The following is a 55802-nucleotide window of genomic DNA, read 5'->3' as shown; positions in this document are numbered from 1 at the left end:
CCGCGATCTCGCCGAAGAAGGCCGAACCATGCTGATCGTCACGCATGAAATGCGTTTCGCCCGGGATGTTTCGAGCCGCGTCCTCTTCCTGCATCAAGGACGGATCGAGGAGGAAGGGTCGCCGGAGCAAGTTTTCGGGGCGCCGGTCAGCGCCCGCTGCCGGGAATTCACCCGTCTCAGCGCCCATTGATCCACATCAGCCATCATCGACAACACACGAACCAGGAGATACCTGCGAATGAAACTGCTCCCCACGCTTTTTGCCGGCGCGGCACTTGCGCTTTCTGCGGTTGCCGCACAGGCCGAAGTCCGCTTTGGCGTCATGAATGAATCCTATCCGCCGTTCTTCGCCAAGGACGCCTCGGGTGAGTGGCACGGCTGGGAAATCGACCTGATGAACGCCGTTTGTGCGGAGATGAAGGAGAAGTGCTCAATCGTCGACATTTCCTGGGATGGTCTCATTCCGGCTCTTGAGAGCAAGAAATTCGACGTGATCTGGTCATCGATGTCGAACACGGCGGAACGCTCGAAGGTGATCGACTTCACCGACAAGTACTACAACACCCCGAGCACGCTGATCGGTCCCAAGGACCAGAAGCCGGGCGCCACTGCCGAGGATGTGAAGGGCAAGACCATCGGCATCCAGGTGTCGACGATCCAGTCCGAATATTACAAGAAATACTTTGCCGAGGCTGCCGACGAAAAGACCTATCAGACGCTCGACGAGGCTTTCCAGGATCTCGCCTCCGGCCGTATCGACTACGTCTTCGGCGATTCCTTGGCGCTCGACGCCTTCCTGAAGAGCGACGGCGGCAAGGATTGCTGCGCCAAGATGGGAGATGTCGCCGACGACAAGGAAATTCTCGGAGCCGGCGTTTCGGGCGGGTTGCGCAAGGAAGATACGGAGCTGAAAGCCAAGCTGAATGCGGCAATCGCTGCGGTTCGCGCCAACGGCCAGTATGACGCCATCACCAAGAAATACTTCGATTTCGACATCTACGGCGCGAAGTAAGCACTGCAAAAAATGGCGACCGCGCAACAAGGCATTCTGGATCTGCTGTCTCCCTATCCTCCGGGATGGGGCGGCGTTCTTTTGGCAGGCGCGGTCTCCACGGTCGCCATCTCGGCTTGCGCCTTCGCAGTCGGAATTTTGCTCGGCACCGGCGGCGCGTTTGGAAAGCTCTCGGGCAATCGCGCGCTCCGCCTGGTGCTCGATCTCTACACCACTGTCATTCGCGCTGTTCCCGAGCTGATCCTGATCGTCGGGCTCTATTATGCCGGCACCGACGGCCTCAACCGGCTGCTGGCGGCGTTGGAACTGCCGCCGATCGAAGTGAACGGTTTTGTCGCGGCCGTCGCCGTGCTCGGCTTCGTGCAGGGCGCCTATATGACGGAAGTGCTGCGCGGCGCGATCCTTTCCATTCCCGCCGGCCAGATCGAAGCCGCCAAAGCTTTCGGCATGGGGCCGGCGCTGCGATTTCGCCGCGTCTTGCTGCCGGCGCTGTTGCCGAACGCGCTGCCGGGGATGGCCAATCTGTGGATGTCGGTCACCAAGGACAGCGCGCTGGTGGCGGTCGTCGGCTACCAGGAACTGGCGCTCGCCACCCGCCTCGCCGGGGCGAGCACCAAACACTACTTCGTGTTTTTCCTCGCTTCCGCCCTTCTCTACCTCGCCATCACGCTCGTCTCCAACGTCGCTTTCAAGCTGATCGAAGGACGGGTCCGGCGCGGACAGCCGCGTCTCGCCTGAGGAAGCCGCGCCCTATGAGTTTCACCTGGATCTCTTCCTATTGGCCGCTGCTTCTGACCGGCGCCTGGCAGACGGTGTCGCTGCTGGTCATCTCAGTGACGTTCGGTTTCATCATCGCCATCGGTCTGGCCTTCGCGCAGGTCAGCGGCGGCAGGCTGACGCGGCTGCTTGCCCGCGGCTACTGCACCTTCTTCCGTGGCACGCCGCTGCTGATCCAACTGTGGCTTCTCTATTACGGCGTCGGCTCGCTGCTGCCGATGGTCCCCGGCATCCGCCAGACCCTGTTCTGGCCGATCCTGCGCGAAGGCTTCTTCTTCGCCGCGGTCAGCTTCACGCTGAATTATGCGGCTTACGAGGCAGAGGTGCTGCGCGGCGCGCTGCTTGCCGTTCCCAAGGGTGAGCTCGAAGCCGGGCGAGCCTTCGGCCTGTCGCCGTGGAAACTGACCCGCCGCATCTGGCTGCCGCGCGCCATCCGCATTGCGCTGCCGACGATCGCCGGAGAGATCGTCATGCAGCTGAAGGCGACGCCGCTTGCCTTCACGGTTACGGTGATGGATCTCTATGCCGTGGCCAACAAGGTTCGCCAGGACACGCTGCTGGTCTATGAGCCGCTGCTTGTCGTCACCCTCTTCTATCTGGCCCTGACCGCCGTCATCGCCCGCGTCTTTCGAGGTCTCGAAGCGCAGGTGCCGGTGCGGCGTTAGGCGGACGGACGTTTCTCACTTTGTTTTTAAAGCCCGCCGCCGGCAACGGCGCGACAGCCTGAATGGAGATCTCTTCATGAGCACGATACGAATCCTCGATGGCGGCATGAGCCGCGAGCTGTTGCGGCTCGGCGCCGAATTGAAGCAGCCCGAATGGTCGGCGCTGGCGCTGATCAATTCGCCGGATATCGTTCGCGAGGTGCATAAGGAGTTCATCGATGCCGGCTCTGAGGTCGTCACGACCAACAGCTATGCGCTGGTGCCCTTCCATATCGGCGAGGACCGGTTTCGGAAGGAGGGTGCAGCGCTGATCCGTCTTGCCGGTCGCTTAGCGCGCGAGGCGGCCGATTCCGTTACTGGTCGCAAGGTGCTGGTCGCCGGTTCGCTGCCGCCGATCTTCGGCTCTTACGAGCCGCGGAATTTTCAGCCTGCGCGGGTGCAGGATTACCTCAAGGTGCTGGTCGAAAACCTCGCCCCCTTCGTCGACATATGGCTCGGCGAGACGCTGAGTCTGATCGCCGAGGGCGAGGCCGTCCGCGAGGCGGTGGCGGCATCGGGCAAACCCTTCTGGATTTCCTTCACGCTGGCGGATGATGAAGCGGATATCAAAAGCGGCGAGCCGAAGCTTCGTTCCGGCGAAAGCGTCGAGGCGGCGGCGTCCTGGGCGGTGTCATCGGGTGCAGAGGCCTTCCTGTTCAACTGCAGCAAGCCCGAGGTCATGCGGGCAGCTGTGGAGACGGCAGCGCGGGTGTTCCGCAAGGCGGACGCCCCGATCGAAATCGGCGTCTATGCCAATGCCTTCGAAGGCGAACAGGGCGCATCGGCCGCCAATGAAGGCCTGCACGAGACCCGCGACGATCTGAACGGCGATGTCTATTCGCGTTTTGCCTGCTCCTGGGCCGAAGCCGGCGCGACGATTATCGGCGGCTGCTGCGGCATCGGTGCTGCCCATATCCATCGCTTGGGCAAGACGCTTTTGCGCTGAAGCCGCAGAGAGTGGCGGCGGTCGTCATGCGTCCGCTGTCTCCGATCGATCGGGATGAGGTGCGCCGTTATTCCTACCGCCGAAACCTAGGCTTTGCCGGTGAGAGAGCCTGTCGATAAATAACTTGATTTGTTTGATCATCTTTTATAACCCGGCCTCGTATTTAACTGTTGGAAGGTTGTCATGAATTTTAGATCCGTGGCCGGCTGGCTGGCTGCCTCGTTTATTTCTATTTCCGCTGTTTTCTCCGCGTCCTCTGCCATGGCAGAGCAGAAAACGATCACCGATGTGATCGGCCGCCAGGTGAAGGTCGACCTTCCGGCCAAGCGCGTCGTTCTCGGCTTCTATTTCGAAGATTACATGGCCGTCGGCGGCGAGAAGGCCTATGTTTCCGTCGTCGGGATTTCACGCGAGGCATGGGAGGGCTGGGTTCCCGCGAACTGGAAGATGCACCTTGCCCACCGCCCCTCGCTCGGCGACATCGCCGATGTCGGCGAAGTGGAAGCGCAGACCTTTTCCATCGAGAAAGTGCTGAGCCTCAATCCCGACCTGGTTATCCTTGCCGACTGGCAGTATCAGGCGCTCGGCCAGGACGCCCATCGCTTGGAAGAGCAAGGCATTCCGGTCGTCGTCGTCGATTACAACGCTCAGACCATCGAGCGCCATGTCGCCTCGACCGTGCTGTTCGGGCAGCTGACCGGCCAGGATGCACGCGGCAAGGAAATCGCCGATTTCTACGCCGGCGCGCTGAAGGACATCGCCGTCCGCGTCGCCGCGTCGGGCAAGCCGAAGCCGAAGGTCTATGTCGAATTCGGCAACAAGGGACCGGCGGAATATTCCTTCACCTACGGCAAGAACATGTGGGGCGCCATGTCGACGGCCGCCGGCGGCGACAATATTGCAGCGCCCTTCGTGGAGTGGTGGGGTCCGATCAATCCGGAGCAGGTGCTGGCGTCCAAGCCGGATGCCATCTTCATTTCCGGCCGCGAGAACAACAAGAGCGAGACCGCTCTCCCGATGGGACAGGGTGTCAAGGCCGACGAAGCCCGCGAAAAGCTCAAGGCTTTCGAAACCCGCCAGGGCTGGAGCGAACTGCCCGCCGTCAAGGACGCCCATCTCTTCGGCGTCTATCAAGGCGCCTCCCGCACGATCTCTGATTTTGCGATGGTGCAATACATCGCCAAGCAGCTCTATCCCGAGCAGTTCAAGGATGTCGATCCGGTTGCCAACTACCTCGGCTATTACAAGAAGTATCTGCCGGTGGTTCCCGAAGGCACTTTCGCCATCGCCGTCAAGGGTTGATCCTGGTCGGTCCTTCTTTGCGAGCGCCATGTTCCATGGCGCTCGTTTTCCGTTGAAATGGGTGTTTGGATGACAGTGACCGCCCGCAATGCCGAAGCGATCGGCGCGCACCGCCTGCGCGAACGCAGGCGCTGGCGCAGTCTTCTGATTTTCGTGGCTCTGATGGTGGTTTGCCTCGTTCTCGATATCGCGACAGGCCCGTCGCTGCTGTCGCCAGTGGAAGTGGTGCGTTCGCTCACAGGTCTCGGCGAGCGCGCGGCCATGACTGACGCCATCGTTCGCGGCCTGCGCCTGCCCATGGCGCTGATGGCGCTTGCCGTCGGCGCAGCACTCGGGGCCGGAGGCGCGCAGATGCAGACGCTTCTCAACAATCCGATGGCAAGCCCCTATACCCTCGGCATGGCGGCTGCGGCGGGGTTCGGGGCGGCGCTGGTGTTGGCGCTCGGCGATTTCGGCCTCGATGCGATGATCGCCGTGCCGCTCGGCGCTTTCGTCTTTTCCATGTTGGCGGCGCTCTTTCTCTTCACGCTGGCATCGATGCGCCGCATGACGGCGGAAACCATCATTCTCGGCGGCATCGCTCTGCTGTTCTTGTTCCAGTCGCTGCTGTCGCTCATCCAATTTCTGTCCTCGCCGGAGCTGTCGCAGCAGATATTGTTCTGGCTGTTCGGCAGCCTGACCAAAGCGACCTGGCCGACGCTTGGCCTGACCGCGGCTGTCACCCTCGTCTGTTGCGCTATGCTGATGGCGGATTCCTGGAAACTCGCGGCCTTGCGCATGGGGGAGATGCGGGCCGCAAGCCTCGGCGTCAACGTCCGGCTCTTGCGCATGAAAGTCCTCGTCATCGTCGCGGTGATGACGGCGACCGCCACGAGTTTCGTCGGCGTGATCGGCTTCATCGGCCTCGTTGCCCCGCACATCGCCCGCATGACGGTCGGCGAGGATCAGCGCTTCTTCCTGCCGATGTCCGTCGTCAGCGGCGCGCTGATGCTGTCGGCCGCCTCCGTCGTGTCGAAGTCGATCATCCCCGGCGCGCTGTTTCCCGTCGGCATCGTCACCGCCATTGTCGGCGTACCGTTCCTGCTGTGGTTGATCTTCGCGCCGAAGAGATCTGGCGCATGATCCGCCTTGAAAACATCGCCATCGAACGCGGCGGGCAAAGGATTGTCTCCGGTATCGATACCAGCCTGGAGGCCGGCAAGATCCACGCTGTCATCGGCCCCAACGGCACAGGCAAGACCACGCTTCTGCGGGCGCTCTTCGGCGACTTGCCGCTCGCCGAGGGCAGGCTCACGCTTGGCGGCAACAGCCTCTCCGCCGGACGCACGAGCGCGCGGACGCTGAAGTCCTGGCGCGAAAGCTTCGCCTATATGCCGCAGGACACCGCCGCCGATATTGCGCTCACCGTTCTCGAAGTCGTGGTGCTCGGGCGGCTTGGCCGGCTGTCGCTGCACATCGATGACGAGACGCTCGACATGGCGATGACGCGGCTTTCGCAGGCCGGCATCGCCCATCTTGCCGGCCGCGACATCGCGTCGCTCAGCGGCGGACAAAGGCAGATGGCGCTGTTTTCGCAGGTGCTGATGCGCGCGCCGAAAGTCATGCTGCTGGACGAGCCCGTCAGCGCGCTCGATCTGAAGCATCAGATCGCGCTGCTCGATCTGGTGCGCCGGGAAACGCGCGCCAATGGCTGGGTCACCATGGTCGTGCTGCACGATCTCAATCTGGCCTGCCAATATGCCGACAATCTGCTGGTGATCGCTGAGGGAACGATGAAGGCGAGCGGTCATCCGCAATCGATCGTCACGCCGTCGCTCATCGCGCATACTTACGGTGTAGATGTCGAGGTATTGCGCGATCGGCGCGGTCAGCCCGTCATTCAGCCGCTGGTCGCCGAAAACGCCTGAGGGTGAGCTGCCGAGCAAGGCGGCGGTTCATTTTGCCGTCTTCTGAAGCTCGAGCAGAAGCTCGATCAACTTCGGCGCCATCACCCTGATTTCTGAAAGATGGACGGCGCTCAGCCTCATCAGAAGCTTATCCGCCTTCTCTGTCAGGAGGATCGTCTGGCGACGCCTGTCAGTAGGATCGGCATGGCGCTCGACCAGCCCTGCGTCCGAAAGCCGTCCGACGAGTTCGGTCGCCGTGTGCGGCGCGATGATCAGCCGCTCGGCCAGCATGCCGATGGTCATGGCTTCGCCGCCGCGCTGTCCCTTGATTGCCAGCAGCGCCTGATGCTGCTGCACGGGCAATCCTTCCGACTGAGCGGCCGAAGCGCTGAAGTCCATGAACTGGCGAAGCGCAAATCTGAGATCGGCGAGCGCCTCGTAATCCTCCTGTCTCAGCGGCGGCGGGATTTTCTTCACAGTCATTCTCCTCTGCCGCTTGGTTCGCAGGAGGCGATCCATGCGTGCGCTATTGCCGATCTCGAATAGATGCACGGCCGCCAGCCGGTCAAGTGAGGCATCTTCCGACAGATTTTCGTCTTCTCGCTTTCGTCCATTGATTTATATCGTATCACGATATAATGACGCCACATGAGCAGACCCATTTCCGCGTACCAGAGGCTTCCATGGCGCAGCAGCAACCAAGCAACCGCCCGCATGATTTTACCGGCGGTCTTTCCCGGCGCGAGGCCGGCGATTTCACCACCGACAGGCGGGTGCTCCTGCTGATCGGAATGTCCATCATTATTGGGACATCAGGTGCGTTTGCGGCCTGGTGTCTCGTCAGCCTGATCGCGCTGGTGACGAATGTCATCTGGTTCGGGCAGATCGGCATTCAGCCTAACTCGCTGGCATCAGTGCCGCGGTCTCTGTGGATGGTGCTGGTGCCGCCGCTCGGCGGGCTGGTCATCGGCCTGATGGCCCGCTTCGGGTCAGAAAAAATCCGCGGCCACGGCATTCCCGAGGCGATCGAAGCCATCCTGATCGGCGGCAGCCGGATGTCGCCGAAGGTCGCGGTCCTGAAGCCGCTGTCCTCGGCAATCTCGATCGGAACCGGCGGCCCGTTCGGCGCCGAGGGGCCGATCATCATGACCGGTGGGGCGATCGGCTCGCTCTTTGCCCAGTTCTTTCACATGAGTGCGGCGGAGCGCAAGACGCTGCTCGTCGCGGGTGCCGCCGCCGGCATGACGGCGATCTTCGGCTCGCCGATCGCCGCGGTCATGCTGGCGGTCGAACTGCTGTTGTTCGAATGGAAACCGCGCAGCTTCATTCCCGTCGCCGTTGCCGCCTGTGTGTCGATCTGCTGGCGCCCGCTGCTCTTCGGCACAGGCCCGCTGTTCCCGACCCATTTTCAGGTTGATTTGCCGTGGTGGGGGATTTTCGCCTGTGCGGCGCTGGGCATCATATCGGGGCTGCAATCGGGGTTGTTGACGACGCTGCTCTATAAGATCGAGGATCTGTTCGAGGCGCTGCCGATCCACTGGATGTGGTGGCCGATGCTCGGCGGTCTCGTCATCGGTCTCGGCGGCCTGATCGAGCCGCGGGCCATGGGCGTCGGTTACGACATTATCGATGGCCTGCTCAACAACCGGCTGCTCGCGCCGGCAGTCATGTCGATCCTCTTGGTGAAAACCGTCATCTGGCTGTTTGCCCTCTCGTCGGGAACCTCAGGCGGCGTGCTCGCCCCCCTTCTCATCTTCGGCGGCGCGCTCGGATGGCTGGTCGGGCTGATTATGCCTGGCAATGATCCCGGCTTCTTTGCACTGCTCGGCATGGCGGCGATGATGGGCGGAACAATGCGCGCGCCGCTGACGGGAACCTTCTTCGCGATGGAGATCACCGGCGACGTCAGCACGCTCGTTCCCCTGCTCGCCGCAACCGTGGTCGCCTATGCCGTCACGGTGCTGCTGCTGCGCCGCTCGATCCTCACCGAGAAGATCGCGCGCCGCGGGCAGCACATCACCCGCGAATACGGCGTCGATCCGCTCGAGCTTTCCCGGGCAAGGGAAATCATGATCACCGAGGTCGATACGCTTCCCGTTACCATGACGGTCGGAGAAGCCTGCGATTTCTTCGCCTCGCAGCAGAAGACGCACCGGATCTATCCGCTGGTCGATGCTGCGGGCAAGCTCGCCGGCATCGTCTCGCGAGCCGATGCCCTGCTCTGGCAGGGCAAGCCCGACCTCGCGGCCCAGGCGCTTGGCGAAACCGTAACGGATAATTCCGTCCCCGTCGGACATCCTGATGATATCGTCGCCTTCATTGCAGACCTGATGCTGTCGACGGACAATGGCCGTATCCCGATCGTCGATCCGGCCTCAGGCAGGCTGTGCGGCCTGATCGCCCGCAAGGATCTTCTGCGGCTACGCAGTTCGTTGAGATCCGCGGAACTGGACCGGCGGCCCTATCTGACCGCAGGAGCGAGACGCAAACCGTGATAGCTACGCCGCTTGCCACTCCTCCGGCCTGGGCTTATATAGTCACTATGGTCATTCTGGTCATAGAGTTGAGCAATGCGGCCGTCACGGCAAGGCAATGAAAGCTGGACCGTCGCCAGCGCAAAGGCAAAGCTTTCCGAGGTTATCGAACGCGCGCAATCCGCGCCGCAAACGATTACCCGGAACGGCAAGCCGAGCGTCGTCGTCGTCTCCGCCGAGGAGTGGCAGCGCAAGACTGCGCGCAAGGGTACGCTTGCCGAATTCCTGATGAGTTCGCCGCTGCGTGGCGCCGATCTGGATCTCGAGCATAAACGCGACGAACCGCGTGATCCCGAACTGTGAGGCTTCTGCTGGACACCAACGTGCTGTTGGAGGTGACGAAGCCGAACCCCGACATGCGCGTCTTGGCTTGGCTGGATAAGCTGGATGAGGATCGCTCCTTCATCAGCATCGTGTCTGTCGCGGAGATCCGGCGCGGTGTTGCCCTGATGGACAGCGGACGGAAACGCGACGCGCTGGCCGAATGGCTTGCCCGGGACCTGCCGCAACGCTTCGAGGGCCGCATCATTCCGATGGACGAGCCGGTTGCCTTAGCCTGGGGTGACCTTATGGGGCCCGCGAAGCGGAACGGCCGCGGCCTGTCGTCGATAGATGGACTGATCGCTGCAACCGCGGTTGCTCACGATCTCACTCTCGCCACGCGCAACACCAGGGATTTCGAGGGGTTCGGGATCGAACTCATCGATCCCTGGATCGCATAGCCCCGCGAAGGCTGCGGCGCAGCCTTCAATGCAGCCCGAACAGGTTGAGCAACTCCTCGCGGTGCCGGACGAATTCCGGGGCGCTGCGGTCGCGGGGTCGCGGTAGATCGATGTCGATCAGGCGCGGCTCGCCTCCCTTTTCCCGAGGCAGGATCAGAATCCGGTCGGCGAGATAGATCGCCTCCTCGAGATCGTGCGTGACGAGAATGGTCGTCACATCCTCATCGCGCCAGATGCGGGCGAGCTCCTGCTGCATGCCGATCTTGGTCATCGCATCGAGCGCGCCGAGCGGTTCGTCGAGCAGCAGGATTTCCGGCTGGACGGCAAGCGCCCGGGCGATGCCGACGCGCTGTGCCATGCCGCCGGACAGTTGCCTTGGATAGGCCGCCTCGAATTGCTGCAGGCCGACGAGCTTGACGTAATGGCGCGCACGCGCCCTCGCCTGCTCGCGGGTGAGACCTCTCGTTTCCAGCCCGAAGGCGACGTTGCCGAGGACGTCGAGCCAGGGAAGAAGGCGCGGCTCCTGGAAGATGACGGCGCGTTCCGCGCCGACGCCGCGGATTGTCTTGCCGTCGACGATTACCTCACCGGTATCGGACTCTTCGAGACCGGCCAGAACCCGGAGCAAGGTCGTCTTGCCCGATCCGCTGGCGCCGACGATGGCGAGGCTTTCACCGGAGCGGATGTGGAGGTTGATATCTTTCAGAACCTGCAGATGGCTGCCGTTCAGCTTGTAGGATTTTGAGAGGTGACGGATCGTCACCTCTCCGCGGCGAATGTCCTGGGCGAGGCTCATTGCAGTTCCTCAGTTGCTTGCCGGCTTGGCGTCGGCGGTGAAGATGATGTCCTTGGCCGCGAGCTGGCCCTGCTTCAGCTTGCCTTCGCGAACCAGGACGTCGATCCAGAACTGGATGTCGCGCTCGACTGGCAGGCCGCCGGCGCGCACGCCGTAGCCCCGGAAATACTGCGCGATATCAGGGTTCTCGCCCCGCTCGCTGAGTGCCTTGGCCAGGATCTTCTTGGTCTCCTCGGGATGTTCGCGGGCATAATCGAGGGCACGGGCCGATTGCTCGACGAAGATCTTCGCAGCCTCGGGATGCTGCTGAATGAAATCACGGCGCAGGACCACGAAGCCGCCGGCGATGTCGCCGAGCACGTCGGTATCGTCGAAGACCGCGCGCAGGCCGCCGTTCTTCAGCGCCGCACCCTCGAAGGTCGTCTGCCAATAGCCGAAGGCGGCAATATCGACCTGCTTGGAGCGCAGCACCTGCTCGAGCTGCGGCCCAGGAACGACGACCTGGTTGGCGGAATCACTCGGCAGGCCAACGGAATGCAGGGCTTCGCGGATGGTATAATCGAGATGGGCGCCGAGCGTGTTGACGGCGATGCTCTTGCCGGCAATGTCCTTGATGCTTTTGATCGGGCTGTCTTCCAGCACGTAGAAGGTCGACTGCACTTCGTCATTGATGCCGTTCGACGGATAGGCGGCGACGAAATCATTGCCGCCGATGATCGAATTCAGCACGGCGGAGGTGGCGGCGCTGCCGATCTCGACGTCCCCGGATGCGAGAGCGATGAGAGAGGCCGGGCCGCCCTGGGCATAGCCGACATTCTCAAAGGTGATGCCGGTGTCTTTGAAATAGCCGAGCTCTTCGGCGAGTTCATGGGCGGCAAGGCCGCCTTGGCTCGCGAGGTAGCGCAGTTTCACCGTGTCGGTGGCGGCGGCCGGCGTGGCAAGACCGAGCGCGATCACGGCCGGCAGGAGAACGTTGCGGGGATGGAAGGTCATGGAAAGTCCTTTCGGAAGAGGAAAATCGGAGGAAAAGATCAGGCGTTCGGCTGCGACCAGCGGCAGAGGCGGCGCTGCAGGAGAACGAGCAGGGCATTGGCGGCAAGCCCGAGGAAGGCGAGCAGCAGGATCGCCGCAAACATCAGCGGGATCTGGAAATTGTACTGGGCGTTCATGACCTGGAATCCGATGCCCTTGTTGGCGCCGATCATCTCGGCGGCGATCAGCAGCAGAAGTGCGGTCGTCGCCGAGAGACGCAGGCCGACGAAGATCGCAGGAACGGAGGCCGGCAGGATGACGCGGCGGAAGATGGTCAGCGACCCGGCGCCATAGGTCCGCGCCATCTCGATGAGCTTCTTGTCCACCTCCTTGACGCCGCCGATCGTGGCGAGCAGCACCGGGAACAGCGTCGCCCAGAAGATCACGAAGATCTTCGACGTTTCGCCGAGGCCAAGCAGCAAGATGAAGACCGGATAGAGCGCCAGCGCCGAGGTCTGGCGGAAGAGCTGCAGGATCGGATCGAGCGCCTGTTCGACCGCCCGAAACTGACCCATGAACAGGCCGAGCGGAATGCCGACCACGACGGCGAAAGCAAAGGCGGTGCCGGATCGCTGCAGGCTGATGGCGATGTCATCGAGCAGTGCGCCATTGGCAAGGTTGGTCCAGAGCGCCGACAGGATCACGTTCAACGGCGGGAAGATGGCGGGATTGATCCAGCCCCTGGTGCTCGACACCTGCCAGAGCACGAGGAAGGCGATGAGCAGACTGTAGCGCGGCAGAAGCGATGCGAGCACACCGCGCACATGCGACGCGAAAGTCGGCGCAATGCTTTCGCCGCTCTTCAGGCGGCCGAAGCTTCTTGGGAGAGCCTGATTGATTTCATAAGCCATGGATCGCTCCTCACTCTGCTGCCTGGAGAGCTGCACGGCCGGCAGCCCACCGATTGGCCGGGAAAGGCAGGCCGAGGTTCTCCCGCAGCGTCTTGCCTTCATAAGCTGTGCGGAACAGGCCGCGGCGCTGCAGTTCCGGGATGACCAGATCGACGAAGTCGTCGAGCGCGGTCGGCAGCCAGGGCGGCAGAATGTTGAAGCCGTCGGCCGCTTCGTTCTCGAACCATGTCTGCAGCGTGTCGGCGATCTGTTCGGCCGTGCCGACGATGGTGTAGTGACCGCGGGCCGATGCGATCCACTGATAGAGCTGGCGGATGGTGAAGTTGTTTTCGTCGGCGATCTGGCGGATAAGGGCCTGGCGGCTCTTCATGCCCTCGGTCGGCGGCGCCGGCGGCAGCGGTCCGTCGAGATCATAGCCGTGCAGGTCGAGCGTGCCGCCGGTCAGGCCGTTGAGGAGGCCGATCCCGTCCTCTTCGACGATGAGCGACGTCAGACGGTCGTATTTCTCCCGCGCCTCCGCTTCGGTTCTGCCGACGAAGGCGGAAACGCCGGGCATGACCAGGATGTGATCAGGGTTACGGCCGAGGCCGCGGGCGCGTGCCTTGATATCCCGGTAGAATTCCTGGGCGGTTTCGATGTGCTGATGGGCGGTGAAGATGACTTCGGCCGTCGCCGCGGCAAGACCGCGTCCATCTTCGGACTGCCCGGCCTGCACGATCACGGGATGGCCCTGCGGCGAGCGCGATACGTTGAGCGGGCCGCGCACGCTGAAGTGTTCGCCGCGATGATCGGTGTCGTGCAACTTCGCCGGGTCGTAGAACACGCCGGTCTCCTTGTCGCGGATGAAGGCGTCGTCCTCGAAGCTTTCCCAGAGTTTGCGGACGACGTCGACGTGCTCGGCGGCGCGGCGATAGCGCTCGGCATGCGGAAGCTGGGTGTCGCGGTTGAAGTTCTGCGCCGTGAGGTCGCCTGTCGTGGTGACGACGTTCCAGCCGGCGCGGCCGTCCGAGATCAGGTCGAGCGAAGCAAATTTCCGGGCAGTGGTATAAGGCTCCTCGTAGGTGGTCGACGACGTCGCGATGAAGCCGAGATGTGTGGTCAGGGGTGCGAGCGCGGAGAACAATGTGACAGGTTCAAAGCCGGCCACGCGGGCGTTGCCGCCTTCACGCGCGCCGCCGAAACCGACCGCCAGTCCGTCTGCCAGGAAATAGGCATCGAAGAGGCCGCGCTCGGCTGTCAAAGCGAGCTTTTTGTGAAATTCGAAACTGGTGGCGCCATCGGCCGGCTGGTCGGGGTGGCGCCAGGATGCAACATGCTGTCCGCCGCCAGGAAGAAATGCTCCAAGCCTGATTTTCCGTGTCATTTCGCGTCCTCTCCGTTTGCCGCCAACGGCTCCGTCGTTTCGGGGCCAAGGTCAGTTTGGCTATCAGGACGTTAGAGTACGTTCTCCATAGATTTTATAGAGAAACTTCATTTCCAAATTGCGGGAGAAGAGTGAATAGTTTTGCGAGATCGGTGTGAATCTGGAAATCGGAGATCGGCGCCCCCGCAAGATGGCGTCTTGCGCTCGGTCGCTGCGTGGCTGTGTCAGGCGGGTGGGCGGCGTTTTAGCGGCTGTCGCTGAACGCCTGCGGACGCACCGGCTTGTCGACGAATGTCCGTGCCGGCAGATATGCCTTGATATGCAAGGCGTCAGCCCCGTCTTGGCCGGGCCGGGGCATGTTCCAGGCCGGCGGCGGCCTTCTTCAGGCAGTCGAGATAGCGGTCCCGGTTGGCGATGCCGTCGTCGCGGGGCGTGACGAGGCAGAGCGTTGCTGCGGCATGGCCTTCCTCGCCGCGCACCGGCACGGCAAAACAATGAGTGAAACTGTCGACGATGCTGTTGAAGGTAAAGAGACCTTCACGCTCGGCCTGGCGCACCTCGGCGATGAAGGTCTGAGGCTCGAGCCATTCGCCGCCCGGCAGGCGGAAATCCTGCGGCGGAATGAAATTCAGGATGTCCTGATCCGACAGATGCGCAACCAGCAGGCGGCCCGACGCCGTCCACGGAATCGGCACCGATTGGCCGACATCGGTCGAAATGCGGAAGGGCCGCGCGCCTTCGCGCATGCGTACGACTGTGTATCTGTTGCCATCCAGCATGCAGAACTGCGCCGTCTCCCGTGTCTCGTCGGCAAGCCGTTCCAGCGTCGCCTCGCATTCGCGGGTAAAATCGAAATGGTTCTCATAGGCGGCGCCGAGGAAATAAAGCTTGCGGCCGAGATAGACGCGCCCCTCGCCGCCGGTGAATTCGAGAATGCCATTGCTCAGCAGCAGGTTGACGAGTTCGTACACCGATGAGCGCGGCGCACCGATCTGCGCGGCGATTTCATTCGGCTTCAAGGCCTGCCGCTTCTGGCGCAGAAAATCGAGGATCTCGAAGGCGCGGTCGAGCCCTCGGGCGCGCTTGCCGGCTGCTTCGTCCTGAACTGCATCCATCACTGTCAATCCGTTCTTCTTGGGCCCCGTGCTTGTCGGGCTCTGTTCTTGTCCGGCCAAGCTTTTCAAGCCGTCTGCCGCGACTGTCAATCGATCGCGTCATGCTTCGCAAATGAATCTTCGCACCCCCTCTTGCGGGGTAAAAAAATCGGCATAAGATCGGCTCGTCCGGTATAAAGATCATATGTACAATATAGCGGACAATTACAAATGGCAAGCCGCCAGCGCTGCCGCAAAAAGGGGATCGACATGAAGAATTTTGAAGAAAGCATTTCCGTTTCACTGCGCCGCCGCCTTCTCGCCGGCGCTGCCGCCGCAGCCACCCTGCTTGCCTTTTCGGCCGGCACGGCCTCAGCCGCCGCCAATTGCATCAAGGGAGACAGGAAGGCGCCCTACACGATCGGCTGGGCGAACATCTATTCGGTGCCGACCTGGATGAAGCAGACCGAAGGGACCATCACGGCCGAAGTGGAGGAGCTGAAGAAGGCGGGCCTCGTCAAGGACCTGATGATCACCGACGCGCAGGGCAACGCCCAGACGCAGATCCAGCATATCCAGTCGATGATCGACGCGAATATCGACGCCATCGTCGTCATCGCCGGCTCCTCCAACGCGCTCGATCGCGTCATTTCCGATGCCTGCGACAAGGGTATCGCCGTCGTCAATTTCGACAGCCTTGTGAACACCGACAAGGTGACGGCGAAGATCAACACCGATTCCAACGAATGGGGCGCGACCGCGGCCAAATGGATGGTCAGCCAGCTCGGCGGCAAGGGCAAGATCATCATCATGAACGGCCCGGCCGGCATTTCGGTCAGCGACGACCGCCGCAAGGGCGCCCAGCCGGTGCTCGATGCCAATCCGGGTCTGCAGGTGATCACCGAGACCAACACCGAATATAACGTCGCGCCGGCACAGGAAGCGATGACCAGCCTGCTGTTTGCCAATCCCGAAATCGACGGCGTGCTGTCGCTCGGCGGCGCGCTGTCGGCCGGGTCCGTCCTTGCCTTCGAGCGCCAGGGCCGCGACCAGGTACCGACGACAGGCGAAAATGCCCGGCAGTTCCTGGAACTCTGGAAGGAGAAGGGCCTGAAGGGCTGGGCGACGATGCAGCCGAACTGGCTCGGTGCGCTTTCCGTCTATACCGCCGTGCAGGCGCTGCAAGGCAAGGACGTGCCCTCCTTCGTCAAGGTGCCGCTGCCCGTCATCGACGACAGCACCATCGGCAGCTACCTCGCCCGGGCCGACAAGTTCCCGGCTGACGGCTATATCTACTCGGATTACGACAAGGCGCTGTTCGACAAGCTGCTTGCCACCAAGTAATCCGGATTGAGGGATGCCGTCATGACGGAAAAAAGGCCCCTGCTGGAAGCCCGGCAGGTGTTCAAGGGATTTTTCGGCAATCCGGTCCTGAAGGGCGTTGATATCGCTCTTCTGCCGGGCAGGGTTCACGCCCTGCTCGGCGAAAACGGCGCCGGCAAGTCGACGTTGATCAATCTGCTGTCCGGCGCCCTCCAGCCGGACAGCAGCGCCATCCTCATCGACGGCAGGCCTGTCGGGCGTTTCAGCCCGGCGGCGGCGCGCGCCGCCGGCATCGCCGTGGTTCAACAGGAGCTGAGCCTGACGGCCAGCCTGTCGATTGCCGAAAACATCGGGACCGGCGCCTTTCCGCGCCGGTTCGGCCTCATCGACTATCGAGCGCTGCATCGCGGCGTACGAGAGGTCTGCGACATGGTCGGACTGACCGAGCCGCTCGACATGCCGGTCGCCGATCTCGCCCTCGGCCGCCGCCAGATGGTGGAAATCGCCAAGGCGCTGTTCCGCAAGCCGCGCGTGCTGATCCTGGACGAGCCGACCTCGTCGCTCTCGGCGCACGAAGCCGGCATCCTGGCCCGGCTGATCGAGACTCTGAGCGCGCGCGGCACGGCGCTTCTTTATATCTCCCACCGCCTCAACGAGGTGCAGGCGCTCTGCTCGCATGTCACCGTGCTGAAGGATGGCGTCGTCACGGCGGATCAATCGCTGTCCGGCATCGACGGCGAGGGTCTGGTGCGCCTGATGGTCGGCCGTGAGACCGGCGACCTGTTCCCGCCGCGCCCGGCCGCGGCACCCGGTGCGATGTGCATCAGCGTCGAAGGTTTTTCGGCCGGCATGGTGCGTGATGTCGCTTTCTCCGCCCGCGCCGGCGAGATCGTCGGCATCGGCGGGCTGGTGGGACAAGGGCAGGAAGACCTGCTGCTCGGCCTCTATGGCGCGATTCCCGCGTCTGCCGCCCGGGCGGAAGTATCAGGTAAGCCCGGCCTGCCCGCCGATGTTGGTGCGGCGAATGCGGCGGGCATCGTCTATGTGCCGGCCGACCGCAAACATGAGGGACTGGTGCTGCCGCATTCCATTGCCGCCAATCTCATCCTGCCCTCGCTCGGACGGCTCGCCCGCAAGGGGCTGCGCGACCTGACGGCGGAAAGCGGCCTGGTCGCCAATCTCGCCCGCCGGCTGACGATCAAGGGCGATACGACCCGCCCGGTGCAGGCGCTTTCCGGCGGCAACCAGCAGAAGGTGGCGCTTGCCAAATGGCTGCCGCTCGATCCCTCCATTCTGCTTCTCAACGATCCGACCCGCGGTGTCGACATCGAGACCAAGCGGGAAATCTACCTGATGCTGCGCGCCTTCGCCGCCGAGGGGCGGCTCGTCATTCTCGTCAGTTCGGATACGCCGGAACTCGTCCATCTCTGCGACCGCGTCGTGGTTCTGCGCGAGGGCCGCGTCGCGGCAACACTATCGCAGGATGCGATCAGCGAAGGCGCGATCGTCGGTGCGGCCATGGGTATTGCGGCTACGCCGCGGGGAGAGGCGGCATGAGCACGATTTCGTCATCCCGGCTCTACGGTTCGATCCAGCTCCGCCGCAACCGCGGCCTTGCCGGCCTCTATCTGGTCGTCGCCGGCTTTCTCATCCTCTACGCGGTGCTCTTTCCCGGCATCCTGACCATCGGCGGATTTTCCAAGTTCACGCAAAACTGGTTCCCGCTCGCCCTCGTCACCATGGCACAGGCGCTGCTCATGCTGAACGGCGGCATCACGCTGGCGATCGGCCCGCTGGTCAGCCTCGGCGCGGTGATCGCGGCGACGACGATGCAAGGGGTGCTCGGCGTGCCGGGCGGCATTGTCGCGGTCGCGCTCGCCGGCCTTTCGATCGGCGCCGTCATCGGCGCCATCGTCACGTATCTGAGGCTGCCGGCGATCATCGTCACGCTGGCCGGCTCCTTCATCATCAGCGGCGTCGCGCTCATCCTGCTGCCGCGGCCGGGCGGCTTCATTCCCGACTGGCTGTCGACGGTGCTTGCCGGCCACACGCCCGTCGCCTTCCTGCTGCTGGTGGTGATCCTGGTGCTTTGGAAAGCCTTTCTCGCCACGCCGCTCGGCCTCGGCATCTATGCGGCCGGCGACAACCCGGTCGGCGCATTTCGCTCCGGTGTCCCGGTCGAGCGGGTGAAGGTCACAGCCTTCGCACTCTCCGGTCTGCTTGCGGCGCTGACCGGCCTCTTTGTCGCCGCACAGACCGGCTCGGGCGATCCCGTCATCGGCACGCCCTTCACGCTGAACTCGATCGCCGCCGCCGTGCTCGGCGGCGTCGGCTTCCTCGGCGGCAAGGGCACGATGCGTGGCGCGATCTGCGGCAGCCTGCTGCTCTCGGTGATGATCAACGTGATGTTCTTCATGGGCTTCCCGCCGGTCGCCCAATATGTCGCGCAAGGCTTGATCATCGTCGGCGCGGTCGCCGTTCCGGAGCTTCTTGGGGTTTGGAGGGCAAGGCGATGAACATCATCCGATCCGCGTTTCGCAATCCGCCGCTGCTGACCTTCCTTCTGGTCGCCCTCGTCTGGATCGTTGCAAGCTTCACATTGCGCGGTTTCGGCGCCTATGGCCACCTGCGGTACCTCCTTGAACTCGCCGCGGTGATCGGCATCGTCGCGGCCGGTCAGACGCTCGTCATCCTGATGGGCGGCATCGATCTTTCGGTCGGCGCTGTTATCACAGTCACGGCTATCCTGCTGCCGCTGATCTCGCCTGCCTGGGATCCGACTGGCCTTGCCGGTATCGCCGTAGCCCTTGCCATCGCCACGGTCATCGGCCTGATGAACGGAGCGGGAGCGGCTTATCTTCGCGTGCCGCCGATCATCATGACGCTTGCCATGGCGACTTTCCTGCAGGGTCTGCTCGTCATCGTCGCCGGCGGCAGCGCCGTCACCGTCACCAACCCGGCGGTCATTCTGCTCGGCCAGGCGCGGCCGTTCGGCATTCCCTCGGGCATTCTGCTTTGGCTCGCCGTCTCGATCGTCGTCCTGCTGCTTGTCCACCGCATGCCGATCGGCGCCCGGTTCCTGGCGCTCGGGGTAAACCCGCTCGCCGCCCGGCTTTCAGGAATCAGCGTCACCCGCAATACGCTCATCGTCCATACCCTGTCCGGTTTCTTCGCCGGGCTTGCCGGCATTCTGGTGCTCGGCATGAACCGGCAAGGTTATGTCGGCATCGGCGATCCCTATCTGCTGACGTCGATTGCCGCCGTCGTGCTCGGCGGCACGTCGATTCTCGGCGGCCGCGGCACCTATGCCGGCACTATCCCGGGGGCGATCCTGCTCGTCACCACGACGGCGCTGATCACCGTCGTCAACGCTTCGCCCGGCTGGCGCTCGATCATGTTCGGCACGCTGATCCTCGCCCTGCTGCTGGTGTCCGGCCGCGAGGCGCGCAGATGACGGAGCGCTACGGCGGGCCGGTGATCGACCCACACCACCACCTCTGGGACCTCAGCCTGCAGCGCCATCCCTGGCTTCAGAACGCGCCGGCTGGTCTCGCGCCGATCCTGCGTGATTACGGCATCGACGATTATCGCGCCGATGCCGCGCGACAGAACGTCGTTGCGACGGTGCATGTGGAGGCCGGCTGGTCGGCTGCCTACCCGCTGGAAGAGAGCCGCTGGCTGGATGGCCTCGACCGCAGCTCCGGCGTGGCGCACCGTTATATCGCCGGCGTTCCTCTCGACGGCCCGGATGCCCCGCGCCTGCTCGAAGCGGAAGCGGAAAACCCAAACGTCGTCGGCATCCGCGATATTCTGAGCTGGCATCCCGATGCGGCGAAGCGTTTTGCATCGCGTCCGGATCGCATGGGCGATCCCGCCTGGCGCGCTGGGCTTGCCCATGCCACGCGGCTCGGGCTGGTCTTCGACCTGATGCTCTATCCCTGGCAGATGGCCGAGGCGCTCGACCTGGTGCGGGCCTTTCCGCAAACGCTTTTCGTCCTCAACCACGGCGGCAGCCCCATCGACCGGACGGAGGACGGCATGGCGCTCTGGCGCCGCGGCCTGCGGGCGCTCGGCGGCGAGCCGAATTTGCGCCTGAAGATCTCCGACCTCGTCGCCTATGACCATGCGTGGACGCTTGAAAGCCTGCGGCCGGTGATTGCACATTGCCTCGATTGTTTCGGCCCTGAACGTGCGATGTTTGCGAGCGATTTTCCGGTCGCCGGCCTGCATGCTTCTTTCGACGAGGTCTATCAGGTGTTCCGCACGGTCGCCGCCGAGCTCTCCCTCGACGAGCAGCGCGCTTTGTTCTTTGCCACCGCCAACGAAACCTATCGCCTTGGTTTGGCTGATCCGGCCGAGATCGGGAGAGCTTCCCATGTCTGACCTTCATGCCGCGAACGAAAACATCCTGATCGACGAGCGGACGCGCGGCTTTCCCCCGGGCCATCCGCCTCTTTCGCCTGCTGCCATCGGCCAGCAGGGGTGGAAACCATATGACGGCAAGATGGCGCTGCCGCTGCTCTCGCTCGACCGTCAGGCCTTCGCCGGCAATGTCGGGCTAATGATGGCCTACGTGAAGAGCAATAGCGCCGAAATCGCACCGCACGCCAAAACGCCGATGTCGACAGCGCTGGCTGACATGCTTCTTTCGGCCGGCGCCTGGGGCACGACGGTCGCCGACATTCGCCAGGCCGCCGTGCTGCTCAAGGCAGGACAGCGCCGCATGATCCTTGCCAACGAGATCGGCGGGGCCGCCGCCGCCCGCCGGCTCGCGGCCCTGCTTTCGGACTATTCCGACGCGGAAGTTCACGTCTTCGTGGATTCGACAGCGTTGGTCGAGGCGCTTGCCTCCGCCTGGTTGGAACGTGGAGATCTGCCACCGCTCGGCCTGATGGTGGAATTCGGCGCCGGCCGCGCCGGCCTTCGCAGCGCTGATGCTGGCGCGGCGATTCTCGATGCGATCCTTGCCGTGGAGACGCCGGCCTTCCGGCTGAGCGGCATCGCCGCCTATGAGGGCGCGGCGGCGACCGCCGATCCGGAAGAGACGATGCTTCGCATCGACGCGCTGATGGCGATGACATCAGATTTCCTGCCGAAGATCCGCGCCCGCATTGGAAGAGAGCGGCCGCTTCTCGTTACAGCAGGCGGTTCGGCGTTTTTCGATATCGTGGTTGCGCGACTTTCAGCGGTTGTCGCAGCCGATCCCGCCTGCCGACTGGTGCTGCGCAGCGGTGCGATCTTCTTTCACGATCATGGCGTCTATGAACGTGGCCTTGCCGGTCTCGATGCGCGCGGCGGCTTTCGCATCGGCGGCGAAATCGTTTCCGCGGCGGCAGGTTTCCGTCCGGCGCTCAGGATCTGGGCCGAGGTCCTGTCGCGGCCGGAGCCAGGGCTTGCGATCTCAGGCATGGGCATGCGCGATGTGGCGATGGACCAGGACTTGCCGCGGCCCTTAGCGCTTTATCGCAATGGCGTGCACCTCGCCGACCTCGAGGGCGCGAGGGTTTTCCGGCTCAATGATCAGCACGCCTTCATGGCGCTTGCCGATGACAGCGACGTCGCCGTGGGCGACGTCATCGAGTTCGGCATCTCACATCCCTGCACCTGCCTTGACCGGCATGCGATCCTTTATGGCCTCGATCCGGATCATTCGGTGACGGCAGCCTATCTGACCAGCTTCGGCTGAACTCCCTCGTTAAACCAAGAAAAGGAAAACCTGCATGATCCAGCGTTATCAGAAGGGCTCGCGTATGAGCCAGGCCGTCAGCTACGGCGGTCTCGTCTATATTGCCGGTCAGGTTGCGGAAAACCGCAAGGCCGATATCGAGGAGCAGACCCGCGATGTGCTCGGCAAGATCGACGCCCTTTTGCAGGAAGCCGGCACCGATCGCTCGCGTCTCCTCGCTGTCAACGTCTTCCTGCCGGCGATTACCGATTTCGAGGCGATGAACGGCGTTTATGACAGCTGGATCGACATCGAAAACCCACCGGCCCGCGCCTGCACCGAAGCCCGCCTTGCCGATCCGGACCTGCGCGTCGAAATGACCGCGGTCGCCGCCCTCTGATCGAGGGCAAGCGCTTGAACTGGAGACATCATGCATAGTGGTCTCGTCAATCCGATCGACTTTTCGCGCGAGGGCCGCCAGACCGGTCATCTCGCCATTCCCTATTCGATCGACCGTTCGCCCTACTATCAGATCCGCATTCCGATCCTTCGCCTCAAAAATGGCGAAGGGCCATCTTTGCTGCTGATGGCCGGCAATCACGGCGACGAATATGAGGGCGAACTGCAGCTCGGTCGGCTGATGCGCCTGCTCGACGCCGCTGAAATCCGCGGCGCCATCACCATCCTGCCGATGGCGAACCTGCCGGCGGTGATGGCAGCCAAACGCTGCTCGCCCTTCGACGGCGGCAACCTCAACCGGGCCTTTCCCGGCGATCCCATGGGGCCGCCGACGGCGCGCCTGGCGCATTTCCTCGAACACGAACTCTTCCCGCGCCACGACGTCGTCTTCGACCTGCATTCAGGCGGCACGTCGATGGCGCACCTGCCCTGCACCCTGATCGAGCGGCAGGCCGACGCCACCCGCTTCGAGCGTTCCGTCTCGCTGATGCGGGCGATCGGCGCATCGCATGCCTTCATCGCCGACAATGGCCCGGCGGCGCCGACATCGATGGGGGCTGGGGCACGGGCCGGCATCATCGGTCTTTCCGGCGAGTTCGGCGGCGGCGGAACCGTGACGCCCGCGACGATGGCCTTCACGGCGGCGGCGATCGACCGGCTGCTCGTGGCGCTCGGCATCGTCGGGCGTCCGGTCCTTTCTCGCACGCCGCTCGCCGAGCCGGGGTCGCTGCAGCTGCTGTCGCTCTCCCGGCACAGCCAGGGCATCTATGCCGACCGTAGAGGCTGGTTCGAGCCCGCCGCAGTCCTTGGCGCCACCGTTTCGGCCGGCGGTCTGGCCGGATGGTATCACGATCTGGAACGCCTGGGGCAGTTGGAGGAAGAGCTGCGCTTTGCCGAGGACGGCATCGTCATTTCCCACCGGCTGCATTGCGACAGCCAGGCCGGCGATTGTCTGATCCAGGTCGCCGAACCGATTGCCGCTTAGCTGATCGCGGCGACCGCCGCCTTGACCCAGTCGAGACGCTTTGCCGGGATGAGGCCGTAATTGTAGAAGTTCACGCCGTCGGCGCCGGCATCGACGGCGGCCTTGGCGCGGGCCGCCAGGATCGCGGCTTCACCGACCTCGGGATAGAAGACGCGCAGGCCGACGCCGAGGAATTTTTCCGATCCAAGTGCGGCCCGACCGGTGCGGATGACATCGCCGATCGCATTCGGCTCCATGTCGTAGCAGCAGAGGATCGCCCCGTCGCAGAGCTTGCCGACGGCTGAGAGATCGACGCCGCCAAGCCAGCCGTCCTTCAGGTCGATCAGTACGATCCGGCTCGCCGGATCGGCCGCCGCCTTGATCTCGCCGATCAGGCTGGTCACCGGTTCGCTGCGCCAAGCGAGATAGGCATGAAGATCGGGGTGGTCGCCGAAGGCATCGATGCCGGCTGCCGGAAATTCCGGGAACTGCCGTTCCGGCACATCACGTTCGCAGAGTTCGGCGATGAAACGCGCAACCGTTCGGCGCGCGCCTTCGACCGGCACGCCGGCCCTTGCCGCGCGCGTCATGCAATGGTCGCAGAAGCAGAGCGACAGCAGGAAATCGTCTTCTGCATTCAGGCCGACGCCGTCCTTCTCATGATGGTATTCATGCGCGAAGCCCATGAAGTTCGGGCTTTCGAGTTCGACCATATCCGGCCGGTAATTCGTGGTGATGTCGCGCACGAGGGTGACGGCATAGGCGCGCGCCGCCGGGCTGGAGGGGCAGAGATTGTAATAGTTGGCATTGCCGAAGGCGTTGCGCGTCACGTGATCGGGATGCAGCATGCCGAGACGGCTATTGTGGAGGCAGACCGTCCAGCAGGAGACCTTGAGACCCGTGACGTCGCGGTCCTGGGTCAGTGCCTCCAGCATGTCGCCGCGCTCGGTCACATTCGCCGCCATCAGCGGCCGGATCAGCTTGTCCTGCCACAGGCTCTCGTCCGGCCGAAAGTAGACCGTGCCGTCCTCGGGAAAATAGGCCTTCTGCCGCGGGCTGCGCGGCTGGAGGAAGCGGCCCGCATGATAGGAGGTCGCCATGCTGATCGTGTTGAGGCCTGCCCGGTTGCGAAACTCGGCGGCAATCGCATCAAGCTCCTGGTCCTGGATATCCCAGGGGTAGGTCCACATGGAAAGGTGCATGGCGCGCTCCGCTCAAGTCTGTCCGCTTTATAGAACATGTGTCCATAATAGTGTCCAGGCTGATCTTTGAACGCGGAGGGCGGGCGAAAGTCGCCCGCCCCTGCCCCGTCAGCGGCTGATCGTTGCTTGCAGCGCATCGATGGAGGATTGGATGCCGGCCTCGGTCGACATGGTGAAGTCTTCCATCTCGAGGCTGACCCAGCCGTTGTAACCGACCATCCGCACGACCGAGAAGAACTCCTTCCACCACTGCAGGTCATGGCCGGCGCCGACGGCGACATAATTCCAGCTTCGGTTGGCGACGTCGGTGACGTCCTTCAGTTCCAGCAGGCCATTGACGTCGGCGAGACCACGCTCGATGCGGGTGTCCTTGCCGTGGCAATGATGGATCGCGTTACCCAGCGCGCGTGCCGAAGCAATCGGATCGGCGCCCTTCCAGAACAGATGGCTGGGATCGAGGTTCATGCCGACGGACGGCCCGACCTCGTTGCGCAGGCGGAACAGGGTTTCCGGGTTCCAGACCAGCATCGCCGAGAAGTTTTCAAGCGCGTATCTCTCGACGCCGACTTCCTTGGCGAGCTTGACCAGATCGTGCCAGAGCGGGAAGGCGCGGTCTTCCCACTGGTAGCGGTCGCGTTCCGGCATCTCGTCCGGCCAGCTCTTGGTGTAGACCAGCCAGTTCGGCACCATGTCACCGGGCACGGCTTCCGGAAGTCCGGACATCGTCACGATGGTCTTGACGCCGATCTCGCCGGCAAGACGGATCGTCTGTTCCATTTCCTTGCGGTGGCGCTTGCCCATATCGCCAGGATCGAGCGGGTTTGCCGAGCAGTTCAGCGCCGCGATTTCAAGACCACGCGCTTCGATTTCCCTGAGCCTGGTTTTCAAAAGCCCCTTGTCTTCAAGTAGTTCGTCAGCACGGAAATGCGGGGCGCGCGACCAGCCGCCGCCGGTCATTTCGATGCCCTCGACGCCGAGTTCAACGCATTTGTCGAGCATATCAGTAAATGACAGGTTGCCCATCACGTCGGTGCAAATGGAGAGTTTCATCGTCTCGATCTTTCCTTATGAAAAATGAGGGCGCGCCTTGTGAGGGGTGGAGGAGATCCCGGCGCGCCCCCGGAGGGAACTATTTGAAGTCGACCCAGGCGGCACCCGCATCAGCCGAGCGGACGCAGTTTTCCAGCCAGCGCACGCCTTCGGTGCCGGCTTCGATGCCGGGATAATGGTGGCTCCTGAGGAAAGCTTCGTCGCCGCGGCGCTTTGCGTCGATCGCCTGGGCGATCCAGAGGTAGATGTTCGCCCAGCTGTCGCCGAGGCCTTCGGTGTGCAGTGCGCCCATGCGGTCGGCCGCGAGGCTTTCCTCTTCGAGATAGGGCATGCCGTGGTGCAGGGTGCGGGTCGGCTCGCCCTGGACTTCGTAAATCAGCTGGTCGGGCTGGGCATCCGACCATTCGATCGAAGCCTTGGAGCCGACGAAACGGTAGCGCTGCGACCCCATGTTGCCGGCATTGACCGACGACACCCAGAGACGGCCGCGGGCGCCGTTGTCGTAATGCATGAGAACGGTTGCGTGGTCTTCGAGCGGCGCGCGGGTCGGAATAAAGGCTTTGCGGTCGCAGAGCAGTTTTTCGATCTTCAGATGCGGCAGCACCACTTCGGAGAGATAATAGAGGTGGGTGCCGATATCGCCGAGAACGAAGGTCGGGCCGGCGGTCTTCGGATTGGTGCGCCATTTCACCGCCTCGCCGGCGCCGGCGTCGTCGCCCGAATTGAAGCCGTGGGTATATTGCATGTCGACGATGCGGATTTCCCCGAGCATGTCCTTCTTGACCATAGCCGCCATCTGATGAACCAGCGGATGGCCGGTGAAGCCATAGGTGACGCCCACGATCAGGTTCTTCTCTTCCGCGAGCTTCGCGATCTCATCGCATTCGGTGACGGTGAAGAACAGCGGCTTTTCGCAGATCACGTGCAGCCCGGCTTCCAGGCACGACTTGGTGATCTCGTAATGGGTGAAGTTCGGCGTGGCGATCGAGACGACCTCGACGCCGTCCTCGCGCCGGGCCTCCCCGGCGATCAGCTCCTTGTAGTGGCCATAGCATCTGTCGGCTGAGACGCCGATCTTCGTGCCGAAGTCACGCCCACGCTCGGCTTCGAGGTCGAAGGCGCCGCAGACGAGCCGGTAGGTGCCGTCCCGCTGGGCGCCGGTTCGATGCTTGTAGCCCACCTGCCCGGTGCGGCCGCCGCCGACCATGCCCCAGCGCAAGGGGCGCTCGATGGATCTTTCTCCGTTGATCATCCGATCATTGCTCCTGAAATGGCCTGCCGCATCATTCCGCCGCCTTGGCGGTCGGTGGGGCGTAAAGCGTGGGTTTCGGTATCATGTTGACGGGTTCGAGGCCGCCGCTAGTCACGGCTCTGAGAGCGGCATCGGCCACCAGCGTGGCCGCGTACCCATCCCAGGTGGAAGGACCGCCGGCCGTTCCCTCAGAGGCGGCGGCGATCCATTCACGGAATTCCTGGTCGTAAGCTTCAACGAAGCGCTCGCGCCAATCCTCGGGGATCGCCTGGCGAATACCGTGCGAATCCGAGATCACGGTTGCCGGGCGGTTCGGCAGCGCGGCGACGCCCGCCTCGCAGCTGATCTCGCCGCGGATGTCATAACCATAGGCGATGTTCACCGAAATCTCGACGTCAACAAGCGCACCCGAGGCCATGTGCAGGAGGACGAAAACCGGGTCGCGCAATTCCCCGCCGCGCGAGGAGCGGCGCGGCGCACGCACCTCCACGCCGGTGACTTCATCCGACAGGAGCCAGCGGGAAATATCGGCATCGTGGACCAGCGTGTCGTTCAGCGGCATCTCGGAGGTGTAGAGCCCTTCGGGAACCGAGGCATTGCGATGCACGGAATGAAACATGAGCGGCGCGCCGAGTCTCCCGCCGTCGATGACCGCCTTCAGGCGGCGATAATCGGCATCGAAACGGCGCATGAAACCCACCTGGACGAGCCGCCTGCCGAAGGCCATTTCCGCCTCCATCACGCGGAGCGCTGCCGCCTCGGAGGTCACCAGCGGCTTTTCGCAGAACACCGGCTTGCCGGTGGCAATGCAGGCAAGCAGCTGCTCCTCATGCGCCGGCCCCCAGGAAGAGATGATCACGGCCTGCACTTTTTCCGAAGAGATCAGTGCCGAAGGGGTGGCGAACACCTCCGCCCCCGCAGGGGCGGCAGCGGCGGCGCGGATCTGGTCGATGTCGGTGACACCGACGATTTCGACACCGGAAACGACGTTCGTCAGGCGGCGGATATGATCCTGACCGATCATGCCGGTGCCGATGACGCCAACCTGAAGGGTCATTTCGCCCCCCAGTGCTTATCGATGTAACGCTGCATTTCCGCGCGCATGAAGGTGCCGCTCTGATCGGCCTTGTCCTCCCAGGCAAAGACGCAGGCGGTCATGATGCCGTCGAAACCGATCTCGGCGAGCGTGCCGAAGAACTCCTCCCAGGGAACCTCGCCCTGGCCGATATTGAGGTGCTGGTGCACCCGGGCATTGGTGCCGGGCGGGTTGAGGATATAACGAAGGCCGGATGAGGCCTTGTGGTTGAAGGTGTCGCCGACATGGACATGTGCCAGCACGTCCTTCGCCTCACGCAGCATCGCCTTGGTGTCGTCGCCGAAATAGAACGTATGCGGGGCGCAATAGAGGAACTTGACGCTCTTCGAATTGACAGTGCGGATGATGTCGAGCGCCGGCTGCAGCGTTTCGCACCAGTCTTCGGGATGCGGTTCGACATTGAGCTGGATGCCCTCGCGCTCGAAGAGCGGCACCAGTTCCTCCATCGAGCGCCACCAGGCATCTTCACATGCCTCGATCATCGAGCCTGTATGGCAGCAGTAGCAGGATCCCCTGTCCGGATGTGGGCCGCGGCCGAACTCGGAATTCATCGTATCGACTTCCAGCTCGACGGCGATCTCGATGGCGCGCTTCCAGTGCTTGACGGCGGCCTTGCGTTCGGTCTCGTCGTTGGAGGCCCAGCGGTACATCGGCAGCAGCGAGGCGATGCCGACATCCGCCTCCTTCAGCGAGCGCTTTAACGACTTGATCCGCTCGGGAAAGACGCGCGGCGCCTTGAACCATTCGAGGAAATCGCCGCGCGGCGAGAGTTCGATCCAGTCGTAGCCGAGTTCCTTGACCTTTCCCGGCAATTCCTCGAGCGAGAGATGCCGATGCATGAAGGGGTCGATTGCGATCTTCATTTTGACCTCCGAATTCCAGACATGATTTTCCTTTCCTGGCGGCGGTCTTTCTGACGCTGCCGGACGCTGTGTTTGCGCTGTGTCGTTTGTGGTGCCGTCGGCGGTTACTCGGCTGGCGGCGGGTGTCCCTCATGGCTTGCCATGTAAGTATCGATTTGAGCTTCGAGGCCTGCCATGGTCTCGCCGCCGGCCATCAGGTCAGTAATCTCCTCGCGGGTCTTCTCGCCCCGGCGGAAATCGGCGGCGATTGCGCCGCGGATGAGAACGGCGAAGTGATCGCCCACCGCCATGGCATGCATGACCTGGTGGGTGATGAAGATCACCGCCAGACCCCGCCGCGTTGCTTCATTGACGATCCGGAGCACATGCGCTGCCTGCTTCACGCCGAGAGCGGCCGTCGGTTCGTCAAGGATCAGCACGCGCGCGCCGAAATGCACGGCCCGGGCAATGGCGAGCGACTGGCGTTCGCCGCCGGAAAGCCCGCCGACAAGGCGGTCGCCATCGTCGATCCGGGTGATGCCGAAATCCTGCACGGCCTTGACGGCAATCTCATTGGCTTTCCTGCGGTCATAGACCTTGAACGGACCCCAGCCCTTAGTCGGCTCGACGCCGACGAAGAAGGATCGGCCGATCGACATCAGCGGAAATGTGCCGCCGAATTGATGCACTGCCGAGATGCCCTTTTCCTGCGCATCGCGCGGCCCGCTGAATTCGACCGGATTGCCATCCATCAGAATGGCGCCGCGCGTCGGCTTGTGGACACCCGCAAGCGTCTTGATCAGCGTCGATTTGCCGGCGCCGTTATCACCGAGCAGGCAGAGCACCTCGCCTGCACGGACCTTGAGCGAGATGTCGTGCAGCACGTCGATCGGGCCGAAGCTCTTGTCGACATTCTGGAGTTCAAGGATCGGAATATTTTCGGACATAGTTTGACGCTCACTTCCTTTTCTTCGGCACGAAGCTCAAGGCCATCTGCCGGAACGTGTTGTTCATCAGAACGGCGGCCATCAGCATCACGCCGATAATCAGGTTGGACCAATTACGGTCGATGTCGGTGAAGTAGATGCCCTGGCTGACGACGGCGAAGGTCAGCGCGCCGAGAAAGATCCCGGCGACCGAACCGAAGCCGCCCGTGAGCAGCACGCCGCCCACCACGATCGAGACGATCGTATTGAAGATGTAGTTCATGCCGCCTGAGACCTGCGCGGAATTGAACAGGATGGCGCCGCACATTCCGACGAAAGAGGCGGCCGTGCTCGAGAGAATGAAGAGAACGATCCGCAGCCGGTCGGTCGGGATGCCGGCATTGCGCGCGCTGACTTCGTCTCCGCCCATGGCGACGATCCAGTTGCCGTAGCGCGTCGCGTGCAGCACAAAACCAAAGATCAGGGTCAGCGCCAGCCACCACAGGATGATCACCTGGAATTTGCCTTGGATGAGATCGCCGAACACCGTCTTGGCCCAGGCCGGCGCGTTGAGCGGAACCGAAGCGGCCCCCGTCAGGATGACGGAACCTGCAAGCACGAGCCCCTGCACCGCAACCAGCGTGCCGAGTGTGATGATCAGCGAAGGCACGCTGGTGCGCACCGCCAGGAGGCCGTTGACCAGGCCCACGAGGACACCGATGGCGAGCACGCCGAGCATGCCGATGACGATCGGCAGCTCGTAATAGCCCGAGAGAATGGCGATCGTCATCGAGCCTGCCGGGATCATCGCGCCGATCGAGATATCGAGTTCGCCTGATATCATCAGAAGGCCGACAGGCAGGGCGACGATACCGAGATTGGCGGCGAAATTGACCCAGCTTGCCGCGCCGAAGAGCGCGCCGAGGCTGACTCCACCGAAGGCGACATAGAAGACAATCACCGCGACGAAGCTCAAGACGGCGCCGAATTCCGGGCGGCGTACAAACTGTCCCATAGAAAAGCCGTTCATCTCTTCGCTCTCACTTCTTCTTTTTCGCTGCATAGGACATCGCCATCAGCCGGAACTTGTCGTTCATCATCACGGCGAGCAGCAGGAGCGCGCCGATGATGACGCTGCCGAGATTCGGGTCTATGCCGGTGAAATAGATGCCCTGATTGACGATCGCGAAGGTGAGCGTGCCGAAGACGATGCCCACCACCGATCCGGCGCCTCCGGTCAGAAGCACGCCGCCGATGACCACGCACATGATCGAATTGAAGATGAAGGATTGTCCGCCGAGCACCTGAGCGCTCTGGTAGACGAGCACCTGGCTGACGCCGACGAAAGCGGCGGAAAAACCCGACAGCATATAGAGGGCGATGGTCAGTCGTTCCGTCGGAATGCCGGCGTTGCGGGCCGAGACCTTGTCGCCGCCGAGGGCAAAGATCCAGTTGCCGACGGGCGAGATGTGCAGCAGGCAGAAAAACGCTGCCGCAAACAGCACCCACCAGAAGATCGTCACCTGGAACATGCCACCGATGAAATCGCCGAGGATCGCTTTGACCGCCGGGCTTGGCACCAGCGACACGCCGGTGCTGCCGGCGATCAGCACGGTAAAGCCCAGCGTCAGGCCCATGACGGCGAACATCGAGCCGATGGTGACGATCAAGGACGGGACACGGGTCCGGTTGACGAGATAACCGTTGAAAAGTCCGACGAGGAGCCCGACGCCGAGGCCGGCGGAAATCCCGACGATTTCGGGAAGGCCGTAATGGCCGGAAACGATCGCCACCGTCAGTGAGGATGCCGGGATCACCGCGCCGATCGAGAGGTCCATTTCGCCTGCGATCATCAGAAGCCCGATCGGCAGCGCGACGATGCCGATCTCGGCGGCGACGTTGAGCCAGCTCGCATAGCCCGCAGCGGACAGGAAGACCTTGCCGCCCAGCAGGGCGAAGAAGACGAAAACCGCAATCAGGCCCAGCAACGAGCCCGCTTCAGGGCGCCGGGAAAGCTGACCGATGGTCGCTTTGGCATGGCCGCCCCAGGGAACCGGGGAGGCGAGGACATCGTTTCTCGCGTTCATTTGACACCATCAATAAGCCGAATGACCGGTAGCGGCCGGCGCTTCTGAAAGAATGGAAGCTGCCCGCGTGAGGGGCAGGCAGCTTCACCACGTTCGGCCGATCCCCTTTACCGGGCGCCGGCCTTCACGCCTGCCAAGGTGGCGTCGACGTTCGAGGAGTCGATGACGCCGGGACCGGTGAGGATCTCCCGGGTCGGCACGGTGAGGCCGTAGTTGACATTGCTGTTCAGGATCGAGACCGCGAGATAACCCTGCAGGTAACCCTGCTGATCGATCGCACAAAGCTGGCTGCCGCTCTTGATGTTGTTCAGAACGGTTTCGTCCATGTTCATGCCGCAGACCTTCACCTGCCCCTGCTTACCGGCCTGGGCCACACCGTTGACCGCCGAGTTGGTGTCGACATTGCCGATCGCGAAGACGGCCTTGATCTCCGGGTGCTGCAGAAGATGCGCCTTCAGCGCCTGCGCCACGGCGGTCGCCGAACCGAATGACGTGGCAGGCAGCGGCAGCGACGAACCGGTGCCGCCTCCTTCGGTGACGCCATCGATCATGCCTTTGCAGAAAGCTTCGATGTTTGCCGCACCAGGCAGCGTGTTGAGGCAGACGGCGTTCTTCAGGTCATGCTTGGCGAAGTAGGTGCCCGCTGCCTTGCCGGAGAGATAGTCGTTGGAGCCGACATAGTTCATCGCACCCAGGCGATCGGCGGCTTCGATGCCGCCGGCATTATAGATGACCAGCGGAATTTTCTTGTCGACGACCGCTTTGAAGGCAGGGTCCATCGCCTCCGGCACCCAGTCCGGACCGACGATCGCATCGGCGCCCTGGTCGATGGCCTGGCGGATCAGCTCGGCCGCATCGACGCCGAGATTGTCGTAATTCTGCGGGCCGAGCCAGACGACCTTGCCGCCCTGGGCTTCTGCGACCTTGCCGGCATCCTCGGCGCCACGCTTGACGATCGACCAGAACGGATCGTCCGGCTTGCCGCCGACAACGAAGATGTTGGCGGCCATCACGGCCGTGGCAGTGCAGGTGATGATCGCGGCAGCCGATACGGTTGCCGCAAGGCGGCGGAATTTGCTCATCTCAATCTCCTCCCATGGCCCGCCTTCCTGGCGTGACCGTGAGGAGAAACATATCACCGCTTGAAATTCTCGAAATGTGAAATCATACTAAACATGCATAAAGTGTCATAGAGTATCGTTCATAATGATACGAACACTACGACGATGGAAGGGGAATATATGCGGCGGCCGACCATCTCCGATCTTGCCAAGGAGGCCGATGTCTCCATTGCGACCGTCAATCGGATTCTGGCCGGCACCGCCTCCGTCAAAGGCACGACCGTGCAGCGCGTCCAGGCCGCCGCGGAGCGGATCGGCTTTTACGGCGCAGGCGCAATCGAGGACCGGCTGCGCAAGTCGGCGCCGAAATACCGGCTTGGTTTTCTGCTGCAGCAATCCAGCCGCGAGCTCTACCAGCTCTTCGGCAAGAAGATCGTCGAGGCGTGCCGCGCCAGGCGCGATGAGGTCATCGATCCCCTGGTCGACTTTGTCGATCTCCTGACCCCGGAAAATATTGCCGGCCGGCTCAGGGCTCTCGGCGCAAATTGCGACGCCGTCGCAGTGGTCGCCGCCGATCACCCGGTGATCGCCCAGGCCATCCGCGAGTTGCACGAGAAGGGTAAGCCGGTCATCGCTTATATTACCGACCAATCCGCCCGGGAACGGGCCGCTTATGTCGGGGCCGACAATTGGAAAATGGGGCGGACGGCGGCATGGCTGATCTCGAATATGACCCACGGACAGGGGCGCATTGCCGTCTTCATCGGCAATCACCGCTATCAGTGTCAGGATGTCTCCGATGCAAGCTTCCGCTCCTATATGCGCGAGCATGCGCCGCACCTGACGATCGAGGACAGCCGCCCTACGCATGAAGAGCCGAACGAAGCCTACCGGATGGTCAAGGAACTCTTGGCGACGACGGATGATCTCACCGGCATTCTGATTGTCGGCGGCGGCATCTCCGGGGTCTTGCGGGCACTGAGGGAAGTTCCTCAGGAACGGCGCCGGAGCATCCGCCTCGTCTGCCGGGACATTGGCCCGGAGACGCGAAAGGGCCTTTCAGAGGGGATGATCACCGCAGCTCTCTGTCATCCGCTGGAGCAGACGTCCGCCGCTCTGGTCGAGACGATGATCGAGACGATCACGCAGGGTGCGTCGGGTGCCACGATTCAGCGGACCATTACCTTTGAAATCGTGACACCGGAGAATATCTGAGATGCCCCATCGCGGCGTTCGCCGCGACTAAAGTCCGCGACCGGAAGCCGGCGCGGGCTTGGAAAGAGGTCATCCGTGTGTCGTCTCAGATATCGACGAGAAGGCCCTTGGCTGTCAGCACCGGCGCCAGATTGCTGACCTCGATGACCGATTTGCCCGCCTTGTAGGCGGCGATATAGCCGGCTTCGGCATCCTCGCGAGCCTGCGAAAGCCTCGCTGCTTCCTGCGCTTCCTGCCTGCGCACGACCACCAGGCCGTCGGCATCGCCGACGATGATGTCGCCGGGGTTGATGGTTTCGCCGCCGACGATGATCGGATCGTTCACCGCCGCAATGGTTTCCTTCACCGTGCCCTTGATGCAGACGCTGAGCGAGAAGACGGGGAAACCGAGTTCTCGCAACTGCAGCGTGTCGCGCACGCCGGTGTCGGTGACGAGACCGCCGATGCCCTTGGCAAGGCAGGCATTGGCAAGCACATCGCCGAAGGATCCGGCCTCCTCGTACTCGCCCGCCGACACGACGATGATATCGCCGGGCTTGGCATAGTTGATGGCGAGCTGCAGCATGATGTTGTCGCGCGGCGCGCATTTGACCGTGAAGGCCGGGCCGCAGAGTTTCATGCGGTAGTCGACCGGCTTGAGGCGGGAGGAGAGCGCGCCGCGGCGCCCCTGGGCTTCGTGGATGGTCGCCGGCGAAAATTTCGAAACGGCCTCGATGTCAGCTTTGCTGGGCCGTTCAGCGATGTCTTTTATATGAATCATGGGTGCCTCACATCGTTGGTAGACGGCGGGCAAATCCCGCCGTCTTATCTCGGTTGAATGTCTTCGGGAGGTTCCGAGACCGGTCGGTCTACGGGATCGGGTCGAATTTCAGCTCGGAGAGCGGCACGACCTTATCGGTGCGGGTCATCTTGTACTCGGTGTTCGGGCCGAGCCACTTGTCCCAGATCTTGTTGATCTCGCCAGATTCGTCGAGCTTGTGCAGGATTTCGTTGATCTTGGCCGTCAGCTTCGGCTGATCCTTGGCCATGCCGATGCCGATCGGCTGGTAGAGCATCGGCTCCTCGATCATCCGCATTTCCTTGCCCTTGCTCTTCGATTCATTGACGAACTTGGTCGTCGTCATGGTGTTGGCGACCATGCCGCGCGCTTTGCCCTGCTGGACGGCGAGATAGGCCGAGGCGGTATCCTGGAAGGTCAGCGGGTCGGATTTGTTGAGCTTGATCGACATCTCCGATGTCGAGCCCTTGGTCGAGGCGATGCGTTGGCCGGCATAATCGGCCTTCGTCTTGCCGGCATCGTCGGCCGGCACGATCAGCATTTCCTTGGCGAGATAATAGGGATCGCTGAACTGGATCTGTTCGGCGCGGCTCAGCGTATAGGCAAGGTTGGCGACGGTAATATCGACGCGGCCGAGCTTGACCTCGGGTACGCGCGCCTCGACCGAGACCGGCTTGATTTCAGCCTTGACGCCCAATTCCTTGGCGATAGCGCCGCAGAGGTCGACGTCGAAACCGGCCATCTCACGGGTCTTCGGATCCGGCGAGGCAAATGGCGGAACGTCGGCGAACGTCGCGCAGCGCAAGGTTTTGGCCGACATAATGGTGTCGAGCTGATCGGCCTTTGCCGGCATGGCGGCCGCGATGCCGGCAAATGCGACGGTGAGGCTTAGGTATTTCCAGTTCATTGCTGTTCTCCTTTGTTTTTGGTCGTTGGTATCAGTGCCTGAGATCAGCGAGGAAACGCTGAGCCCGGGGATGGCGCGGATTGCTGAAGAATTCCTTTGGGGTCGCCGTTTCGATGATCTGGCCGGCATCGATGAACCAGATCCGGTCCGCGACCTCGCGTGCAAAGCCCATTTCGTGGGTAACGCAGAGCATGGTCATGCCTTCGGCGGCCAGGCTCTTCATGACGGCGAGCACTTCGCCGACCATCTCGGGATCGAGCGCGCTCGTCGGTTCGTCGAACAGCATCACCGGCGGCTCCATGGCAAGCGCGCGGGCGATCGCCACCCGCTGCTGCTGGCCGCCCGACAGCTGACCCGGATAGGCGCGGGCCTTGTCGGCAAGGCCGACCCGATCGAGGAGCTTGAGGGCCTTTTCATGCGCGATCTCGGGCGCCACACCCTTCACCCGGATCGGCGACATCGAGACGTTTTCGGCGACCGAAAGATGCGGAAACAGGTTGAAGTTCTGGAATACGAAGCCAATCCGGCTGCGCATCGCGTTGAGTTCCCTTGCCCGCATCGAGGCATGAATGTTTTGCCCTTCGAGCGTGATCGATCCGCTATTGATCTCCTCGAGGCGATTGATCGTGCGGATCAACGTCGATTTTCCCGAACCGGAGGGTCCGCAGATGACCACGACCTCGCCGCGCGCGACTTGCGCGTCGATATCCTTCAGGACCGGGTAGTCGCCGTAGCTCTTGCAGACCTGGGACAGCCGGATCGTCTGCGATTCCTGCGTTGAAACGGACATGGTCATAGCTGCTCCGATACGATTTTCGACGGTGCGGCCAGGGCAGCGGCGGGGACGTTGAGAAGTCCCGCACGCCGCCGCGTGATGCGCCGCTCGAGGCGATTGGCGAAGTAGGTCAGCGTCCAGCAGATGATGAAGTAGACGATCGCCAGGATGAGGAAGACCTGGAAGGGTTGCGTCAGCAGCTGGTTGTTGACCTGGCTTGCCGCAAAGGTCAGATCAGGCACGTTGATCACATAGCCGAGCGTCGTGTCCTTGATCGTCGAGACGAAGGTGGAGATGATGCTCGGGATCATGTTGTAGAGCGCCTGCGGCAGGATGATGTAGCGCATCGCGCCCATATAGCCGTGGCCGAGCGCGCGCGCCGCATCCATCTGGCCCGGCCCGAGGGCGACAATGCCGGCTCGGACGACTTCGCTGAGGAAGGCGCTCTGATAGACCACGAGCGTCGTCAGCATGGTAACGAAGCTCGGCACGTCGGCGCCGGTGAGCAGCGGAACCAGGAAATAGCTCCACAAAATGAGCATCAAGAGCGGCACGCCACGGGTGAAATAGACAAGGGCCGTGACCGGCCAGCGCAGCAGCGGCGACTTGGAAAGCCGCGCCATTGCAAACAGGATGCTAATCGGAAAGGCGAGAGCGATGCTCAGCGCCGACAGGATCAGCGTATTGGCGAGCCCGCCGAGGGGTCCGTTCGGATATTGGCCGATCAGGAGCAGCAGCCAGTAGTCGCGAACGATGGCGATCATGTCCTGGATCATGCGCGCGCCCTCCAGGCGGGATCTGCGCGCATCGACAGATAGGCGCCGATGCTCATGATCACGAGCGAGAAGAACAGGTAGAGAACCGTGCCGATCAGGTAGATTTCGAAGGTGCGGAAGCTCAGGTTTTCGACTTCCTTGACGGCATGTGTCAGCTCCGACGCGCCGATGACGACGGCGAGACTGCTGTTCTTGAACAGGGAGACGCTGTGATTGATAAGCGGCGGCAGCGCGTTGCGCACGCCCTGCGGCATGATGACGAAGCGCATCGCCGAGACGTAACCGTGGCCGAGCGCACGGGCGGCCTGCATCTGGCCGTCGCTGACCGAGCGCACGCCCGAACGAAGATCTTCGCTGAAATAGGCCGCCTGGCAGAGCCCGAGCCCGATCACCGCGAAGATCGCCTCGGCATTATGGCTGGCGAGCCATGTCGCGATCCCGTTCGGCATCAGGGTGAAGATCCCGAAATACCACAGCATCAGCTGCACCAGCGTCGGGACGTTCCTGTGATAGGAAACGTAAGCGGCGACCAACGGATCGCCGAAGCGAAAGGGCGACAGGCGTATACCGAGCAACAGCAGTGCGAGCGCCATCGCCAGCGTCCAGGACCCGGCATAGATGATGAAGGTCATCTGGATGCCATGCAGCAGCATCGCCGCATATTCAGGATTTCCGAGGATCGCTGAAAGGTCGAAACCGCTCACGGAGTTGGCTCCCCTGATGGATCCGTCTTCGGCTGCGGCTTCGCCGTCTGCAGACCGCCCATGACCTGCAGCGTCGGGGTGATCTCCATATGTCCGATATTGACGGCGACAGGGGCGGCGATAGCAAAGGCAATGGCGTCGGCGATATCGGTTGCCTGCGGCAGTTCGAACCCGTCGATGAACCGCTCGCGGATGCTGGGATCATCGCCGTGAACGTGATGGAAGATATCGGTGGCGACCCGGCCGGGGCAGATTTCCGTGACCCGCACCCGCTTGCCGAAAGCGTCGATGCGCAGCTGGTTGGACAGCATGCTCACCCCCGCCTTGGTGGCGTGATAGGACGAGTTGCCGCCGAAATTATAGGCGCCGGCGATCGACGAGATGTTGATCACGTGGCCGCGGTCTCGCGCCACCATGCCCGGCACGACGAGGCGGCAGATATGCAGAACCGCCCTCAGATTGACGTCGACGATGAGATCGATATCGCCCTCATCGGCTTCCAGGAACTTCTTCGGCCGGTCGACGCCGGCATTGTTGACGAGAATGTCGAATTCCACTTGGCCCGCGAGCTCGGCAATCGCCGGCCGGTCGGTCACATCGATGGCGTGGGCAATGCAGCCCGTACGCTCGGCCAGCTGCTGCAGCGCCTGGGCACTGCGGGCAACGGCATGGACTTCGATCTTCTCCCGGCGAAGCCGCTCAACCACGGCTGCGCCGATCCCGGAGGATGCGCCGGTCACCAGTGCGGTCTTGTAGTCGGAGAATGGCATTGTCGTTCCCTTGTGGTTGATTAAGACAGTAGCGAAGCTTTAACCCCTTGCCTAAGACCGATTATCTCTGGAGCAATAAGCAACGGTTATGGAGCAGGTGCGGTCTGCCGAAGAAGAGAATGCGGCGATGCCGGTACTCTCTCTCGGCCTTGCCTCGGACCGCATCGCGTTGCAAAAGCAATGCGCCTCTGCAAACATGCCATCCGCAGATCAGAATGGTACCCCGATCCCCATGGACATCAGACGCCTCAAATCCTTCATCGTGATCGTCGATAGCGGCAGCATCACACGAGCGGCGGATCTTTTGCACATCGCCCAGCCGGCGCTCAGCCAGCAGCTTGCAGCACTTGAAGAGCATTTCGGCCACAAGCTGCTGATCCGCAGCCAGCAGGGCGTCAGCATGACCGATGCCGGACACGCGGTATATCGCCATGCCCAGATCATCCTTCGGCAGATGGAGCAGGCACAGGCCGATGCTTCCGCCGCCGGCAATTCGCTTGCCGGGCGCGTCTCGGTCGGCCTTGTGCCGTTCAGCAGCGCGGCGACGCTCTCCGTCGATCTGCTGGCGGAAACGCGGAAACGGCATCCCGGCATTCTGCTGCACCTGACAGAAAGCGTCGGCCAGACCTATAGCCAGATGATCATGAACGGCCGGCTGGAAATGGCGCTTCTGCATGGAACCGGGCCGATCAAGGGCGTGCGGTTCGAACCGATCCTCAGCGAAGAGTTTTTCCTGGTCGCCCATCGCGACTTTGCCATCGAAGCGGATACGAAACCCGTTGCGGTCAACGCTCTCGACGGCATACCGCTGCTCCTGCCACCGGCCTATAATTTCGTCCGTCGCGCGGTCGATACCGCTTTCACCCGCACGCGCACCAATTTGAAGGTCGTGGCGGAAGTTGAGATCGTCCGAACGCTCGCCCGCGCGGTCGGCAGCGGCCTCGGCGCGACGATCATGCCGAAGGCGATTGCCGATCGCATCGTCTCGGAATCGAGCGAGCCGCTGATCTGCCGGCTCGTTTCGCCGCGGATCGAAGAAACCCTGTCGCTTTGCGTTTCCGATCAGAATCCCTTGTCGGAACCGGCCCTTGCCGTCCGGGATATCCTTCTTGAGCTGACGGCGCGGCTTAAAGCCTGAGGGGGCGCGCCGGTCAGCGCATGTCCTTGCAGAACTGGGCGATCCGCGCGCAGCCCTCGCCGAGTTTTTCCAGGCTTGTCGCGTAGGAGATGCGGAAGAAGGGGCTCATTCCGTAAGCAGCACCTTGCACAGTTGCGACATGATGCTCCTCGACGAGCGCCATGACGAAATCGACGTCGGTCTCGATCTTGCGCCCACCCTTGCTGGTCTTGCCGATCAGCCCTGATATGTTGGGATAGATGTAGAAGGCGCCTTCGGGCCGGTGGCAGCGCAAGCCTTCTACCTCGGATAATTTGTCGAGAACGAAGTCGCGTCGCGTCTTGTAGATCGCAGCCCGCTCCTTCAGCAGATCCTGCGGCCCGTCCAGCGCTGCGGTTGCGGCCGCCTGGGTGAGTGTCGCGATGCCGCCGCCATTCTGGCCGTTGACGTTGCTGACGGCGGAGATCAGCTCTTTCGGTCCGGCGCAAAAACCGAGCCGCCAGCCGGTCATCGCATAAGCCTTGGAGACGCCGTTCATCGTCAGGACGCGATCGTAAAGCCTCGGCTCGACCTCCGCGATCGTGCAGAACTGGAAGTCGTCATAGACCAGGTGCTCATAGATGTCGTCGGTCATGATCCAGACATTGGGATGGCGCAGCATGACCTCGGCGATGGCGGCCATCTCCGCCCGGGAGCAGGCGGCGCCGGTCGGATTGTTCGGGAAATTCAGGAAGAGCCATTTGGTCCGCGGCGTGATCGCCGCTTCAAGGTCCTCCGGGCGCAGCTTGAAGCCTGCCTGCTCATGGCAGGGAACGGCGACCGGCACACCGCCGGCAAATTTGACGATATCGGCATAGCTGACCCAGGAGGGTGTGGGAATGACGACCTCGTCGCCCGGATTGCAGGTCGCCAGCATGGCGTTGAAGATCACCTGCTTGCCGCCGCCCGAGACGACGATCTGGCTGGCATCGTAGTCGAGATTGTTGTCACGCTTGAATTTCCTGATGATGGCGGCCTTCAGCGCCGGCGTGCCGTCCATCGGCGGATATTTCGTATCGCCGGCAAGGGCTGCCGCATGGGCCGCTTCGATTGCATGCGCCGGGGTGGGGAAATCCGGCTCGCCGGAAGAGAGGCTGACGACCTTGATTCCTTTGGCGGCCAATTCCCGGGCGCGCTGGGTCATGGCGGCGGATGCTGAAATGGAGACGTTTTTCAGACGGTCGGCGATCACGGACATCGGCATGGTCCTTCGATGAGGGATTGAAACGAGAGACCGCCCGCAGGCGATCGGAATTGCGTCAGTCGGCGAGTTCGGCGGCAGGTGCGAGGGTGGCACCGGTGGCTTCGATTTCACGGCGCACGATGCCGGCAAGCTCGAGGGCGCCCGGGGTGTCGCTGTGGACGAGGATGGAGCGCGCCGGCATGGTGATCACGCCGCCGTCGATGGTCTCGATGCTGCCGTCGAGGAGGAATTTTCGCACACGGGCGCGTACCGCCGCTTCGTCCTTGATGACTGCCCCGGGCAGCCCGCGCGTGACAAGCCTGCCGCCGGCGTCATAGGCCCGGTCCGCGAGGAAAAGCGCCAGCGTCTTCAGGCTCGCGCGTTTGGCGGCTCGCTCGATCTCGCTGCCTGATGTGACGAAGACGACGAGATTGGCGTCGACGGTGGCGATCGCATCCATCATCAGGTCGGAAAGGACAGGGTCGCGGTTGACCATACTGCCCATGGCGGCGTGGAAACTGATATGGGAGACGGCGACCCGCTCGGCTTTGGCGATCGCCATCAGCGCGCCGAGCTGGTAGAGCATCTGTTGACGAAGCTCGTCCGCCTGAAAAGGCATCTCGCGCCGGCCGAAGCCCAGCCGGTCGGGCAAGCCGGGATGGGCGCCGATGCCGACGCCATTCTGTTTTGCCAGCCGCACCATCCGCCCCATCGTATCGGGGTCGCCGCCGTGGAAACCGCAGGCGATGTTGGCCGAGGAGACGATTTTCATCATCGCTTCGTCGTCGCACAGCCGGTAGGGACCAAATCCCTCGCCCATGTCGGAATTCAGATCGATCTTCATCAGTTCCTCCTTTCGCTTCCCTTAGGCCATCGCCTTCAGGGCGCGCTTGACCATCCCGGATGTCAGCCTGACATCCTCGACATAGCGGGAGACGGCCTGTTCGACTGCGCGCGCCTCCGCATGCGTCGACCGGATGAATTTCAGGCGGGCGCCGATGCGGGCCTGCCCGAGCCGCCAGAGGTCGCATTCGATCACGCCGGCGACCTTCGGATAGCCGCCGGCGGTATTCGCATCGCTCATCTGCACGATGGGTTCGCCGCCGGGCGGAACTTGGATGACGCCGGGCACGACGCCGTGGGAGCGCATCTCGATGGAGGCGGTCGGCGTGATCGGCTCGCCGGACAGACGGTAGCCCGTGCGGTCGCTGCGCGAGGAAATCCGCCAGGTCTGGCCCCAGAAGGCTTCGCCGTCGCCGGCGAAAAGATCGTGCTCGCCGGCAGGCAGGGCACGGATCGGCAAGGTGTCGTCGACGGGCGCCGGGAAGACGTCGCGCAGTGCCACGGCCGGCTCGACGACGGCGAGGCCCGTGGCCGGCAGCATGGCAATCTCCGCGTCCTCGCCGACCGCGATCCGATCGCCTTTCACCAGCGGCCGGCCGGCATTGCCGCCGAAGCCGCCGCGCAGCGACGTGCTGCGCGACCCCATGACAACTGGAATATCCAGCCCGCCGCCGACCGAAATATAGGCGCGCGCCAGCCGCGGGGGCTGCTTCAGTTCGAGAGCCTGTCCGGGTTCTGCGGAATAGGCGCACCAGGGAATGAGTTCCGATCCGGCGAGGTGAGGATGGCCGTCGGCTCCGGTCACGGCAAAGACGGTGCGCCGCTCGAAACGCAGGCTGAACGGGAAGGTCTGGACCTCGATCACCGCCGCATTCTCGTCATTGCCGACGAGAATATTGCCGATCCTGACCGCAAGCGGATCCATCGCGCCGCTCGCCGACACGCCGATGTCGCGATAGCCGGGGCGTCCCAGATCCTGCACCGTGTTGAAGGGCCCGGTTTCCAAGATCTCGATCATAGCTCGATCCTTGCCGGCAGGAACCGCACGGTGTCTCCGGGCGCCATCATGGCAGGGGTCGGCGCGGTCGGGTCGAACATCTCAAGCGTCGCAAAGCCGATAGAATTCCAGCCATTGGGGCCGGTCAGCATGGCGACGCCGGTCTGCATGCCGCCGATCGTCACGCAGCCTTTCGACATCGTCAGCGACGGCACGGTCTTTCGCGGCATGTAGATACGCGGATCGAGGCCATGCAGATAGCCGAAGCCGGGCGCGCTGCCCAACGCGAAGACACGGTAGGTCGCTTCATGATGGATGCGGACGACCTCGCGGTCGCTTAAGCCCGAGAGATCGCAAAGAGCGGGAAGATCACTCGCATGTTCGCCGCCGTACTGGACGGGAATTTCGATGGTCTTGCCGTTGAGATCGATGCTCTGCGCATTCTCCCATGCCTCCAGCAGCCGGGCGACCACCGCCTCGGGATCCTCGGGCGTCTCCTTGAAGATCACCAGCAGGTTGGTCATTCCGGGAATATCCTCGGCAAGATCCGCCCAGCCTTTGACGGTCCGGGACAGGGCCCAGATCCGTCGCTGCGCGGCAAGATCGAAATCGCCCGGCGCTTCGAGCAGGAAGGATCTGGCGCCGATCGAGGAAACCCGCGCCCGGCTTTGGGTGGCCGGAACGATTTCGCGTTGCGATGCATGTCTGTTCGTCGTGGCGATCATGATGGCAGCTCGATTTGGAACAGAGGGTCACCGAAGCCGACCAGGGCGCCGGGCTCGGCGAGCAGCCTGGTCAAGACACCGGAACGGCCGGCGCGAAGGGGAAGCAGCACATGCCTTACCCTGATGAAGCCGAGGAGATCGGCATCGGATACCGAGCGCGGCAGAGTTTGCGGCGTGGCGGCGGCCGGATGTTCGGCGCAGAAATGCCCCGCCAGCGGCGCCTTCACGACAACAGGTGGGGAGCCCGGAGCGCGGGGTGTTGCTGCCTGCGAGTTGATCCGGGCGCCGCCCTCCCCTGAGATGACGATGCGGAGCTGTCTATCCGGTCCGGAGATTTCCAACCCCTCCACGCCGGCGGCCGTCAGAGCATCGGTGAGAAATGCAATGGTTACGGGATCGCTGAAGTCGATGGCGCTCATGCCGCCGTCCTCCGCAGCTTCAGCCAGTGCTCGAGATAGTGGATATCGGTCTCACCGCGCGCGAATGCGTGGTCCTCGAAGAGCGCGCGCAGGAAAGGGATATTGGTGGCGATGCCCTCGATCTCGGTGCCGGCAAGCGCCTCGCACATTCTGGCCATTGCTTTTGCCCGCGTCGGTGCGTGGACGATCAGCTTGGCGATCAGCGAGTCGTAATAGGGCGAGACCCTGTAGCCGGGATGAATATGCGTATCGACGCGGATGCCCGGCCCCTGCGGCAAAGCCAGACGGGTGATGACGCCTGCCGAGGGCAGGAAAGTGTCGGGATCCTCGGCGTTGATGCGGCATTCGAAAGAGTGGCCCTCGCAGGTGACATCGCTCTGGGCGAGATCCAGAACCTCGCCCTGTGCCGCCTTTATCTGCGCCTGGACAATATCGACCCCGCTCGTCACCTCGGTGACGGGATGTTCGACCTGAAGCCGCGTGTTCATTTCGATGAAATAGAAAGCGCCGTCCTCATAGAGGAATTCGAAGGTGCCGACGCCGCGATAGCCGATCTGGCGGCAGGCCTGCACGCAAGCCATGCCGACCGGCTGGATGATTTCAGGCGCGATCCCCGGCGCCGGTGCTTCCTCCACCACCTTCTGATGGCGGCGCTGCATCGAGCAGTCGCGATGGCCCAGCCACACGGCATTACCGTGATCGTCGCAAAGAACCTGGATCTCGATGTGGCGCGGATGCTGGAGGAACTTTTCCATATAGAGGGAGGGCGAGCCGAAGGCCTTGCGCGCCTCTTCCCGGGTCAGCGCTATGGCTTCATGCAGCTGATCGGGCTTCGGCACGACGCGCATGCCGCGTCCGCCGCCGCCCCCCGACGCCTTGACGATGACGGGATAGCCGATCTCCAGCGCGATGCGCTCGATTGCGGCCGGGTCGTCGGGCAGTGCGCTATCGGGACCGGGAACGCAGGGGACGCCGGCCGCCATCATTGCCCGCTTCGCCGCGATCTTGTCGCCCATGGTCGCGATCGATGAAGCGGTCGGCCCGATGAAGGTCAGCCCGGCCTTTTCGACGGCGCCGGCGAAGGCGGCGTTCTCCGACAGAAAACCATAACCGGGATGGATGGCGCCCGCGCCGGTCAGGCGTGCGGCCAGAAGAATGGCATCCCGATTGAGATAGCTCCTGCCCGCAGCCGAAGGGCCGATGCAGAGAAAATGGTCCGCGGTCTTGATGTAGGGCGCTTGCCGGTCCGCCTCGGAGCAGATGGCGACGGTCTTCAGGCCGAGTTCGCGGCAGGCGCGCTCTATCCGGGCGGCGATCTCGCCGCGATTGGCGATGAGGACCGTGTCGAAACGGCGTCCTGAAGCAGCGGATTGTTCCGATGTTTCCGGCATCAGGCGATCTCCGCCAGCAGGTCGCCGGTCTCGACCTCGCCATTGTCGATATCGGTCAAGTGCGTGATGCGCCCGGATCGCGGCGCGGCGATCGTATTGAAGACTTTCATCGCCTCGACGATGAACAGGGTCTGCCCCTCCTCCACCGCGTCGCCGATCGCGACGAATGGCGGCTCGCCGGGCGCCGGCGCCCGGTGCAGGACGCCAAAGACGGGCGCCTTCACCGCATGGGAGGTTTTCTCGACGCTCGAACGCGCATCGGAGACAAGGCTAATCGTCGATTCCGGCTTTTGCGGGGGCGCGGCAACGCCTGCCTCTGCCGGCGACGTGCGGAAAATCCGAACCGTCACGTCCTTTTCCGTCACGGTCAGCTCGGTAATGTTCGATCGTCCGACAAAGTCGATCAGCGTCTTGATCTTCGAGAGGTCCATGTGCGTGCTCGGAATTTCAAATTCCACCGCGCGCAAGCCTGAACTGCATGTCGCCCGGTGTTGTGATTTCGTAGCACGATGCGCCGACTGATGGGGTCAGACGAAGTTTTGATGGAGTGCAATCGGCGCACGCCTAGAAAGGTTTCGCCTGTCCGCCTAGGCGTAGGAACTCCCAGAGCACTCGAGGCCGCGGATTGCGGCCGGGGAGAAGATTACTTGTGGCATTCCGGGGCGGACAACTCGTCGTCAGTTCCCCAGGTCGAAAGCCACTTTCCGACCTCGACGCCGGTGACGTGCAACCCCGTCGCTTCAAATTCATTCCAGGCGTCAAGCGTCTCCTGCCGCCGCGCCTCGCGCTTCTCCTCGCGCTCGACATATTGCGCGATGGCTTCACGCATGATCCAGTGGGACGAACGGCGGCGGATCTCGGCCAGTTGTTGGACGCGGCCCTTCAGCTCATCATCGAGTTTGAATGGCGATGCCATCAGCTCTCCTTAGCAGAGGTAATACCTGACGCTAATTAAGGCGTCCTCGCTGTATTTGTCGTGAATGAATTCAATAAAGCAGTTCCGGCATCGTCAAGCCTTCGGAGCGGCGATGCTCTCCCGCAGGATAAGTTTGCTGCGGATGACGGTGCGCATCGCCACCGCATTTTGCGTCTGCCCGAGGGCGTTAAGCAGAAGTTCTACGGCAGCGCGCCCCATTTCCTCCACCGGCTGCTCGATCGTCGAGAGCGGCGGCGAGCAGAATTCGCAGACGGGAGAGCCGTCGAAGGAGACGATGGAGAGGTCGTCGGGAACGCTCAAGCCGGCGCGCTGAATGCGGCTCATGAATGAGATCGCCATGTCGTCGCTCGTCGCGATGACGGCTGTCGGCCTTGCCGCGAGCTTCATGAAATCATCGACCGCGCGGATACCGATCTCGAAGCCATGTTGATATTCCAGATCGCCGCCGGATCTCGACACGGCTTCCTCGGAAAGCCCCCCTGCCCGCAGCGCCTCGAGCACGCCACCGTAACGCTCGACGTCGTGATAGTTGCCTGCGGGGCCGGCGATATAGAGGAAGCGCCGATGACCGGAACGGACCAATTCCGTCGTCGCGTCCCGTATCGCCTCCCGGTCATTGGTCACGACGCTCGGCAATCCTGCATCGCTCATGTCGAACAGCATCGAGACGATCGGCAGCCCCGAATCCGCGGGCGAACGCCCGTCGACTTCCGGAAGTTTCGATGAGAAGATGATGGCTCCCCGAACCGTTCCGCCGAAGGCAAGATCGAGGATGTGCCGTTCGGAGATCGCCTCGCGGTCAAGATTGGCGATCATCAAATTATACCCCCGCTGGATCAGGGATTTGTTGATGCTCTGCAGGACCTGCGGAATAATCTGCGAAGCGCCATAATAGGGTGATCCGGGCAGGATGATCATGATCGTATTGGATCTGCCGACCCTGAGACCACGCGCCATCGCATTGGGCGTATAGCCGAGTTGTTTGGCCGCCGCATTGATCCTGACACGTGTCTTCTCGTTGACCCGTCCGGGGTTGGCGAGCGCGCGGCTGACCGTCGATATCGCAACACCGGCGAGTCGCGCCACATCGGCCATCAATGCCGTTGACTGCTCCTCTCCAACTACATCCTTGTTTTTATTCACGTTTATTTCTCTCTCCGGGATGCTTCGATCTGCAACTCTAAGATAGGCGGTGGCTTATAGCAAACGTTTGCCAAAAATCGCTTGCCAAAAAAACCAGCTTGGCTATCATCTCCCAATGGCAAACGATTGCCATTTCTTAATGCGTTGAAAAACCATGGCTTATGAGATGCGGAACTGCTGTTCCGCACTCCAGAAAGTCGTGCCTCGAGAAATGGGATAGATATGGCTACTGCCGACCGGCTGCGCTTCGGCGTCGATCTCGTGACGTTCTTTCATCCTGGCTTCTGGGGCGTCGATAGCGATGATGCGATCGTCGCCTATGCGCGCGCCGAACCGCGCGCCTTCTGGGACAAGATCCTCGACAGCGTCCAGGCCTCCGGCGTCACCGGCGTCGAGCTGACCTTCTCGCCCTTCAACTGGCAGGATGCGATCAAGACCTATGGCTCCGTCGACGCCTTCGCGACCGAACTGGCGAAGCGCGGCCTGACGCTCTGCAGCGGCTTCTTCGCGGAACTGGAGGCGGCGGGCGATTTCACCGACCCCGAGGCCCAGCGTGCGCTGATCGACAAGGCGGAGCGCTATGCCGACTTCCTCAAAGCCTGTGGCAGCGAGATCATGGTGATCGGCGCCCCGCTTCGCCAGACGCTTGGCGCCCAGCCGGTGCAGTTTTATAATTTCGACCGCGCAAAGGCGATTGCCGACTTTCTGAACAGTCTCGGCGCGACCCTCTATGCCAGGGGCGTGCGGCTGGCGCTGCATACCGAGGCCCATTCGATTTTTGCCGGCGCGCGCGACGTCGATCTGATGATGCTTCTGACCGACCCCGCTTATGTGCATATGTGCCCGGACACGGCCCATATCATCGTCGCAGGCTCCGATCCCGTCCAGCTCGTCGATCGTCATCATGAGCGGATGATCATCGCTCATTGGAAGGATGCGATCGGCCCAATGCCCGCCGACACCCAGATCGACAAGCACATTCACGATCGCCACCGCCCCTATTTCTGCGGTTTCGGCCTCGGGCGGGTCGACTGGCCAGCCTGGATCCGGCTGTTGCGCGACCGCGCCTATGAAGGCTGGGCGATCCTCGAACTCGATGCCGCGCCGGATCCCGTCCGCGACATCGCCAATGGGCTGACGCTCGTCCGGCAGGCGCTCCTGCCGATCTATCGCTGACAATCATTCCGAAGACGACGAACGCCCCGCAAAGAGGGCATTTTCAAGAGGTGGAACTATGAAGACCATGATGAAGCTTTTTCTTGCCGGCGTGGCAGTTGCCGGCCTCTGCGCTTCGGCACAGGCCGAGGACAAGGCGACGATCGAGATCATGTCGTCCTGGACGTCGGGCGGCGAAGCAGCGGCCCTCAATGTCATCAGAAGCGAATTCGAAAAGCGCGGCGGCGTCTGGAAGGATTCGTCCATCGCCGGTTTCGGCGCGGCCGATGCCGCCTTCCAGAACCGGATCGTCGCCGGCGATGCGCCTGGCGCCAAGCAAGGCGTCATCGGCCTTGCGGCTGCGGATTTCGTCGGCCAGGGTCTGTTCAACTCGATCGACGATGTCGCCGCCGCCGGCAAATGGGCCGACGCCCTGCCGAAATCGATCACCGATCTCATTTCCTATGACGGCAAGGTCTATCTCGCGCCGACCGGCGCCCATGGCGAAAGCTGGGTCTTCTATTCCAAGGAAGCCTTCGACAAGGCCGGGATCGCCGAGGAGCCCAAGAGCTGGGAAGAATTCTTCACTGACCTCGACAAGCTGAAGGCTGCCGGCATTATTCCGGTCGCCTGGGGCGGGCAGCCGTGGCAGCAGACCAAGGTCTTCAACATGATCCTGCTCTCGCAGGTCGGGATCGACGGCTTCCTGAAGATTTATATCGACAAGGACAAAAGCGAGGCATCGGTCGAGGGCGTGAAGAAGACCCTGGAAATCCTCGGCAAGCTGCGCGCATATGTCGATGCCGGTGCTGCCGGTCGCAATTGGAACGATGCGACAGCCATGCTGATCACCGCCAAGGCCGGCGTGCAGTTCATGGGCGACTGGGCCAAGGGCGAATTCACCGTCGCCGGCAAGGAGCCTGGCAAGGATTATGGCTGCATGATCGCGCCGGAATCGAAGGGCATGGTCTACATCGCCGACTCCCTGTGGTTCCCGAAGACCGGCAATGCGGACACCGACAAGGCGCAGAAACTGCTCGCCGAGGTCGTCATGGACCCGGCCGTTCAGGTCGAGTTCGCGCTGAAAAAGGGCTCCGTGCCGATGCGCACCGACGTCGACAAGTCGAAGCTCGATGTCTGTGCCCAGAAGGGTGCGGAGCTGATGGCTTCGGGCGCGATCGTGCCCGACCAGGCAATTGTGCTGACGCCCCAGCAGGTCGGCGCGCTCGACGACTACGTCGACGAATACTGGAGCGGCGGCTCGGATGACGCAGCCGCTGCGGCTGAAAACTTCTTCGCCATCTTCGAGTAGGATAGCGCGCGTGGCGTCGGCCCGATCCCGACGCCGCGGCTGCCCGGCCGCTGCCTTCGCGCAGCGGCGCGAGCCCTGCTTTTCATCCGTCAACGAGCTGGCCGATGTCCATCAAACGCAAGCCCAATCTCTCCGCGACCATCGCGCTGCTGCCGACATGGTTCGTCGCAGTCGTGGTCTTCATCGGCACCATGGCCTGGTCGATCAGGCTATCCTTCACCAATTCGACGCTTTTTCCGTCCTCGACCTATGTCGGCCTTGCGCAATATTCGAAACTCTTCTCTTCCGCCAAATGGCTCGCATCGCTGCAGAACGTGCTGACCTTCGGCATCCTCTACGTCGCCGGCTGCCTGCTGCTCGGCTTTCTGCTGGCTGCGGCGCTGGACCGCAAGATCCGCTTCGAAAGCGCCTTCAGGACCATATTTCTCTATCCCTACGCCATGTCCTTCGTGGTGACCGGGCTGATCTGGCAATGGATGCTCAATCCGACGCTCGGCATCCAGGCGAGCGTGCGGTCGCTCGGCTGGGAAAGCTTCGTTCTCGACTGGGTGGTCAATCGCGACATGGCGATCTACGCGCTGGTACTCGCCGGCATCTGGCAGGGCGCGGGACTGGTCATGGTCATTGCGCTTGCCGGCATGCGCGGCATCGAGGCCGAACAATGGAAGGCGGCGCGCATCGACGGCATTCCGGTCTGGCGGATCTACGTCTCGATCATCCTGCCACAGCTCGGGCCGGCGCTGGCGGCGGCCGGCATGCTGCTCGCCATGGGCGTGATCAAGACCTACGACATCGTCGTCGCCATGACCAATGGCGGCCCCGGCAATGCGACTGAGGTGCCGGCGAAATTCATCATGGACAATCTGTTCGGGCGCCAGAATCTCGGGCTTGCCACAGCCGGCGCGACGGTGCTTGTGCTCGGCGTCATCATCGCGGTCGCCCCTTTCCGCTATGTGATGCACATGCGCGCAAGAGTGAAGGGAGCCGCCTGATGGCCGGTCCTCATCCGAACGGCCCGAAGCCGGCACGGCTCACCGCCGGGCGCATCGGCCTTTATGCCTTCCTGGTCGTGGCAGCACTTTTCTTCCTTCTGCCGCTCTACACAATGGTCGCCACCTCGCTGAAATCCATGGACGAGATCCGGCTCGGGCAGATCTTCGCTCTGCCGGCCAGGATCGATGTCTCCGCCTGGGCGACCGCCTGGTCGGGCGCCTGCATGGGAACCGTCTGCGTCGGCATTCGCAGCGGCTTCTGGAATTCGGTGGCAATCACCCTTCCCGCGGTCGCGCTCTCGGTTTTCATCGGCGCCGTCAACGGCTATGCGCTGTCGCTCTGGCGGCCGCGCGGGGCAAATCTGCTCTTCGGCCTGCTGATGGCCGGCGGTCTCATCCCCTACCAGATCTTCCTCTATCCAATGGTCCGCGCCATGGCGAGTATCGGCCTCTACAATTCGCTCGCCGGCATCATTCTCGTCCATGTCATCTTCGGCCTGCCGCTGGTGACGCTGCTTTTCCGCAACTATTTCGTCAGCGTGCCGGAGGAGCTCTGCAAGGCGGCGCGCGTCGACGGCGCCGGTTTCTGGCGGATCTTTTTCGAGATCATGCTGCCGATCGCCGTGCCGATGATCGTCGTGGTCTCGATGCTGCAGTTCACCGGCATCTGGAACGACTTCCTGCTCGGTCTCGTCTTCGCCGGGCGCGACAATCTGCCGATGACCGTCCAGCTCAACAATATCGTCAACACGACAATGGGCGAGCGCACCTACAATGTGAACATGGCGGCGACGATCCTGACCGCCATCGTTCCGCTTGCCATTTATTTCCTGTCCGGCCGCTGGTTCGTGCGCGGCATCGCCGCCGGCGCAGTCAAGGGGTAACGCTTCCATGCAATCCGCCGTCTCCATCAAGGATCTTAAGATCGCCTATGGCCACCATACGGTGATCGAGAAAATGTCGATCGATATTGCCCCGCAGGAATTCCTGGTGCTGCTCGGCCCTTCCGGCTGCGGCAAGTCCACGCTGCTGAACGCCATTGCCGGCCTTCAGGACATTACATCAGGCGAGATCTGGATATCCGGTCGGAACGTCAGCTGGGAGGAGCCCAAGGACCGTGGCATCGGCATGGTCTTCCAGTCTTATGCGCTCTACCCGCGCATGTCGGTCCGCAAGAACCTTTCCTTCGGGCTTCGCGTCGCCGGCCTGCCGAAAGCCGAGATCGAGGCCCGTGTCGCCCGCACCGCCGCTCTCCTTCACCTCGACACGCTGCTCGACCGGCGGCCGGCCGAGCTTTCCGGCGGCCAACGCCAGCGCGTCGCCATCGGCCGGGCGCTCGTGCGCGAAGTGGATGTCTTCCTTTTCGATGAACCGCTTTCGAACCTCGACGCCAAGCTGCGCAACGAATTGCGCGTCGAGATCAAGAAGCTGCATCAGCGCCTCGGCAACACGATGATCTACGTGACCCACGATCAAGTCGAGGCCCTCACCCTTGCCGACCGCATCGCCATCATGCGCGACGGCGTCATCCAGCAGCTTGCCTCGCCGGCTGATATCTATCGCCGCCCGGCCAACCTCTTCGTCGCCGGTTTCATCGGCGCGCCGGCGATGAACTTCGTCGAGGGCCGGATCGAGCGCGGCGACAGCGCGCCGGTGTTTCGGAGCAAGGGGCTCGCCGTCGATCTCTCCGGTTATTCCTTTCAAGCAGCTGTGGCGGAAGGACCGGCAACGCTCGGCTTTCGCCCTGAGCATCTCGTGCTCGACGGGGCGGCAGCCGGCCTGCCCACCATTCCCGGCCGCGTTTCCGTCGTCGAGCCGATGGGATCCGATGCGGTCGTCTGGTTCGATTGGGCCGATCAAAGCCTCTCCCTCAGGCTGATGGGTGACGTCACCCTGCAGCCGGGCGACGCCGTGGCTCCCGGGCTCGATATCGCCAAGGCGTCGCTCTTCGGCGCCGACGGATCGCGGCTCTGATGGGCCGTCCCTTTGTTTTCTCGCAATTGCCGAAGCGCTCTGCGCCGTTTTGAGCAATCGCTTCAGGACAGGAATTGGAAAGACATGTCTGAGATCGTCTATGATGCGCTGGTGATCGGCTCCGGCGCGGCGGGTTCCGTCGCGGTCAAAGAACTGACGGCGCAAGGACTGTCGGTGCTGTTGCTCGAAGCCGGCCCCGCCGTCGGGCCTGCGGATTTCGACCCGGCGCGCAAGAAGGCGCCGGCGAGCAGCATCAATATCTGGGAGCGCGCCCGCGCCACGATCAAGGGCCAGCCGATCCAGGCGCGCGCGGCCTTTTTCACCGAGCGCTTCAGCCACTTCTTCGTCAACGACCGCAAGAACCCCTATACGACGCCGAAGGGCGAGCCCTTTCTCTGGATCCGCGGCCGCCAGGGCGGCGGGCGTCTGCACAGTTTCGGCCGCGTGCTGCTGCGCTGGACGGATGACGATTTCAAGATCCGGTCGCGCACGGGAAAGGGCGTCGACTGGCCGGTCTCCTATGACGAGCTCATGCCTTTCTACGACGAAGTGGAGACCTATCTCGGGCTCTACGGCAACAAGGACGATGTGCCCACCCTGCCGGACGGCATCTACGCAAAACCGGCAAGCCTGACGCCCGCCGAACAGATCTTCAAGCAAGCGGTTGAAAGCCGCTGGCCGGAGAGGCGAGTCGTCTCCTGGCGCTACATTGCGCCGGATGCCGAACGCATGCCGCGCCCGCTCAGGGACGCCAGGGCCACTGGCCGGCTGACGATCCGCTACGACGCCGTCGTTCGCCGCATCACCACCGACGAGACCACCGGCCGCGCCACCGGCGCGGAATTCATCGATCGCAATACGGGGGAGATATCGACCGCCCGCGCCGCGACGGTGGTGCTGTCGGCCTCGCCGATCGAGAGCGTGCGGCTGCTCTTGAATTCCGCGTCGGCCCGCCATCCTGACGGGCTCGGCAACAGCTCTGGCGCGCTCGGCCGCTATTTCATGGATCAACTGCCCTGCCTCGCCTTCGGGTCCTTTTCGAAGGCGAAGGGCTGGGCGTCGGACGAATCCGCTCCGGCCGACCCGTTCTACAACCCGTCGGGCGGGATCTTCATCCCCCGCTTCGGCGAGGGCGATGCCGCCCGCGGCGATTTCGATTACCAGGGCAGCGTCGGCCGGGCACCTGTTTCCGGCGACACCGATGCGCGTCTCGCCTTCTTCGGCTTCGGCCGCATGCTGCCCTATGCCGACAATCGCATCACCCTGGATGTCAGGCGCAAGGACGCCTGGAACATTCCCGTGCCGCATATTCGCTGCGTCATGCAGGCGGAGGAGCAGGCGCTGCTTCGCCGGCAGGAGGAGACGCTGATCGCCATGGTGAGCGAAGTCGGCGGCGCGCTCGAATTCATCGGCTCTCCGACCGGCCTTAGGGAGATGGGCAAGGGTGCCTTCCCCGATGCCGATGCCTTCAGCCGCTTCATGTTCCGTACATGGTTCCGCAAGACGATGTGCATGGGCGCGGCGATCCATGAAACCGGTGGTGCGCGCATGGGCGAAAGCCCGGAGGCGTCGGTGCTTAACCCCTACAACCAGGTCTGGGATACGCCGAACCTCATTGTTACCGACGCCAGCGCCTTCCCCGGCAGCGGCATCGCCGGCACGACGCTCACCGTCATGGCCCTGACACTCCGTGCCTGCCGCAACCTTGTCGACCGGTATCGGGCGGGGCAGTTGTAAGGGGCGCTTGGAACGACAGACGCGGGTAACCGTTTCAGTTCGATCAGTGGTCGTCATATAAGCTTCGCACTGACATGCTCCTGTCAACAAAAGCAGGAAGGAAACCCCATGTCTCAATCACATCAGGACCAGCTCAACCGGATGAAGGCCGAAATCGCCGACAGCTTCGATGAGGAGCTGGAAATGCAGATGGAGGAGGACCGGCTGGACGATCTGGTCGCCGAGGGAATGTCAGAACCGGCCGAGCAGACGCTCGAGCGAAAGATCTATTTCCGCGAACTCTTCCGGCTGCAGCACGAGCTGGTGCGGCTGCAGGATTGGGTCCAGCACAAGAAACTGAAAGTGGTGGTGCTTTTCGAGGGCAGGGATTCAGCCGGCAAGGGCGGCGCGATCAAGCGCGTCACCCAGAGACTCAATCCGCGCGTCTGCCGCACCGTCGCACTGCCGGCCCCGACCGAGCGGGAGCGCCATCAATGGTATTTTCAGCGTTACGTTCCGCACCTTCCCACAGCCGGCGAGATCGTGCTCTTCGACCGCAGCTGGTACAACCGTGCCGGCGTCGAGCGGGTGATGGGGTTCTGCACCCCCGATGAACTCGAGGAGTTCTTCCGCTCGGTGCCGGAATTCGAACGAATGCTGGTCCGCTCCGGCATCGTGCTGATCAAATACTGGTTCTCGATCACCGACGAGGAGCAGGAATTCCGCTTCAAGATGCGCATCCACGATCCGCTGAAGCAGTGGAAGCTTTCACCGATGGATATGGAAAGCCGTGTCCATTGGGAGGAATATACCAAGGCCAAGGAAGAAATGCTGGCGCGCACGCACACCAAGGAAGCGCCTTGGTGGGTGGTGCAGGCCGTAGACAAAAAACGGGCCCGACTGAACTGCATCGCCCATCTTCTCGACCAGATCCCTTACGAGGATGTTCCTAAACCGGAAATCGAGTTGCCGGATCGCATCCGCCATG

General features: G+C 62.9%; 58 protein-coding genes (2 of these 58 cut by a window edge). 28 read left to right on the top strand and 30 right to left on the bottom strand.

Annotated features, from left to right (window positions below; translation table 11 throughout):
* From C4N04_RS14765 to C4N04_RS14730, 8 genes are all read left to right on the top strand, one after another.
* Positions 1-190 carry the 3' end of an ATP-binding cassette domain-containing protein gene (locus C4N04_RS14765; protein ID WP_106796376.1) on the top strand. The gene continues 590 nt to the left of window position 1, outside the view, so only the last 190 of its 780 coding nucleotides appear in the window; its start codon lies beyond the left edge, outside the window; it ends in the stop codon at positions 188-190.
* A gap of 48 nt (positions 191-238) precedes the next feature.
* Complete coding sequence (locus C4N04_RS14760; RefSeq protein WP_040143114.1) at positions 239-1012, top strand: transporter substrate-binding domain-containing protein; 774 nt, start codon at positions 239-241, stop codon at positions 1010-1012.
* A 12-nt stretch (positions 1013-1024) separates the two neighbouring features.
* The gene (locus C4N04_RS14755) at positions 1025-1750 is read left to right on the top strand and encodes an ABC transporter permease subunit (RefSeq protein ID WP_096763871.1); all 726 of its coding nucleotides are present in this window, start codon (positions 1025-1027) and stop codon (positions 1748-1750) included.
* 14 nt (positions 1751-1764) lie between these two features.
* A complete protein-coding gene (locus C4N04_RS14750) occupies positions 1765-2454 on the top strand; it encodes an ABC transporter permease (protein ID WP_106796375.1) in 690 nt (229 codons plus the stop codon).
* Between the two features lie 76 nt (positions 2455-2530).
* Positions 2531-3439, top strand: a complete 909-nt coding sequence (locus tag C4N04_RS14745) for a homocysteine S-methyltransferase family protein (protein WP_096763873.1) — start codon at positions 2531-2533, stop codon at positions 3437-3439.
* Between the two features lie 183 nt (positions 3440-3622).
* Entirely contained in the window at positions 3623-4741 is a 1119-nt protein-coding gene (locus tag C4N04_RS14740; protein ID WP_096763874.1) for an ABC transporter substrate-binding protein, read from the top strand.
* Between the two features lie 69 nt (positions 4742-4810).
* Positions 4811-5863: an iron ABC transporter permease gene (locus C4N04_RS14735; RefSeq protein ID WP_096763875.1), complete on the top strand. Its 1053-nt coding sequence runs from the start codon at positions 4811-4813 to the stop codon at positions 5861-5863.
* Positions 5860-6648, top strand: coding sequence for an ABC transporter ATP-binding protein (locus C4N04_RS14730; RefSeq protein WP_106796374.1), 789 nt, complete (start codon positions 5860-5862; stop codon positions 6646-6648). The genes C4N04_RS14735 and C4N04_RS14730 overlap by 4 nt, the downstream gene beginning before the upstream one ends.
* A gap of 27 nt (positions 6649-6675) precedes the next feature.
* On the opposite strand, the gene C4N04_RS14725 is transcribed toward C4N04_RS14730, so the two are convergent.
* A complete protein-coding gene (locus C4N04_RS14725) occupies positions 6676-7104 on the bottom strand; it encodes a helix-turn-helix domain-containing protein (protein ID WP_040113053.1) in 429 nt (142 codons plus the stop codon).
* A gap of 206 nt (positions 7105-7310) precedes the next feature.
* Between C4N04_RS14725 and C4N04_RS14720 the strand changes: the two genes are divergently transcribed.
* From C4N04_RS14720 to C4N04_RS14710, 3 genes are all read left to right on the top strand, one after another.
* Entirely contained in the window at positions 7311-9122 is a 1812-nt protein-coding gene (locus C4N04_RS14720) for a chloride channel protein (protein WP_106796373.1), read from the top strand.
* A 75-nt stretch (positions 9123-9197) separates the two neighbouring features.
* The gene (locus tag C4N04_RS14715) at positions 9198-9464 is read left to right on the top strand and encodes a type II toxin-antitoxin system Phd/YefM family antitoxin (protein ID WP_106796372.1); all 267 of its coding nucleotides are present in this window, start codon (positions 9198-9200) and stop codon (positions 9462-9464) included.
* Positions 9461-9883 (top strand): type II toxin-antitoxin system VapC family toxin, encoded by a 423-nt coding sequence (locus C4N04_RS14710; protein WP_106796371.1) that lies wholly within the window; start codon positions 9461-9463, stop codon positions 9881-9883. Before C4N04_RS14715 ends, C4N04_RS14710 begins: the two co-directional genes overlap by 4 nt.
* Positions 9884-9908: 25 nt before the next feature.
* Here the strand turns inward: C4N04_RS14710 and C4N04_RS14705 are convergent, their stop codons facing one another.
* From C4N04_RS14705 to C4N04_RS14685, 5 genes are all read right to left on the bottom strand, one after another.
* A complete protein-coding gene (locus tag C4N04_RS14705; RefSeq protein ID WP_086156760.1) occupies positions 9909-10679 on the bottom strand; it encodes an ABC transporter ATP-binding protein in 771 nt (256 codons plus the stop codon).
* 9 nt (positions 10680-10688) lie between these two features.
* Positions 10689-11672, bottom strand: coding sequence for an ABC transporter substrate-binding protein (locus C4N04_RS14700; RefSeq protein ID WP_106796370.1), 984 nt, complete (start codon positions 11670-11672; stop codon positions 10689-10691).
* A 38-nt stretch (positions 11673-11710) separates the two neighbouring features.
* Entirely contained in the window at positions 11711-12562 is an 852-nt protein-coding gene (locus tag C4N04_RS14695; RefSeq protein ID WP_106796369.1) for an ABC transporter permease, read from the bottom strand.
* A gap of 10 nt (positions 12563-12572) precedes the next feature.
* Positions 12573-13925 (bottom strand): LLM class flavin-dependent oxidoreductase, encoded by a 1353-nt coding sequence (locus C4N04_RS14690; RefSeq protein ID WP_040113060.1) that lies wholly within the window; start codon positions 13923-13925, stop codon positions 12573-12575.
* Positions 13926-14254: 329 nt separating this feature from the next.
* Complete coding sequence (locus tag C4N04_RS14685; protein WP_040113061.1) at positions 14255-15040, bottom strand: IclR family transcriptional regulator; 786 nt, start codon at positions 15038-15040, stop codon at positions 14255-14257.
* 249 nt (positions 15041-15289) lie between these two features.
* On the opposite strand from C4N04_RS14685, the gene C4N04_RS14680 reads away from it, so the two are divergent.
* From C4N04_RS14680 to C4N04_RS14645, 8 genes are read left to right on the top strand one after another with little or no spacing between them, the layout of a single operon-like run.
* Complete coding sequence (locus tag C4N04_RS14680) at positions 15290-16363, top strand: ABC transporter substrate-binding protein (RefSeq protein ID WP_064685157.1); 1074 nt, start codon at positions 15290-15292, stop codon at positions 16361-16363.
* A gap of 21 nt (positions 16364-16384) precedes the next feature.
* Entirely contained in the window at positions 16385-17899 is a 1515-nt protein-coding gene (locus C4N04_RS14675; RefSeq protein WP_106796368.1) for a sugar ABC transporter ATP-binding protein, read from the top strand.
* Positions 17896-18858, top strand: a complete 963-nt coding sequence (locus C4N04_RS14670) for an ABC transporter permease (RefSeq protein WP_106796367.1) — start codon at positions 17896-17898, stop codon at positions 18856-18858. The genes C4N04_RS14675 and C4N04_RS14670 overlap by 4 nt, the downstream gene beginning before the upstream one ends.
* Positions 18855-19796, top strand: coding sequence for an ABC transporter permease (locus C4N04_RS14665; RefSeq protein ID WP_106796366.1), 942 nt, complete (start codon positions 18855-18857; stop codon positions 19794-19796). The genes C4N04_RS14670 and C4N04_RS14665 overlap by 4 nt, the downstream gene beginning before the upstream one ends.
* Positions 19793-20725 (top strand): amidohydrolase family protein, encoded by a 933-nt coding sequence (locus tag C4N04_RS14660; RefSeq protein ID WP_106796365.1) that lies wholly within the window; start codon positions 19793-19795, stop codon positions 20723-20725. The genes C4N04_RS14665 and C4N04_RS14660 overlap by 4 nt, the downstream gene beginning before the upstream one ends.
* Positions 20718-22028 (top strand): alanine racemase, encoded by a 1311-nt coding sequence (locus C4N04_RS14655; protein ID WP_096763884.1) that lies wholly within the window; start codon positions 20718-20720, stop codon positions 22026-22028. The genes C4N04_RS14660 and C4N04_RS14655 overlap by 8 nt, the downstream gene beginning before the upstream one ends.
* 34 nt (positions 22029-22062) lie before the next feature.
* The gene (locus C4N04_RS14650) at positions 22063-22407 is read left to right on the top strand and encodes a RidA family protein (RefSeq protein ID WP_064841708.1); all 345 of its coding nucleotides are present in this window, start codon (positions 22063-22065) and stop codon (positions 22405-22407) included.
* A 30-nt stretch (positions 22408-22437) separates the two neighbouring features.
* Positions 22438-23451: a succinylglutamate desuccinylase/aspartoacylase family protein gene (locus C4N04_RS14645; RefSeq protein WP_106796364.1), complete on the top strand. Its 1014-nt coding sequence runs from the start codon at positions 22438-22440 to the stop codon at positions 23449-23451.
* On the opposite strand, the gene C4N04_RS14640 is transcribed toward C4N04_RS14645, so the two are convergent.
* From C4N04_RS14640 to C4N04_RS14600, 9 genes are all read right to left on the bottom strand, one after another.
* Positions 23448-24632, bottom strand: a complete 1185-nt coding sequence (locus C4N04_RS14640; RefSeq protein ID WP_106796363.1) for a hypothetical protein — start codon at positions 24630-24632, stop codon at positions 23448-23450. The genes C4N04_RS14645 and C4N04_RS14640 overlap by 4 nt on opposite strands.
* A 108-nt stretch (positions 24633-24740) precedes the next feature.
* Positions 24741-25682, bottom strand: coding sequence for a sugar phosphate isomerase/epimerase (locus C4N04_RS14635; RefSeq protein ID WP_096763888.1), 942 nt, complete (start codon positions 25680-25682; stop codon positions 24741-24743).
* 79 nt (positions 25683-25761) lie between these two features.
* Complete coding sequence (locus C4N04_RS14630; RefSeq protein WP_096763889.1) at positions 25762-26934, bottom strand: Gfo/Idh/MocA family oxidoreductase; 1173 nt, start codon at positions 26932-26934, stop codon at positions 25762-25764.
* Positions 26935-26965: 31 nt separating this feature from the next.
* Positions 26966-27991 (bottom strand): Gfo/Idh/MocA family oxidoreductase, encoded by a 1026-nt coding sequence (locus C4N04_RS14625; RefSeq protein ID WP_106796362.1) that lies wholly within the window; start codon positions 27989-27991, stop codon positions 26966-26968.
* Complete coding sequence (locus tag C4N04_RS14620) at positions 27988-28893, bottom strand: sugar phosphate isomerase/epimerase (protein WP_040143154.1); 906 nt, start codon at positions 28891-28893, stop codon at positions 27988-27990. The genes C4N04_RS14625 and C4N04_RS14620 overlap by 4 nt, the downstream gene beginning before the upstream one ends.
* A gap of 104 nt (positions 28894-28997) precedes the next feature.
* Complete coding sequence (locus tag C4N04_RS14615) at positions 28998-29819, bottom strand: ATP-binding cassette domain-containing protein (protein WP_106796361.1); 822 nt, start codon at positions 29817-29819, stop codon at positions 28998-29000.
* 10 nt (positions 29820-29829) lie between these two features.
* Positions 29830-30828 (bottom strand): ABC transporter permease, encoded by a 999-nt coding sequence (locus C4N04_RS14610; protein WP_040143158.1) that lies wholly within the window; start codon positions 30826-30828, stop codon positions 29830-29832.
* Between the two features lie 10 nt (positions 30829-30838).
* Positions 30839-31885, bottom strand: a complete 1047-nt coding sequence (locus tag C4N04_RS14605; protein ID WP_040143160.1) for an ABC transporter permease — start codon at positions 31883-31885, stop codon at positions 30839-30841.
* A gap of 107 nt (positions 31886-31992) precedes the next feature.
* The gene (locus C4N04_RS14600; protein ID WP_183757935.1) at positions 31993-32967 is read right to left on the bottom strand and encodes a sugar ABC transporter substrate-binding protein; all 975 of its coding nucleotides are present in this window, start codon (positions 32965-32967) and stop codon (positions 31993-31995) included.
* A 159-nt stretch (positions 32968-33126) separates the two neighbouring features.
* Here C4N04_RS14600 and C4N04_RS14595 point away from each other — a divergent pair, with 159 nt between their 5' ends.
* On the top strand, positions 33127-34161 hold the full coding sequence (locus C4N04_RS14595; RefSeq protein ID WP_106796416.1) for a LacI family DNA-binding transcriptional regulator: 1035 nt from the start codon (positions 33127-33129) through the stop codon (positions 34159-34161).
* An 85-nt stretch (positions 34162-34246) separates the two neighbouring features.
* On the opposite strand, the gene C4N04_RS14590 is transcribed toward C4N04_RS14595, so the two are convergent.
* The 6 genes from C4N04_RS14590 to C4N04_RS14565 all read right to left on the bottom strand — a co-directional run bounded on the left by C4N04_RS14590 (position 34247) and on the right by C4N04_RS14565 (position 38871).
* Complete coding sequence (locus tag C4N04_RS14590) at positions 34247-34921, bottom strand: 4-carboxy-4-hydroxy-2-oxoadipate aldolase/oxaloacetate decarboxylase (protein WP_106796360.1); 675 nt, start codon at positions 34919-34921, stop codon at positions 34247-34249.
* Positions 34922-35009: 88 nt separating this feature from the next.
* A complete protein-coding gene (locus C4N04_RS14585; protein ID WP_106796359.1) occupies positions 35010-35846 on the bottom strand; it encodes an ABC transporter substrate-binding protein in 837 nt (278 codons plus the stop codon).
* Positions 35847-35877: 31 nt separating this feature from the next.
* Entirely contained in the window at positions 35878-36642 is a 765-nt protein-coding gene (locus C4N04_RS14580) for an amino acid ABC transporter ATP-binding protein (protein ID WP_040113072.1), read from the bottom strand.
* Positions 36639-37397, bottom strand: coding sequence for an amino acid ABC transporter permease (locus tag C4N04_RS14575; RefSeq protein WP_040113073.1), 759 nt, complete (start codon positions 37395-37397; stop codon positions 36639-36641). The genes C4N04_RS14580 and C4N04_RS14575 overlap by 4 nt, the downstream gene beginning before the upstream one ends.
* Complete coding sequence (locus C4N04_RS14570) at positions 37394-38101, bottom strand: amino acid ABC transporter permease (protein WP_106796358.1); 708 nt, start codon at positions 38099-38101, stop codon at positions 37394-37396. The genes C4N04_RS14575 and C4N04_RS14570 overlap by 4 nt, the downstream gene beginning before the upstream one ends.
* Positions 38098-38871, bottom strand: a complete 774-nt coding sequence (locus C4N04_RS14565; protein ID WP_106796357.1) for an SDR family oxidoreductase — start codon at positions 38869-38871, stop codon at positions 38098-38100. Before C4N04_RS14565 ends, C4N04_RS14570 begins: the two co-directional genes overlap by 4 nt.
* 232 nt (positions 38872-39103) lie before the next feature.
* Between C4N04_RS14565 and nac the strand changes: the two genes are divergently transcribed.
* On the top strand, positions 39104-40009 hold the full coding sequence (gene nac / locus C4N04_RS14560; RefSeq protein ID WP_040143173.1) for a nitrogen assimilation transcriptional regulator NAC: 906 nt from the start codon (positions 39104-39106) through the stop codon (positions 40007-40009).
* 13 nt (positions 40010-40022) lie between these two features.
* Here nac and C4N04_RS14555 read toward each other — a convergent pair whose 3' ends face one another.
* From C4N04_RS14555 to C4N04_RS14515, 9 genes are all read right to left on the bottom strand, one after another.
* A complete protein-coding gene (locus C4N04_RS14555; RefSeq protein WP_106796415.1) occupies positions 40023-41225 on the bottom strand; it encodes a pyridoxal phosphate-dependent aminotransferase in 1203 nt (400 codons plus the stop codon).
* A gap of 61 nt (positions 41226-41286) precedes the next feature.
* Positions 41287-42054 carry a 5-oxoprolinase subunit PxpA gene (locus tag C4N04_RS14550; protein ID WP_106796356.1) on the bottom strand — a complete coding sequence of 256 codons (768 nt, stop codon included), beginning with the start codon at positions 42052-42054 and terminating at the stop codon, positions 41287-41289.
* 21 nt (positions 42055-42075) lie between these two features.
* Positions 42076-43071, bottom strand: coding sequence for a biotin-dependent carboxyltransferase family protein (locus C4N04_RS14545; protein WP_106796355.1), 996 nt, complete (start codon positions 43069-43071; stop codon positions 42076-42078).
* Positions 43068-43775 carry a 5-oxoprolinase subunit PxpB gene (gene pxpB / locus C4N04_RS14540; RefSeq protein ID WP_106796354.1) on the bottom strand — a complete coding sequence of 236 codons (708 nt, stop codon included), beginning with the start codon at positions 43773-43775 and terminating at the stop codon, positions 43068-43070. Before pxpB ends, C4N04_RS14545 begins: the two co-directional genes overlap by 4 nt.
* Complete coding sequence (locus C4N04_RS14535; protein ID WP_106796353.1) at positions 43772-44194, bottom strand: acetyl-CoA carboxylase; 423 nt, start codon at positions 44192-44194, stop codon at positions 43772-43774. The genes pxpB and C4N04_RS14535 overlap by 4 nt, the downstream gene beginning before the upstream one ends.
* Positions 44191-45585, bottom strand: a complete 1395-nt coding sequence (gene accC, locus C4N04_RS14530; protein ID WP_106796352.1) for an acetyl-CoA carboxylase biotin carboxylase subunit — start codon at positions 45583-45585, stop codon at positions 44191-44193. Before accC ends, C4N04_RS14535 begins: the two co-directional genes overlap by 4 nt.
* Entirely contained in the window at positions 45585-46016 is a 432-nt protein-coding gene (locus tag C4N04_RS14525) for an acetyl-CoA carboxylase biotin carboxyl carrier protein subunit (protein WP_106796351.1), read from the bottom strand. The genes accC and C4N04_RS14525 overlap by 1 nt, the downstream gene beginning before the upstream one ends.
* 212 nt (positions 46017-46228) lie before the next feature.
* Entirely contained in the window at positions 46229-46501 is a 273-nt protein-coding gene (locus C4N04_RS14520; RefSeq protein ID WP_106796350.1) for a CopG family ribbon-helix-helix protein, read from the bottom strand.
* A 93-nt stretch (positions 46502-46594) separates the two neighbouring features.
* A complete protein-coding gene (locus C4N04_RS14515) occupies positions 46595-47665 on the bottom strand; it encodes a LacI family DNA-binding transcriptional regulator (RefSeq protein WP_106796349.1) in 1071 nt (356 codons plus the stop codon).
* 222 nt (positions 47666-47887) lie between these two features.
* On the opposite strand from C4N04_RS14515, the gene C4N04_RS14510 reads away from it, so the two are divergent.
* The 7 genes from C4N04_RS14510 to ppk2 all read left to right on the top strand — a co-directional run.
* Positions 47888-48841 (top strand): sugar phosphate isomerase/epimerase, encoded by a 954-nt coding sequence (locus C4N04_RS14510; RefSeq protein ID WP_040143184.1) that lies wholly within the window; start codon positions 47888-47890, stop codon positions 48839-48841.
* A gap of 58 nt (positions 48842-48899) precedes the next feature.
* Positions 48900-50132 carry an ABC transporter substrate-binding protein gene (locus tag C4N04_RS14505; RefSeq protein WP_106796348.1) on the top strand — a complete coding sequence of 411 codons (1233 nt, stop codon included), beginning with the start codon at positions 48900-48902 and terminating at the stop codon, positions 50130-50132.
* A gap of 104 nt (positions 50133-50236) precedes the next feature.
* Positions 50237-51124 (top strand): sugar ABC transporter permease, encoded by an 888-nt coding sequence (locus tag C4N04_RS14500; protein ID WP_106796347.1) that lies wholly within the window; start codon positions 50237-50239, stop codon positions 51122-51124.
* Positions 51124-52008 (top strand): carbohydrate ABC transporter permease, encoded by an 885-nt coding sequence (locus C4N04_RS14495; protein WP_106796346.1) that lies wholly within the window; start codon positions 51124-51126, stop codon positions 52006-52008. The genes C4N04_RS14500 and C4N04_RS14495 overlap by 1 nt, the downstream gene beginning before the upstream one ends.
* 7 nt (positions 52009-52015) lie before the next feature.
* Complete coding sequence (gene ugpC, locus C4N04_RS14490; protein WP_106796345.1) at positions 52016-53098, top strand: sn-glycerol-3-phosphate ABC transporter ATP-binding protein UgpC; 1083 nt, start codon at positions 52016-52018, stop codon at positions 53096-53098.
* Between the two features lie 84 nt (positions 53099-53182).
* Positions 53183-54835, top strand: a complete 1653-nt coding sequence (locus C4N04_RS14485; RefSeq protein WP_106796344.1) for a GMC family oxidoreductase — start codon at positions 53183-53185, stop codon at positions 54833-54835.
* Between the two features lie 108 nt (positions 54836-54943).
* Positions 54944-55802, top strand: partial view of a polyphosphate kinase 2 gene (gene ppk2 / locus C4N04_RS14480; protein WP_106796343.1) — the 5' portion only. The gene runs 56 nt beyond the window's last position; 859 of the gene's 915 nt are visible here — the first part of the coding sequence; it begins with the start codon at positions 54944-54946; its stop codon lies off the right edge, out of view.

Origin of the sequence: Rhizobium sp. H4, from assembly GCF_003013335.1 — a bacterium.
Classification (GTDB): domain Bacteria; phylum Pseudomonadota; class Alphaproteobacteria; order Rhizobiales; family Rhizobiaceae; genus Rhizobium; species Rhizobium sophoriradicis.
This window is presented reverse-complemented; position numbering and strand designations above follow the sequence as displayed.

Coding starts and splice junctions, on each gene's coding strand:
- C4N04_RS14595 (WP_106796416.1), top strand. CDS start 33,127: ATGCGGCGGCCGACCATCTCCGATCTTGCCAAGGAGGCCGATGTCTCC.
- C4N04_RS14525 (WP_106796351.1), bottom strand. CDS start 46,016: ATGGACCTCTCGAAGATCAAGACGCTGATCGACTTTGTCGGACGATCG.
- C4N04_RS14720 (WP_106796373.1), top strand. CDS start 7,311: ATGGCGCAGCAGCAACCAAGCAACCGCCCGCATGATTTTACCGGCGGT.
- C4N04_RS14520 (WP_106796350.1), bottom strand. CDS start 46,501: ATGGCATCGCCATTCAAACTCGATGATGAGCTGAAGGGCCGCGTCCAA.
- C4N04_RS14605 (WP_040143160.1), bottom strand. CDS start 31,885: ATGAACGCGAGAAACGATGTCCTCGCCTCCCCGGTTCCCTGGGGCGGC.
- C4N04_RS14630 (WP_096763889.1), bottom strand. CDS start 26,934: ATGATCAACGGAGAAAGATCCATCGAGCGCCCCTTGCGCTGGGGCATG.
- C4N04_RS14700 (WP_106796370.1), bottom strand. CDS start 11,672: ATGACCTTCCATCCCCGCAACGTTCTCCTGCCGGCCGTGATCGCGCTC.
- C4N04_RS14610 (WP_040143158.1), bottom strand. CDS start 30,828: ATGAACGGCTTTTCTATGGGACAGTTTGTACGCCGCCCGGAATTCGGC.
- C4N04_RS14665 (WP_106796366.1), top strand. CDS start 18,855: ATGAACATCATCCGATCCGCGTTTCGCAATCCGCCGCTGCTGACCTTC.
- C4N04_RS14755 (WP_096763871.1), top strand. CDS start 1,025: ATGGCGACCGCGCAACAAGGCATTCTGGATCTGCTGTCTCCCTATCCT.
- accC (WP_106796352.1), bottom strand. CDS start 45,585: ATGCCGGAAACATCGGAACAATCCGCTGCTTCAGGACGCCGTTTCGAC.
- C4N04_RS14670 (WP_106796367.1), top strand. CDS start 17,896: ATGAGCACGATTTCGTCATCCCGGCTCTACGGTTCGATCCAGCTCCGC.
- C4N04_RS14580 (WP_040113072.1), bottom strand. CDS start 36,642: ATGACCATGTCCGTTTCAACGCAGGAATCGCAGACGATCCGGCTGTCC.
- C4N04_RS14555 (WP_106796415.1), bottom strand. CDS start 41,225: ATGTCCGTGATCGCCGACCGTCTGAAAAACGTCTCCATTTCAGCATCC.
- C4N04_RS14535 (WP_106796353.1), bottom strand. CDS start 44,194: ATGAGCGCCATCGACTTCAGCGATCCCGTAACCATTGCATTTCTCACC.
- C4N04_RS14675 (WP_106796368.1), top strand. CDS start 16,385: ATGACGGAAAAAAGGCCCCTGCTGGAAGCCCGGCAGGTGTTCAAGGGA.
- C4N04_RS14730 (WP_106796374.1), top strand. CDS start 5,860: ATGATCCGCCTTGAAAACATCGCCATCGAACGCGGCGGGCAAAGGATT.
- C4N04_RS14575 (WP_040113073.1), bottom strand. CDS start 37,397: ATGATCCAGGACATGATCGCCATCGTTCGCGACTACTGGCTGCTGCTC.
- C4N04_RS14750 (WP_106796375.1), top strand. CDS start 1,765: ATGAGTTTCACCTGGATCTCTTCCTATTGGCCGCTGCTTCTGACCGGC.
- C4N04_RS14740 (WP_096763874.1), top strand. CDS start 3,623: ATGAATTTTAGATCCGTGGCCGGCTGGCTGGCTGCCTCGTTTATTTCT.
- C4N04_RS14690 (WP_040113060.1), bottom strand. CDS start 13,925: ATGACACGGAAAATCAGGCTTGGAGCATTTCTTCCTGGCGGCGGACAG.
- C4N04_RS14735 (WP_096763875.1), top strand. CDS start 4,811: ATGACAGTGACCGCCCGCAATGCCGAAGCGATCGGCGCGCACCGCCTG.
- C4N04_RS14640 (WP_106796363.1), bottom strand. CDS start 24,632: ATGCACCTTTCCATGTGGACCTACCCCTGGGATATCCAGGACCAGGAG.
- C4N04_RS14760 (WP_040143114.1), top strand. CDS start 239: ATGAAACTGCTCCCCACGCTTTTTGCCGGCGCGGCACTTGCGCTTTCT.
- ugpC (WP_106796345.1), top strand. CDS start 52,016: ATGCAATCCGCCGTCTCCATCAAGGATCTTAAGATCGCCTATGGCCAC.
- C4N04_RS14505 (WP_106796348.1), top strand. CDS start 48,900: ATGAAGACCATGATGAAGCTTTTTCTTGCCGGCGTGGCAGTTGCCGGC.
- C4N04_RS14685 (WP_040113061.1), bottom strand. CDS start 15,040: ATGGATGCAGTTCAGGACGAAGCAGCCGGCAAGCGCGCCCGAGGGCTC.
- C4N04_RS14485 (WP_106796344.1), top strand. CDS start 53,183: ATGTCTGAGATCGTCTATGATGCGCTGGTGATCGGCTCCGGCGCGGCG.
- C4N04_RS14500 (WP_106796347.1), top strand. CDS start 50,237: ATGTCCATCAAACGCAAGCCCAATCTCTCCGCGACCATCGCGCTGCTG.
- C4N04_RS14620 (WP_040143154.1), bottom strand. CDS start 28,893: ATGAAGATCGCAATCGACCCCTTCATGCATCGGCATCTCTCGCTCGAG.
- C4N04_RS14510 (WP_040143184.1), top strand. CDS start 47,888: ATGGCTACTGCCGACCGGCTGCGCTTCGGCGTCGATCTCGTGACGTTC.
- C4N04_RS14660 (WP_106796365.1), top strand. CDS start 19,793: ATGACGGAGCGCTACGGCGGGCCGGTGATCGACCCACACCACCACCTC.
- C4N04_RS14635 (WP_096763888.1), bottom strand. CDS start 25,682: ATGAAACTCTCCATTTGCACCGACGTGATGGGCAACCTGTCATTTACT.
- C4N04_RS14650 (WP_064841708.1), top strand. CDS start 22,063: ATGATCCAGCGTTATCAGAAGGGCTCGCGTATGAGCCAGGCCGTCAGC.
- C4N04_RS14545 (WP_106796355.1), bottom strand. CDS start 43,071: ATGATCGAGATCTTGGAAACCGGGCCCTTCAACACGGTGCAGGATCTG.
- C4N04_RS14585 (WP_106796359.1), bottom strand. CDS start 35,846: ATGAACTGGAAATACCTAAGCCTCACCGTCGCATTTGCCGGCATCGCG.
- C4N04_RS14695 (WP_106796369.1), bottom strand. CDS start 12,562: ATGGCTTATGAAATCAATCAGGCTCTCCCAAGAAGCTTCGGCCGCCTG.
- pxpB (WP_106796354.1), bottom strand. CDS start 43,775: ATGATCGCCACGACGAACAGACATGCATCGCAACGCGAAATCGTTCCG.
- C4N04_RS14565 (WP_106796357.1), bottom strand. CDS start 38,871: ATGCCATTCTCCGACTACAAGACCGCACTGGTGACCGGCGCATCCTCC.
- C4N04_RS14745 (WP_096763873.1), top strand. CDS start 2,531: ATGAGCACGATACGAATCCTCGATGGCGGCATGAGCCGCGAGCTGTTG.
- C4N04_RS14590 (WP_106796360.1), bottom strand. CDS start 34,921: ATGATTCATATAAAAGACATCGCTGAACGGCCCAGCAAAGCTGACATC.
- nac (WP_040143173.1), top strand. CDS start 39,104: ATGGACATCAGACGCCTCAAATCCTTCATCGTGATCGTCGATAGCGGC.
- C4N04_RS14655 (WP_096763884.1), top strand. CDS start 20,718: ATGTCTGACCTTCATGCCGCGAACGAAAACATCCTGATCGACGAGCGG.
- C4N04_RS14615 (WP_106796361.1), bottom strand. CDS start 29,819: ATGTCCGAAAATATTCCGATCCTTGAACTCCAGAATGTCGACAAGAGC.
- C4N04_RS14600 (WP_183757935.1), bottom strand. CDS start 32,967: ATGAGCAAATTCCGCCGCCTTGCGGCAACCGTATCGGCTGCCGCGATC.
- C4N04_RS14550 (WP_106796356.1), bottom strand. CDS start 42,054: ATGAAGATCGATCTGAATTCCGACATGGGCGAGGGATTTGGTCCCTAC.
- C4N04_RS14680 (WP_064685157.1), top strand. CDS start 15,290: ATGAAGAATTTTGAAGAAAGCATTTCCGTTTCACTGCGCCGCCGCCTT.
- C4N04_RS14495 (WP_106796346.1), top strand. CDS start 51,124: ATGGCCGGTCCTCATCCGAACGGCCCGAAGCCGGCACGGCTCACCGCC.
- C4N04_RS14625 (WP_106796362.1), bottom strand. CDS start 27,991: ATGACCCTTCAGGTTGGCGTCATCGGCACCGGCATGATCGGTCAGGAT.
- C4N04_RS14645 (WP_106796364.1), top strand. CDS start 22,438: ATGCATAGTGGTCTCGTCAATCCGATCGACTTTTCGCGCGAGGGCCGC.
- C4N04_RS14705 (WP_086156760.1), bottom strand. CDS start 10,679: ATGAGCCTCGCCCAGGACATTCGCCGCGGAGAGGTGACGATCCGTCAC.
- C4N04_RS14715 (WP_106796372.1), top strand. CDS start 9,198: ATGCGGCCGTCACGGCAAGGCAATGAAAGCTGGACCGTCGCCAGCGCA.